Here is a 57,671-nt window from a genome sequence, read left to right as displayed (position 1 = left end):
CAGACGCTTCTCGATGTCCGGCAGGATCACCAGATGATTGACGATCGGGTTCGGCGATTCGGCAGCGATAATGCCCGGCTCAGTGAGGCCGATGTAGCGGTTGTCGTGCTTGCGTTGCTTCGCATGGGCGATGGTGGCGCCCTTCATCGGCCCCTTCATCGCACCCGGGCCGCAACCAGTGCAGATATCCAGCCCGCGCAGGCCCAGCTCGTAGCCAACTTGCTTGGTGTACAGATATTCCTCGCGCGAAATCGAATGCCCGCCCCAGCACACCACCAGTTTCGGGTCGTCAGGCTGCAGAATGCGCGCGTTACGCAACTGCCCGAACACCGCGTTGGTGATACCTGCACTGGATTGCAGGTCGAACGCCGATTCCGGACCGAGTTCGATAGACATGTAAGCCAAATCACGAACCACGGCGAACAACAGTTCGGCCACGCCGTTGATGATCTCGCCATCCACGAAGGCCATTGCCGGGGCGTTGAACAGGTCGATACGCACGCCACGGTCGCGTTGCAGCACCTGGATATCGAAATCCGGATACAGATCGCCAGCGGCACCGGGATCGTCGGAAGCGCTACCGCTGGTCAGCACCGCCAACGCGCAACGCCGCAACAGTTCGTGCAGGCCGCCGCTGGAAGCATCGCGCAAGCGCGCCACTTCCACACGCGAGAGAATGTCCAGGCCGCCGCGCGGGTAGATCCGCGCATCCACTACCGGCAGCGTATGCGCCGCCGTATTGCTGGTCGTCATATCGGATGTCGTGTCGTTTGTGGTGAACGGGCGACTTTAACGTCAGCCCACACAAAAAGAAAACGGCCAAGTCACCCCGGCCGTTTCCCGCGCTTCAGCTTGCGCCGCGATCAGAACTGATAGCGGAAACCCAACTGCAGCGACCATTGCGACACACCGGTGTTGAACCCATCGGCGTCGGCATTGGCGGCCGTCGGCTGATCGGTGTACAGGGTGTTGTACACGTACTTACCTTTGTAGATCCCCTGCAGGTTGGCACCTCGGGCATCGGCATAGAAGCCATAATCGTAGATCCGGCCCCACTTCTTGTTCAGCAAATTGCCCACGTTCTGGATGTCCAGCCACAGCTCGGACTTGTGGCCCTTGAACAGGCCAGGCAACTGCTGACTGATACGCACGTCGAACGTGTTGATCCAGGCGGAACGGAAACCATTGGCCGGGGCGTAACTACCAGCGTACTTAGCCAACTGCGGGTTCTGCGCCAGCCAGTCGAAGAACTGTTTTTGCATCGCCGGATTGGCGGTGAACGTGCCGTTATTGCTGAGCGTACCAAACAGCACGTCGCCCGGCCCCTTCGGCACGTAGAACAGGTCGTTGGTCGAACGACCGTCGCCGTTGGCATCGCCGTTGAACACATAGCTGTAAGGACGGCCACTACGGCCTTCGTACACCAGACCGACACGCGTTTCGTAATCGCGGAAGAACATATGCTTCCAGTCCAACGAGCCGGAAATGCGGTCCTTGATCGCGTAACGCGAATTGTTTTCGGTTTCGGAGTTGGCGTTGAACGCGTACTGGTTGCCCCAACCCGAGCTGGCGGTGGAGCTGGTCAGCGAGCCGACTTCAGTCGCGTGGGTGTAGGTATATGCCAAGCTCCAGGACCAATCGCCGCCTTCGCCGAACGGCTTGGACAGCGACAAGGTCAACTGCTGCGTCTTGCCCTTGTCGGTGTTGTCGATCAGATACACATCGCTGTAGCCAGCGTTGCGGCCGAAGCGATTATTGCCAGCGGCCCACGGACGGCCGGTCTGCGACGGATTCCAATACAGCGCGCGGCCATCCGGACCGTAGTAGGCCGGACTCGGGTCCTGACCCGGGGCGGCGATGGGTCCGATATTCAAGCTCTTGTAGTACAGGCCCTGCTTGACCTTGGTCACCAGCACTTCGGCCGACGCCACGATGCCCTCCCACGGCAATTCGTGGTCCAGCGCCAGGTTGGCCTTGTACAGCGATGGCAATTTGAAGTCCTTGCCGACGAAGCTCACGCCCTGGGTGGCCGAACCCGGCGTGGTGGGAACCGGCTGGGTGTTCTTATTGGCGCTGAACGGCAGGCGCGGATCGTAGGTGGTGAAGCTGTAGGCGTTGTAATTGAAACCGGTGTTGGAATAACTGTTGGCGATCCATACCTCCGGCGCATCGCCCTGGAACAGGCCTGCGCCGCCACGTAGCTGGGTCGGGCGCTCGGTGTCGAAGGTGTAGTTGAAGCCCACACGCGGCTGGATCAGGAAGCTGCTGCTGAATATCTTGCTGTTGTCATAGCCAAATGCCGCCTGTGCACCCGCGTTGTAGGCCGGATCCGGGCTGACGCTTGGACGGTCGCCACGCAGGCCCAGGGTCAGGGTCAGGTTGCTGTTGACGTACCAAGTGTCCTGCACGAACAGGCCGAGGTTGGTGTTGGTGTAGCGGGCCGCGATCGAACCCGGTGTCCGCTCCTGGTTGAGCTTGTAGGAACTCCATCGGCCACTGGCGAAATTGTCCAGACCGAAGAAGCTGTACACGCCCCAGGTATTGCGACCGTACAGGTCGTAGATGTCGTTGGTGCTGTCATCGACGCCGAACTTCAGGGTGTGGTTATCCAGGGTCAGCGTACCCGCACCGTAGTAGTTCCAGGTCTTGGTAGTGAGGATATTGCCCTGCGAATTGGTCTCTGTCCCCAGATACAGCACGTCGCCGGTCGGGTTGGCGACCGAACCAGCGAAGTACACGGCGATGCTCGGCGCGTCGGTCGGGACCACACGGATCGCGGAATAATCGCGGTAAGACACCTTGAACTCGGTGGAGAAATTCTCCGACCAATCGCTGAACAACTGACCGACGTAACTCTCGACATTCTTGTTGTGCTGGTACCAGTAAGAACTCAGCGATGCCTCACCGAGATTACCAGCGCCGTTGATGCGCAGCTTGCTCTGGTCCAGCTTGCTGTAACGGAAACTGGCGCGATGGTTGTCGCTGATGTTCCAGTCCAGCTTGAGTGCGTATTCCTTCAGGTCTGTGTTGCCGTTGCTGTTCAAACTACCGGCGTCGAAGCCATAATTTCTAGCGATCTGCTGCGCGCGGGTCACATCGGCCATGCCGTAATTGGCGTTGGCATTGCCCAATGCGGTGCTACCCAGATCGATGCCCGGCGCGTCCTGTTTGAACTTCTCGTAGTTGGCAAAGAAAAACAATTTGTCCTTGACGATCGGACCACCGAAGGTCGCACCGTAGGTGGCCTCTTTATTGAAACCATTGAACTTGCTGCCATCGGGATTTCTACCGAACCAGTCGCCATCGCGCATGGAGCCGTAGAGCGAACCATGGAACTCGTTGGTGCCGGACTTGGTCACCGCATTGACGGTGGCGCCGGCCGCACTGGCAATACTGACGTCATAGTTGGACACGTTGACGTCGATGGCTTCGATGGCCTCCATCGACACCGGCTGACGCCGGGTGGTCATATTGTTGCCTTCCAGGCCGAACGTGTCGCTCGCCGAGACGCCATCGATATTGATCGAGTTGTAGCGCGGGTTCAGGCCACCGGCACTGATCGTACCGGAGGCGCGATCGACGAAGGCCACTCGCGGGTCCAGACGCATGTAGTCCTGGATGTTGCCATTGATCGACGGCAGCGCCTCGATCTGCTCGCGACCGACGTTGGTCCCGGCACCCATCTTGGTGGCGCTGAACATTTCCGAGCCACTCGCCACGGCGACGGCGTTGACCGTCTCCAGCGTGGTCGGCGCCGCCATATCGCCGGTCAACTCGGCATTGATGCTGGCGGTCTGGTTGACGCCCAGGTACAGGCCATCTTCCGTCTTGGTGCCCTCGCCCGGCTTGGTGATGGTGATGGTGTACGGGCCGCCAACGCGCAGGCCACGCGCATTGTAGCGACCGCTGGCATCGGTGGCCGCCCGACTGACCGTGCCCGACTCGACATGAGTGATCGTCACCTCGGCACCGGCGACCGGCTGGCCACCATGGGTCACCAAGCCACCGACACTGGCGGAGGTGCTCTGGGCGAATACGGGCGCAGCAGAGAGAACTGCGACCAAGCCCACAGTGAGCTTGGACATCCGCAGACGGGGTTGAATCATTGCAATAGCCTCAATGGAATTTGACGAAATGCGCATAGCACGCCGTGCTGGTGCGGGCGCACGGCAAGCGGAGTAGTGAAGAGGCGTTATCCCTTGCTGCCCCCGCAAGGTTTAACTTTAAATTAACATTATACGAGAAGCGTGTTGCAGAACCACGACAATTCCATACGAACGGACATGAAAAGGGCGTATCCGCCATTTATTTGGCTATTCGCTGACGTCGGTAGGCAATGCGCCGGTGGCCGCACAGGGCCGCGCATGGGCCAAACACCAATACGGCTCTACGCGTGGCCCGCCGCAGCCGTCGTGGCGGGTGCCTGACGCACGCTCTTGCCGCCTATCACTCGGGCAAGCGCACGGCGCTAAGACGGGATGCGGGATACGGAGAGAGAGATCAACCCACAAGCGGCGATTTCAGATAGGTACTGATGCCATCCAGGAACATCTGCACCGAGATCGCCACCAGCAACATCCCCATCAACCGTTCGACCGCGGTCAACACGCGCATCCCCAGCAACTTGTACAACAGGGTGGCGGAAAACAGCAGCGCTGAAGTCGCCAGCCAGGCCAACACCAACGCCAGGCTCCATTCGTCCAGGCGCGTCGGTTCCTTGCTGCCCATCAGCATCACCGCCGCCATGCCCGACGGGCCGGCGATCAACGGAATCGCCAACGGCACGATGAAAGGTTCCCCATCGGGAAGCTCGCCCAGCAACCCTTCCGGACGCGGGAAGACCATGCGAATGCCGATCAAAAACAAGACGATGCCACCGGCGATCGCCACCGACTCTCGGCGCAGATGCATCACTTCCAGGGCGTACTTGCCACCCCACAGAAACCCCATCAGCACCATCAAGGCGATCAGCAACTCGCGCGCCAGCACCACACGCTGGCGCTTGCTCGACAACGGCTTGAGCACGCTGAGGAACACTGGGATGTTGCCCAGCGGATCAAGGATCAGAAATAACAGCAGTGCCGCCGAGAGAATGGTCATACCGCAGGAGTCCAGATGGTGCCGCAGTGCACTGCACCGGCAGGGGACAGCAAATCCACGCAAGCGGCAGCGTAACGCGCCGGATCGACCGCATCGAGGTCTTCGTGATGGGTATAAGCGCGCGCGCGCAACGCTGTGCGCATCGGGCCAGGCTGCAACCCAGCCACACGCACGCGCGAGGCAGCCAGCTCACCATGCAGGCTCGCCAGCAGACCGCGACGTCCGTACTGGGCCGCGCCATAGCCGCCCCAGTAGGCTTGGCCGACACGCGCCGGGTCGTCCAATGCGAACACGATGGCCGCATCCGGTGCCTGTCGCAGCAGTGGCAGGCAGGCCTGGGTCAACCAGGCAGGAGCCGTCAGCCCAACGTGAATGGCACGCGCAAAGTGCGCCGGATCGGCATGCTCGAACGGCGTGAGGCCGATGAAATCGGCCGCGCAATGCAGCAGTCCATCCAGACGCCCCAACTCCGCCTGCAGGCGTTCGGCCAGGGTCGCATAGTCCTGCGGCGTGGCCCCGAGCAGGTCCAAGGGATACAGCAACGGTGCCGCGGCGACTGCGGCAACCGCATCGTAAACCCGGTTCAGCCGTGCGGGCTTGTGGCCAAGCAGGACCACGACGGCCCCGGCCTGGGCGCAGGCCAGGGCCGCAGCGCTCCCCAGACCACCGGCCGCGCCGGTAATCAATACCACCCGCTGGGCCAGCGCGCCGGCCTGCGGCACCACCGCCTGCATCACGACAGGTATGCCTCGGTCACAATGCGCTGCAACTCACCGGACTCGAACAACTCCAGAGTGATGTCGCAACCGCCAATCAATTCGCCATGGATGAACAACTGCGGGAAAGTCGGCCAATTCGAATACCGAGGCAGATTGGCGCGGATTTCCGGTTCATCGAGCACGTTGATCGTATGCAACCGGTCGGCGCCGGCGACCAGCAACGCCTGCAACGCACGACTGGAGAAACCGCACATCGGATACTGCGGCGTCCCCTTCATGAACAACACAATGGGATGCCGTTCAACATCGGCCTGGATGCGCTCCATCACCTGCATTGCGGGTTCTCCTCCTGCTGCTGGGGCGAAAGAACGACCTCGACGGTCGACTAGACTTTCGCATCGCCGCATAGTGTAAGCCCTGCGCGTGATCGTACCGAAACACGCGCACCCTGCCACCGAGGATCCATGGCCATCGAACTCGCCCCGCTGCCCTACGACTACAGCGCACTGACGCCGCATCTTTCGGTGGCGACACTGGAGCATCATCACGGCCAACACCAGCGCAACCTGGTGGAACGGCTCAATGCACGCATTGCCGGCAGCGAATTGGCGGATTTGCCGCTAGAGGATCTGCTGCGGCGCGCCCAGGGTCGCCTGTTCGAAGAGGCCGCCGAGGTCTGGAATCATGCGTTCTACTGGCGCGGCCTGCGCCCGCGCGGCGGCGGCGAGCCCAGTGGGGCGCTTGGCGAACTGCTGACCAAGCGCTTCGGCGACATCGCCAGCTTCAAGGCCGAGTTCACCCGCATGGCGCTGAGCGTGTTCGGCTCGGGCTGGGTCTGGCTGGTGCAACGCCCGGACGACAACTTGGCCGTGGTCGTCACCGCTAATGGGGTATCACCGTTGACGGGCCAGGATGTCCCGCTGCTGGCCTGCGACATGTGGGAACACGCCTACGTCATCGATTACCCCGGCGACCGCGCACGCTACCTGGAGGCATTTTGGAAGCTGGTCAACTGGGAATTTGTCTCCAACAACCTGCGCTGAGATCGCACCGGCGATGTCGGCAGTACTGGCACGCCGATATCGCACAAGCATCACTGCACCGGGACACGCATCGACAGCGATGCCGCTGCATCAGCGCTGCCCACGCAGTGCAGCGATCACCGGGGCGACCTGCGCCTGACGTTGCAATTGCACACCGACCGTCTGCAGCGCCTGCGCGAGCGCCTCGGCCGTCTCCTCACGTAGCGTGGCATGGCCGACCTTGCGGCCCTCGCGCGACTCCTTGCCGTAGTCGTGCCAATGCCCACCGGGCTGGGCCAGCACCGGCGCGGCATCGGGCATCGCACCAATCCAGTTGAGCATGCAGGCATGGCCGCACATGCGCGTGGACCCAAGCGGCAAGCCCAGCACCGCGCGCAGATGGTTCTCAAATTGCGAGGTCTCGGCGCCTTCGATGGTCCAGTGGCCGGAGTTGTGCACGCGCGGTGCCATCTCGTTGGCGAGCAACACCCCATCGCGGCAGAACAACTCCAGCGCGAACACGCCGACGTACTGCAAGCGCTCGGCCAAAGCCCGCGCATGCGCAACAGCGGACTGCTCCAACGCGGCATCGGCCTGCGCCGGGGCCAGACTGGCCGACAGCACACCTTGGACATGCCAATTCTCGGTCAGCGGCCAGGTGCGGAATTCGCCATCGCGACCACGTACCGCCACCACGCTGATCTCGCGCTGGAACGGCACGAACGCCTCGGCGATCAAACCGACGCTCGACGCCTGCGCGCCCAACGCCGCCCAGGCCGTATCGGCATCGGCCACGGAGGCGATGCGGAACTGACCTTTGCCGTCGTAGCCAAGACGGCGGGTCTTGAGAATGCACGGCGTGCCGACCAGAGCCAGTGCCGCATCCAGCTCCTCGCGGGTATCGACCGGAGCAAACGCGGGCACCGGGATGCCCAGTTCGCGGAACAAGGTCTTCTCGGCCAAGCGGTCCTGCGCCACGGCCAACGCGTCCGGACTGGGGAAGACCGGCACCTGCCCCGCCAGCCACTCGGCGCTGCTGGCCGGCACGTTTTCGAAATCGAAGGTCGCCAGATCCACCTTGGCGGCGAAAGCGGCCAGCGCCGTCGCATCGCGGTAATCGCCAACCTGCAGCGGCGCAACCTGGCCGGCGCAAGCGTCGGCCACCGTATCCAGCATGGCAAAGCGCAGGCCCAGTGGCGCGCCAGCAATCGCCAGCATCCGAGCCAACTGCCCTGCTCCCAGAATACCGACCGTCGTCATTGGCGCGGATCGTCCTTGGCCATCACGTCTTCTGTCTGGCGCTGGCGAAACGCGCTCAGCGCCGTAGCGACATCGCCGTGCTCGGCCGCCAGCATCGCCGCGGCGAACAGCGCGGCATTGGCCGCGCCGGCATTGCCGATGGCGAAGGTAGCCACCGGAATACCCGCCGGCATCTGCACGATCGACAACAAAGAGTCCATGCCATTGAGCGCCTTGGACTGCACCGGCACGCCCAGCACCGGCACCGCCGTCTTCGCCGCGAGCATGCCCGGTAGGTGCGCCGCGCCGCCGGCACCGGCAATGATCGCCCGCAACCCACGCGCCGCCGCCGCCTCGGCATAGGCGAACAGCACATCCGGCGTGCGGTGCGCCGACACGACCTTCACCTCATGCGGTACACCCAACGCATCGAGCTTTTCCGCCGCGTGCTGCATAGTCTCCCAATCGGAGCGGGAACCCATCACGATGCCGACGAGCGGCGTGGTTTGTCTGGAGGCCATGGCCGTCCCCTGCCTTAAAGACGTATTCTAGCCGCCTTCCACGCAAGACGAAGACCGGATGGACCGCAAACTCCTCGACCTGCTGTGCTCGCCCGACACCCGCCAACCGCTGGCACTGCTGGAAACGCGCGGCCTGGAAGCACTGAATCGCGCCATCGCCGCTGGCGAGGTCAAGCGCGCCGACGGCAGCCCACAGAGCCAATCGCTGCGCGAAGCCCTGGTCACGCGTGATCGCAAACAGGTGTTCCGCGTCGAGGACGGCATCCCGGTGCTGCTGTCTGAAGAGGCGATTGCCACGGCCCAGCTCGCCGACTTCCCGGCCAAATGAGCCAGGATACGGCGTCGCCACAGGCGCCAGCACAGGAACTGATCGACGCGGATGTAGCACGCGCACTGGCCGAGGACCTCGGCAGCGGTGACGTCACCGCCGCCTTGCTACCCGACCGCGCCGACAGCGCCTATCTGCTGTGCAAGCAGGAGGCGGTGATCGCTGGCCGGCCCTGGTTCGACGCCTGTCACCGCGCGCTCGATCCGCAAGTCAATATCCAGTGGCACGTGGCCGAGGGCGAACGCGTGGCTGCAGGAACCGTCCTGGCGTTGTTGCACGGGCGCAGCCGCGCCCTGGTCAGCGCCGAGCGTGCCTCGCTGAATTTTCTCCAGACCCTGTCCGCCACCGCAACCGTTACCGCCGCCTACGTGGCGGCGGTCGCCGGCACCGGCGCACGCATCCTGGATACGCGCAAGACCCTGCCCGGCCTGCGTCTGGCGCAGAAGTACGCGGTGCGGTGCGGTGGCGGCGACAACCACCGCATCGGTCTGTACGACACGGTGATGCTGAAAGAAAACCACATCCATGCCGCCGGCTCGCTGAGCGCGGCGGTCGCCGCAGCGCGCGCGCAGTGGCCGCAACTGCCACTCGTGGTCGAGGTAGAAACCCTGGAAGAATTGCGCGAAGCCCTCAGCGCCGGTTGCGAGCGCATCTTGCTCGACGACTTCACAGCGGAACAACGCCGCGCCGCCGTGGCGATTGCCAGCACCGAGTTTCATCAGCGCGGCATCCCGCTGGAAGTCTCCGGCGGCGTGGATCTGGACACGGCACGGGCGATCGCCGAAGACGGCGTGGACTGCATTTCCATCGGCGCGCTGACCAAGCACGTGCAAGCGGTGGACCTTTCGCTCAAGTTGGGTCCACCACCCCCGCAGTAAGGCGCTAGCTCGTGTGCATGCAGGGCGACGGGTTGACACAAGCAGCAGCCGCAACAGACAAATCACAACGCCACATCCCGATCTCTGGCGATCAAGATTGCCCTCTTGTCCGTGGTCTGGTTACAGTGGCCGCATGCCTAGTCTGATCCTACTGATGATCGTCGGTGCGGCCGTGTTCGCGTTCTGGAACGCCTCGCGCGCCGCCGCCGAACGCGCCGAAGTCCTCGGCCGCAACGCCTGCAAAGCCGCCGACGTGCAATGGCTCGACCAAAGCGTGCACGGCACGGGCCTACGCCTACGACGACTGCCCAACGGCTGGCTCGGCTTCGAGCGTAGCTTCCGCTTCGACTATTCCTGCGACGGCGTGGACCGACACAGCGGCCGTCTGGTGCTGCTCGGGGATCGACTGATTACTTTCGCCGGGCCATCTGTCGCCACCGTGACCGCGCTGCATGAGGCGCGAGCACCACACCAATGACGATCCAACGCAGCCGGTCATGCGCGCAACGGGTGACGCAGGCCCGCTACGAGTCGCAGCAACCGTATCGAACGCAGCCATAGCGCACGCAGCCGACAACGCGGCCGGCATGCACAGCAATCGTCGTGCGCTCCTGGCGATACCATGCGCAGGACCGACTGCACACAGCCCGCCCAAGAAAACGGCACGATGGCGAGCGGCAAGCGCTCGCCCGGAGGCCAGTCCTACTTCACCACGCGCAAACGCGGGCGTTTACCGGCTTCGTCGGAACTGCCAGGACGCGGTGGCGGTGGCGTATCGCCGTCGGGCGGCTCGCCCGGACCATGGATATCGTCCGGCAGCGCCATGCCCTGCCCGGTTTCGCGCGCATAGACTGCCAACACCGCAGCCATCGGCACCTGGACTGGATAGCTGACACCGCCAAATCGAGCGGTGAAGCTGACCCCATCGTTGTCGATCTGCAGACGCACCACCGCGCGCTCGGCGATGTTCAACACCACCCTGCCATCCTTGACCGCGCTCGGCGGCACCTGCACACCAGGCAAGCCGGCATCCACCAATACGTGCGGGGTCATGCCATTGTCGTTGATCCACTCCACCAGCGCCCGCAACAGGTACGGGCGATGGCTGGTCATGCGGTAAGTCTCTTCGCTCATACGACAATTCTACGCGCCGACACGTCACACCGACGCATCTGGAAAGACAGCGAGCCCACCAAGCAGACAGGCATCACGCTGGCAGATCGCGCAGTTTCTTTTCCTGATCCGTCAGGCTGCGGATGAAACCGGGATTGCGGAAGATGCGATTGCCGTAGTCTTCGATCGCCTTGCCATCCTTCGGCAACGGGATATCCAGCGCCTGCAGGCGCCAGATGATCGGTGCCATCGCGCAATCGGCCAGACTCATTTCCGGATTGAGGAAGAATTTGCTGGCCTTGAACAGTGGCACCGAGGCGGTCAACAGCTCCTTCAGGCGCTTGCGGCCGGCTTCGGCCTGGGCTTTGTTGCCAAGCTGGATCGCCTGCACTTGCGGCACCCAATCGTGTTCGATGCGCAACATCGCCAGGCGCAAGCGCGCACGCGAGAGCGGATCGACCGGCATCAACGGCGGATGCGGATAGCGCTCGTCGAGATACTCGCTGACCACCGAGGCGGCGTACAGCACCAACTCGCGCTCGACCAGCGTCGGCACGGAGTGGTAGGGATTGAGATCGATCAGGTCTTCCGGCGGATTTTGCGGATCAACCGCCACGAAATCGTAGGTGACGCCTTTGGCCGCGAGCACCAGACGAACACGGTGGCACAGCACATCATCGGTGGAGGAAAACAAGGTCAAGGTATTTCGCATGCGCAAACTCACCGCCATTCAAGGCTCTCCGACGACCGGTATCCGCCGGCCGCATCGACGCCGTCCGCACCTTGCGAACGGTCGCCACGGCCCCTGAGTGTGCAACCCTCGCCCAGAAAAGCCAATAGCCTGAACAGGGAAATCACTCAGCAACGGTGCAGCAGGCGTGTAGACGGCATCGAAAGCGCTCAATGCACGTCCTTCCAGTATTCCTTCTTCAGCAAATAGGCCAGGAAGGTGAGCAAGGCCAGGAACAGGACCACCCACACGCCCAGACGCTGCCGTTTCAGCGCTGCAGGCTCGCCAGCGTATTCGAGGAAGTTGCTGATGTCACGCACGGTCTGGTCGAACTCGGCGGGGGTCTGTTTGCCCGGGGACGCCAGTTGCAGGCGCTCCACCGGTTTGTCTACACCCGGCTGCGAGGCCTTGCCGTAAACCGGCTGCTGCAAGCCTTGTAGCTCCCACAGCGGATTGGGCATGGAGGCGTTGGCGAACAGGCTGTTGTTCCAGCCCAGTGGGCGGGACTGGTCCAGGTAGAACGACTTGAGATAGGTATAGACCCAGTCGGTGCCACGCACACGGGCAATGAGACTCAGATCCGGAGGTGCCTTGCCGAACCACTTGGCCGCCCCCTCGTGCGGCATCGCAGCCTCGATGTGTTCGCCAACCTTGGCCCCGGTGAAGTTGAGATTGTGCATCACCTCATCTTCGCTCAGGCCCAGGTCCTCGGCCATGCGCGAGTAACGCAGGTACTTCAGCGAGTGGCACCCGGAACAATAGTTCATGAACATCTTGGCGCCACGCTGCAGCGAAGCGCGGTCGCCAAGATCGTTACCCGCCTGCAAGGTGGCGCCCCCCTCGCCGGCCAAGGCAGAGGCGGACAGCACGCACATGCAAGCGAGGCAGGTGAAGAAAGCGATCAGGCGCTTAGTCATGGCTGCTCACCCGCTCCGGCACCGGCTTGGTGCGATCCAGCGTGGTCCAGATCGGCATGGTCAGGAAGAAAAGGAAATACAGCAGCGTCAGCACACGGCCGATGTAGGTCTCGATGATCTCGGTGCCGGGACCGGAGCCGATCACCCCCAACCACACGAAACACACCGCCAGCACCGCCAGCATCACCCGCGAGATCCAGCCACGGTAGCGAATCGACTTGACCTTGGCCCGATCCAGCCACGGCACCAGGAACAGGATCGCAATCGCCGAGAACATCACCAACACGCCGCCCAGCTTGTTCGGCACCACCCGCAACATCGCGTAGTACGGGGTGTAGTACCAGACCGGCTTGATGTGCTCCGGCGTGACCAGGCGGTTGGCCTCGGTGAAGTTGTCGTGCTCCAGGAACAACCCGCCAAAAGCCGGAGCGAAGAAAATGATGAAGGCGCCGATCATGAGCAGGAAACCGACCCCGACCATGTCCTTGACCGTGTAGTACGGGTGGAACGGGATACCGTCGGCCGGCTTGTTCGGATCCCAACGGTTGCCCTTGGGCCCTTTCTTGATCTCCACCCCATCGGGGTTGTTGGAGCCGACTTCGTGCAGCGCCCCCAGGTGCAGCACCACCATCAGCAATAGCACCAGCGGCAGCGCGATCACGTGCAGGGCGAAGAACCGGTTGAGGGTGGCGTCCGACGGCAGATAGTCACCCATGATCCACTCGGTCAAGCCGTTGCCGATCACCGGGATCGCGCCGAACAGCGAGATGATGACCTTGGCACCCCAGAACGACATCTGCCCCCAGGGCAGCACGTAGCCCATAAAAGCTTCGGCCATCAGCACCAGGTAGATCAGCATGCCCAGTATCCAGACCAGTTCGCGCGGCTTCTTGTAGCTGCCGTACATCAGCCCGCGGAACATGTGCAGATAGACCACGATGAAGAACAGCGAAGCACCGGTGGAGTGCATGTAGCGGATCAGCCAGCCCCAATCCACGTCACGCATGATGTACTCGACCGAGTTGAACGCCTCGGCCGCGCTGGTCTTGTAGTGCATCGTCAGGAAAATGCCGGTGACGATCTGATTCACCAGCACCACCAACGCCAGCGAACCGAAGTAATACCAGAGGTTGAAATTTTTCGGCGCGTAGTACTCGGCGATGTGCTTGCGGTAGAACGGCATCAGCCCAGGGGCGCGCTCGTTGACCCAATCGAAGACGCTGCCCGCAGTGCGAGTGAGGAGATTGTCGCTCATGACTTACGCCCCTCCTTTCGCGGACGCACTCGGGTCCACACCGATGACCAGCGTGTTGTCGTCCTGGTAATGGTGCGGCGGCACCAATAGGTTGATCGGCGCCGGCACACCCTGGAACACGCGCCCGGACATGTCGAAACGCGACTTGTGGCAAGGGCAGAAATAGCCACCCTTCCAGTCTGGATCGTAAGGCTCGGGGCGAATCTCGGCGACCATCTCCGGCGAGCAGCCCAGGTGGGTACACAGGCCGACCAATACCGAGATATCCGGTTTGATCGAGCGGTAGTCGGGGTTTTTCAGCACGTAATCGGGCTGCTGATCCTTGTTCTGGCACTTTGGATCTTTGAGCCGGCCATCCAGGGATGGCAGCGCGTCGAGCATCGCCTTGGAGCGCTTGACGATCCAGATCGGCTGACCGCGCCATTCCAGGATCAGCCGCTGGCCCTCCTGCAACGCGCTGATGTCGGCCGTGATCGGTGCCCCGGCCAGCTTGGCCTTGGCACTCGGCTCCCAGGATTTGATGAAAGGAACCGCGACGCATCCCGCACCAAACGCGCCCACGACGGCGGTGGTGGCGGTGAGGAAGCGACGACGCCCTGTATTAACCGAATCGTTAACCCCATCGTTGGCCATTCGGCACTCCGATCTGTGATTGGGTAGCGTGAGGCTGCCAGCAACTCGGTGGGGATCGAGTTGCATCGAATTCACCGCAGTGTAGCGGAACCCTTAATCCGCCGACAATGCAGCCGGCCTCCCCGCCCGCCATGGGTGTCTACAGGGTCAATGCGCGGGCGAACCCGCGCCACGGTAGCGTTCGGCGAGCACGCCGACCCGCTGTACATAGAGCTGCGTCTCACTATACGGCGGCACACCGCCGTGTTTGTCTACCGCGCCCTCGCCGGCGTTATAGCCGGCCGCGGCCAAGCTCAGGTTGCCGTTGAAACGCTTCAACAACCACGCCAGATATTGCACACCGCCACGGATGTTTTGCGCCGCATCGAACGCATCGCCCACCCCGAAACGACGTGCCGTCATCGGCATCAACTGCATCAGACCCTGCGCGCCGGCGCGACTGAGCGCCATGGGGTTGTAGGCCGATTCGGCATGAATGATGGCACGCACCACCGCCTCCTCGACGCCATATTCGCGCGCGGCAGCGGCGATCTCGCTCTGGTAGGCGGTCGTGTTCAGGCGCACCGCGCCGAAGTTCACCCCGGCATTGGCGCAGGCGTAGCAGGTCTCCATGAAGCTGTAGTGGATCGTGCGCACCGTCCCGAGACTGGCGAGCTGGGTTGGCCGCGCGCTGGTGTAATGGCGCACGCCATCTTGCATGTAAGAGTAAAGCTGACCGCTGACCAGCCGACGCGGTAGAGCACCAGCGACCGAAGCCGCACGCGTCGGAACCATCGTGGACGTGGCTGACGCTGGCGCGGCAACCGAGGCGTTAGCTTGGGGGGCTTGGACGCCGACCGACGGAGCCGCCAAGGCGACGACACGATGGGCGGGCGGGCGCTCGGCGACCACCTTGGCTGGGACCGACGCGACATGCGCAGCACGGCGTTCGGGCATATAGTGATCGATCACACTGCAATCGCCACCGGACACGCGCTTATTACCGTAGCTGGTGACACCGTCGCCACCGATGCACTTGTATACGGTACCCGCACTGGCCGGCGCAGCCGACAGCGTGGCGATGACAAGCACCAGAAGCCACAGCATCCCCTTCATAACGGCAGTGTCCCAACTTCCCCGCCGATTGCCAAGTCCGCACGACTGGGCCGAGATGAGATCCCTCCCATCCCCCGCCGACTGAGCCACGCCCACCAGCGCCTGAGACCGCAGCCGTGGTTTTATCCTGGGAGCGCCGGAGCTTGGTGCCGCCCCCCGCTCGACCCCACTTCCGCGCCCGAATATGCAACGTTTAAGCATCCGGCAGACTGCAACCAGTACACGGACACGTGGGGCGCACGGAGCAACCCACCGAGCGCCTGCGCAGATGCGCTGAGGCAGGTAAACTAGTCGGCTACCTTTCCACCCGCCTGGATTCAGCGCCATGCCCGGGACTGTCCTGCATCCCCTGCCCTCCACCGGCACCCCCGCCTCGCCGTCGCCAGCGCGCGGCAAGCTGTACATCAAGACCCACGGTTGCCAGATGAACGAGTACGACTCGGCCAAGATGGCCGACGTACTCGCCGCCGCCGAAGGGCTAGAGCTGACCGATAACCCCGAAGAAGCCGACGTGGTCCTGGTCAACACCTGCTCGATCCGCGAGAAGGCGCAGGAAAAGGTGTTCAGCCAGCTCGGCCGCTGGAAGGCACTGAAGGCCGGCGGCAAACAGGTAATCATCGGTGTGGGTGGGTGCGTGGCGTCGCAGGAGGGCGAAGCGATCGTCAAGCGCGCGCCCTACGTGGACCTGGTGTTCGGCCCGCAGACCCTGCATCGGCTGCCCGAACTGATCCGCGCTCGACGCGCCTCCGGGCAATCGCAGGTGGACATCAGCTTTCCCGAGGTCGAGAAGTTCGACCGGCTACCCGAGCCGCGCGCCGAAGGGCCGTCGGCATTTGTGTCGATCATGGAAGGCTGCTCCAAATATTGCTCGTTCTGCGTGGTGCCCTACACCCGCGGCGAGGAGATCAGCCGGCCGTTCGAAGACGTGCTGGTGGAAGTGGCGCAACTGGCCGCGCAAGGCGTGCGCGAAATCAACCTGCTCGGCCAAAACGTCAACGCCTACCGCGGCCCATATGCCGACGCCGACGCCGGCGAAGAGCCGCAACACGCCGATCTTGGCCTGCTGATCCGCAGCATCGCGCAGATCGAAGGCATCGGTCGCATCCGCTTCACCACCTCGCACCCGTTGGAGTTCAGCGACTCGCTGGTGGACGCCTACCGCGACGTGCCGCAACTGGCCAACTATCTGCACTTGCCGGTGCAAGCCGGCAGCGACCGTATCCTCAGTGCGATGAAGCGCGGCTACACCGCACTGGAATTCAAGCAGAAGATCCGCAAATTGCGCCAGGTGCGTCCGGACATCGCCATCAGCTCGGACTTCATCGTCGGCTTCCCCGGCGAGACCGACGCCGATTTCGACAAGACCATGAAACTGATCGAAGACGTCGGCTTCGACCAGAGCTTTTCCTTTATCTATTCGCGACGTCCGGGCACACCCGCCGCCGACCTGCAAGACGACACTCCCGAAGCAGTCAAGCATGCGCGGCTGGCGCGGCTGCAGGCGCACATCACCGCCCACGCGCAGCAGATTTCGCGCAGCATGATCGGCAGCGTGCAGACGGTGCTGGTCGAAGGCCCATCGAAAAAGAACCCGGCCGAACTGACCGGCAAGACCGAAAACATGCGCTCGGTGAATTTTCCAGGACATCCGCGTCTGATTGGGCAATTCGTCGAGGTGACGATCACCGAAGCGCTGAGCAACTCGCTGCGCGGACGCGTGGTCGCAGACATCGATTGAACGCTCGCAAAGCCGCCACATGCGCTGGTCCTTGATGACCGTGCGCGTTAGGCTTGACTCCCAGGCAACGAACAACGCGCACAGCGCATGCGCTGCCGCCTCAATATCGCAATGACCACACCATCCGCATACCGCGACTTCACCCTGGACCCCGCCGACAGCGAGCGGCTGGCCAACCTGGCCGGGCCTTTCGATGCACATCTGCGGCAGATCGAACTGCGCCTGGGCGTGGAGATTTCCAACCGTGGCAACGTCTACCGGGTGAGCGGTCCGGAAACGGCGGTGGCTTCCGCCGAACAATTGCTGCAGGCACTCTACGCCGAGGCCGACAGCGTGATGTTCGACGACCAGCAGATTCATCTGCGCCTGAACCAGGCCAACGTCGATCAGATCGCCCAGCGCGCCTATCAACCGCAGGACGTGGCGATCAAGGTCAAGCGCGGCATGGTGCGCGGTCGTGGCGCCAACCAGGCCAAATACCTGCACCAGATCGCCACCCACGACATCAATTTCGGCATCGGCCCGGCCGGCACCGGCAAGACCTTCCTGGCCGTCGCCAGCGCGGTGGAAGCATTGAACGAGTCGCGCGTGCAGCGCTTGATCTTGGTGCGTCCGGCAGTGGAGGCCGGCGAGAAGCTCGGCTTCCTACCCGGCGACCTGAGCCAGAAAGTGGATCCGTATCTGCGCCCGCTTTACGACGCGCTATACGAAATGCTCGGCGTGGACAAGGTCGTGAAGTTGCTGGAAAAGAACGTCATCGAGATCGCACCGCTGGCCTACATGCGCGGACGCACGCTCAACGACGCCTACGTCATTTTGGACGAGGCGCAAAACACCACCATCGAACAGATGAAGATGTTCCTGACCCGTCTTGGCTTCGGCAGCACCGCCGTGATTACCGGCGATCTGACCCAGATCGACCTGCCCAAGCACGTCAAGTCCGGCCTGCGCGATGCGATCGAAGTGCTGGACCAAGTGGACGGAGTCGGGTTCACCTTTTTCGAGGCGCGCGACGTGGTCAGGCATCCGCTGGTCGCGCGCATCGTCAACGCCTACGAAAAGCGCGACGTCGGCGATCACGCCAACGGCACGGCTTCCCCATAAGCCGGCATTTGCAAGCGGCTGGCAGGGACTAAAAAGCGACGACCTACCTCAGCGGTGCCGCGCCTCCAGCACCGCGACCGCGTCGGCAAGCGCCAGACCGCGTGCGCGCAGCAACACGGTCAGGTGATACAGCAGATCGGCCGATTCACCGAGTAACTCGGCATCGCCCTGCGCCACGCCGGCCAGTGCAGTCTCCACGCCTTCCTCGCCGACCTTCTGCGCGATGCGCCGGGTGCCCTGCTCGAACAGCGTGGTGGTGTAACTGCCAGGCGGCCGCTCGCTCTCGCGCTGCGCGACCAGCCGATCCAGCGCGCCCAGGAATTGCCCTGGTGCCTGCGGGAAGCAACTGGTGCGGCCAAGATGACAGGTCGGCCCACGCGGATGCGCCAGCACCAGCAGCGTGTCGTAATCGCAGTCGGTATCGACCGCGACCAGCTCCAGCGTGTGGCCGGAACCTTCGCCCTTGGTCCACAACCGCTGCTTGCTGCGACTGTAAAAGGTGACCAAGCCGCTGCGGCGGGTCACCGCCAGCGCCTCCTGGTTCATGTAGCCCAGCATCAGCACGCGCAGGGTGGCCGCGTCCTGTACCACCACCGGCAGCAGGCCGTCGCTCTTGTTCCAATCCAGCGCCGCGTCGTCGACGACGGCTGTTTGTTGCGTATGTTCATGCGCCATCGCGCACCTCGATTTGACGTTCGCGCAGGAAGCGCTTGAGTTCGGGAATGGGAATGGCGCCGCTGTGGAACACGCTGGCGGCCAGCGCGGCATCCACGTCGGCGCGCTCGAACACCTCGGCGAAGTGCTGCATCTGCCCAGCACCACCGGAAGCGACCAACGGCACCTTGCACAGTGCGCGCACCTCGTACAACTGCGCGATGTCGTAGCCGCGACGCACGCCATCGTTGTCCATGCAATTGAGCACAATCTCGCCAGCGCCCAGCCGCTGCGCTTCGACCACCCAGTCCAGCGTGCGCATGCGCAGCGCCTGGGTCTTGTCGGGATCGCCAGTGAAACGGCGCACCCGCCACTGGCCATCGTCCTCGCGAATCGAATCGATGCCGACCACCACGCACTGCACGCCAAACGCATCGGCCAATTCGGCGATCAGCGCGGGGCGTTCCAGCGCTGGCGAATTGATCGAAATCTTGTCGGCGCCGGCATGCAGCACCGCCCGCGCCGTGGCGACATCGCGGATGCCACCGGCGACGCAGAACGGAATGTCCAACAGCCGCGCCACACGCTCGACCCAGGCGTAATCCACCGAGCGTCCTTCCGGGCTGGCGCCGATGTCATAGAAGACCAATTCGTCGGCACCCTGGTCGCGATAGCGCAATGCGAGTTCTGCGATATCGCCCATGTCTACGTGATCGCGAAATTTGACCCCCTTGACGACACGACCCTCGCGCACGTCCAGGCACGGAATGATGCGCCGGCTCAGCATGCCAACGCCTCATCCAAGCGCAAGCGCCCCTCCAGCAACGATTTGCCCAGCACCACACCGGCACAGCCGATCTCGCGGGTTGCGCGCACATCGGCGGCATTGCGGACGCCGCCGGAGGCCTGCACGGCCACGTCCGGCGCGATCTGACGCAAGTGCGCATACAGCTCCAAATTCGGCCCGGACAGCATGCCGTCGCGGGCGATGTCGGTGCAAAGCAGATGAGCCAAGCCAGCAGCCGCGTACTCGCTCGCCAACGCATCTAAGGTGAGCGAGGAGGTCTCGGTCCAGCCGAGCACCGGCAATCGCCATACTTTTTTTGCATCCTGCCGCGTGTCCAGCGCCACGGTGATGCGCGAGGGCCCGAACTCGGCCAGCCATTCCAGCACCGACTCGCGGTCGCGCACCGCCAGCGAGCCGATCACCACGCGGGTGGCGCCGGCATCGAGCATGTGCTGCACGTCGGCACGCGAGCGCACGCCACCGCCGGTCTGCACCTGTAACCCGGTCTGGGCGCGGATGCGCTCCAATAACGGCGCGAGGGTGTAACCACCGGCGCGCGCCGCATCCAGATCGACCAGATGCAGCCACTGCGCGCCAGCGTCGGCATACGCCTTGGCGCGGCGCAGTGGATCATCGCCATAGTGGGTCTCGCGGGCATAGTCGCCCTGCGCAAGCCGCACCACGCGGCCATCGCGGATATCCAGCGCGGGATAGACGAGGAAGCTCATGGGAAATCAGTCTCAAGAAAATTGCGCAGGATACGTGCGCCGGTGTCAGCAGAACGCTCGGGATGAAACTGCGCGCCACAACGACGCCCGTGTTGCACTACCGCGCTGAACAGGCCGCCATGGTCGCAGGCGGCCACCGTGTCGGCAGTGACCGGCGCCGCATAACCATGCACGAAATAAGCGCTGGCCCGAGCCGGAAGGCCCTCCAGCAGCGGCGATGGCCCCAGCGGCAGTAAGCAGTTCCAGCCCATGTGCGGCACCCGGATACCCGGCGCCGGCGGCATGCGCCGGACCACGCCAGCGAGTACGCCCAGACAATCGACTTCGCCCTCTTCCGAATGTTCGAACAGCAACTGCATGCCCAGACAGATACCGAGCAACGGCACCTGCAGCATGCGCAGCGGTTCGATCAAGCCCTGCGCGCGTAGCCGTTCCATCGCCTGCGGCGCGGCGCCGACTCCGGGCAGGATCACCCGCTCCGCGCCCTGCAGACCCGCCGCATCGCGCACCAGTTGCGGCTCCACACCCAGCCGCTCCAACGCATAACGCACCGAGCCGAGGTTGGCGCCGCCCGCGTCGATCAAGGCCACCGCGCTCATCGCTTTGTCCTCGCCCGCGTGCCGCGCGGGTTGCGCCGCACTGACGTCACACGCGCGCTCACAGCACGCCCTTGGTCGAGGGCAGCGCCGCGCCATCGCGGCGCACGGCTTGGCGCAGCGCACGCGCCAGGGCCTTGAAGCACGCCTCTACCTTGTGATGATCGTTGTCGCCACGCACGCTCAGATGCAGATTCAAACCTGCCGCATCGCACAGCGAGCGGAAGAAATGCGGCACCAGCTCGGTGGGCATGTCGCCGACCCGCTCGCGCTTGAATTCACCTTCGAACACGAAATAAGGACGCCCGCTGAAGTCCAGTGCGGCGCTGGCCAAGGTTTCGTCCATCGGCAAAGTGAAGCCATAGCGACCGATGCCACGCTTGTCACCCAATGCCTGGCGCAAGGCTTGCCCCAGCGCCAGACCGGTGTCCTCGATGGTGTGGTGTTCGTCGATGTGCAGGTCGCCCTTGGCAATCACGTCCAGAGCGAAGCCGCCGTGCTTGCCGATCTGTTCGAGCATATGGTCGAAAAACGGCAGGCCGGTGGCACAGTGCGGATCGCGCACCAAGTCCAGATCCAGCGCCACCGCGATCTGGGTTTCTTTGGTGTCGCGCTGCACTGTGGCACGGCGCGGCGCGTCGGCCAATGCGTGGGCGATGCCGGCCCAATCCCAATCGCCGCCAAATTGCGCTGTGCGCAACTGAAAGCCACGAATCCGCAGATTTTCCGCGAACTGGATATCGGTCACGCGGTCGCCGACCATCGCCGAGCGTGCCCAATCGATGCTGCGATCCTGCAAATACGGCAGCATCAAGCCGATGCCGGGCTTGCGCGTGGGCGCGTTGTCAGCCGGCCAACTGCGGTCGATCAACACCTCTCGAAATGCAATACCCTGGCTGGCGAAGATCTGCAGCATCAAGTCGTTCGGGCCATCGAACGCGGCCTGCGGATATGTCGCGCTGCCCAAGCCATCCTGATTGGTGACGATGACGAACTGATAGCCAGCGTCGCGCAGCTTCAGTAGCGCCGGGATCACGCCCTGCACGAAGCGCAGCTTCTCGTAGGCGTCGATCTGGAAATCGGCCGGCTCCTCGATCAGCGTACCGTCGCGGTCCACGAACAGGATCGGGGTCATGCCGCTGCCCTCCACGCCCGCAAGGCATCGAGGACGCGCAGATTCTGTTCCGGCGTGCCGAGGGTAATACGCAAGGCATCGCCCAACCCGACCGCGCCGCGCTGATCGCGCACCACCACGCCGGCCTCCAACAATGCCTGAAACGCACCTTCTGCATCGTCCAAACGCAACAGCAGGAAATTCCCCTGCGACGGATAGACCCGACGTACCCCCGGCAGCGCGGCTAGCGCGGTCTGCATGCGTGCGCGCTCCTGCCGCACCTCGGCCACGCGCAGCGCGGTCTGCCGCAGCGGCTCGGGCTGCAACGCGGCCAGCGCCAGGTGCAGGCACGGCGCCGGGATCGGATACGGCGCCTGACAACGCCGCAGCACCGCGATCAGCGCTGGATCGGCGATCACGCAGCCGATCCGCGCCGCCGCCAGCGCGTGCGCCTTGGACAAGGTCCGCAACACCGCCACATTCGGCTGATGCGCCAACAACGTGGTCGCCGATGGCTGATCGGAAAACTCACCGTAGGCTTCGTCAACCACCAGTAAGGCACGATCCTGCAAGCGTTGCGCGGCACGGGCGATGTCGGCCAGCGCGATGGCCGCGCCACCCGGATTGCCTGGCGAACACAAGAACACCAACTTGACTCTCTGACTCAGTGCCGCATCCACCACCGCATCGAGATCAACACACAATCCATCCGCTGTATCGCACAGCGGCACCTCGACCACCCGCGCATTCTGCATGCGGGCGCATACCGCATACATGCCGAACACGGGCGGCGTGATGACAATCGCGTCGCGACCCGGCTCGCATAGCGCACGCAGCAGCAAGTCGATCGCCTCGTCGCTACCGCGACCGAGCAGCAATTGCTCCGGCGCACAGCCGTACAGCGCGGCCAGCGCGGCGCGCAACTGCGGCGGCTGCGGGTCAGGATAACGGCGGTTGTCGGCATCGCGGTCGGCCAGGTTGGCCCAGGCCGACTCATTGGCGTTGAGCCACACATCGCCATGCACTGCGCTGCTGCGTGCCGAGGAATAGCCCGCGAAGTCACGCAGATCTGCGCGCACCAGTGTCAGCAGCGCGGCGGAATCGGTGGAAGCGCTCATCCCGCCTTCTCCATGCGTAACGCCACCGCATTGGCATGCGCGTCCAGGCCTTCGGCACGCGCCATCAGCACCGCGCAGTCACCAATGGCGGCGATACCGGCCTGACTGGCGCTCTGCACACTGACGAAATTCTGAAAACTAGCGACGCTGACTCCGCTATAAGCACGCGCCGCGCCGCTGGTCGGCAGCACATGATTGGTACCGCTGCAGTAGTCGCCCAGCGCCTCGGGGGTGTAGTCGCCAAGGAACACCGAGCCGGCCACTTCGACCCGCTCCAACCAATCGCGCGGTGTGCGCAGCGCCAGAATCAGGTGCTCGGGCGCATAGCGATTGCTGATCGCGAAGGCATCTTCGAGCGTATCGACCTGGATCAGCCGCGACGCGGCCAGCGCTTGGCGGGCAATCGCCGCGCGCGGCAGCGTCGCCAATTGCCGCTCCAGTTCGTTCTCCACCGCATCGATCAGCGCGGCACTGTCGGACAACAGCACGACCTGCGAATCGGCACCGTGTTCGGCCTGCGACAACAGATCGGCGGCGACGAACGCCGGATCGGCACCGGCATCGGCGATCACCAGCACCTCGGACGGGCCGGCCGGCATGTCGATCGCCGCCGCGCCGGCCTGCGCCACCTGCCGCTTGGCCTCGGTGACGTAGCTGTTGCCGGGGCCGAACAGCTTGTCGCACGACGGCACCGACGCCGTGCCGAAGCCCATCGCGGCAATGGCCTGCGCGCCGCCGAGCTTGAACACGCGGTCCACTCCGCTCAGGCGCGCGGCGACCAACACCGCCGGATCCGCCGAGCCATCGGCGCGCGGCGGCGTGCACAGCACCACCTCGCGGCAACCGGCCAACGCCGCCGGCACGCACAACATCAACGCCGTGGACGGCAATGGCGCGCTGCCGGCCGGCACATACAGGCCGACCCGACCAATCGGCCGCACCACCCGCTCGCAGACGACCCCTGGCGCGGTCTCCACGGCATAGGGCTGGGCTACGCCAGCGCGGTGAAAGGCGGTGATGCGCGTCGCCGCCTGCAGCATCGCCTCGCGTAACGCAGCGGGTACCGCCGCCTCGGCCGCGACGAATTCGTCGGCGCCGACCTCGAACTGATGCAACACCACCCCATCCAAACGCGCGGTGATTTCCCGCAACGCCGCATCGCCATGCGCGCGTACCTGTTCGAGCAATTGCGCCACCGTCGCGCGTGTCTGCGCGGCGACGGCCTGCACCGGCCGGGTCAACGCCTGCGTGCGGCCATGCGCGTCGAGTGCATTCCACTCCAATCGGTTCATGCCAGCGAGCGCTCCACCTTCAACACCATCAACCCCTGCGCACCGGCACGCTCCAATTCCTCCATACGCTGCCAGGTAATCGCGCCGTGACACATCGTCTGCAACTGCAATGGCCCATCCACATCGCCGGGCAACTGCACCAACGGGTCGGCATCCGGCAGCAGCCGGGTCAGGTCGGCCACCCGGTCGCGCGCGGCACGGAACATCAGCAATTTGCTATCGCGCAACTTGAGGACGCCGTCGAGCCGACGCAGCAACATCGCCGCCAGCCCGGCACGGGCGTCGGCCGGCTCGCGCACCGGCCCGGCCAGCACCGCCTCGCTGTCCAGCAAGGTTTCCACCGGCTTGAGCTGATTGGCGGCCAGGGTTGCGCCGCTAGACACCAAATCGCAGATCAGATCGGCCGTACCCAGGCGCGGCGCGATCTCCACCGAGCCGGATAGTTCCACCACGTGCGCCTCGATGCCGCGCGCCTCCAGCCAATCGGCCAGCACCGCCGGATAGCTAGTGGCGATCCGCTTGCCCTGCACCTGCTGCGGGCCGCTCCATTCCCACTGCTCCGGCACCGCCAGCATCAGCCGGCATTGGCCGAAGTGCAGCCCGCGCAACGCACGGTAGGCCTCGGGCAGACCATTGCGGCGGCGTTCGCCGGCCTGCTCGTCCAATTCGTTGCGACCGACAATGCCGAAGTCGCACACGCCATCGGCGATCAGTCCGGGAATATCGTCGTCGCGCACCAGCAGCAGATCCACCGGCAACGACTCGCCGTAGCAGAACAACTTGTCGCGACTCTCGCGCCAGCTCAGTCCGCAAGCGGCCAGTACCGCGCGTGCCGGCTCGGCCAGGCGGCCGCTTTTCTGGATCGCAATACGCAGCCGGTCGCGTGCCGGCGCTGCCAGGGAAGCACTCATCAGGGCATCTCAGTGGGAAGCGGAAGGGCGCGGCGTCTGCCGGCGTAGCGCGACGGCATAGCCGCCAGCGCCGTATTCGAGGGTCCGCGCAACGCGACCGATGGTAGTCACGCTGACTTGGGTCAGCTCATGGATTTCGCGGTAGGGCAGCCCCTTGAGCAGCAACGGCACCACGCGCCAACGGTCTGCCATCGCCTCCAGTTCGGCCGGCGTGCACAGATCCTGCAGGAACGCGGCGACGTCCTGCGGCTTGTCAAGCTGGGCAAGCGTGCGCGCCAGCGTCTTGAACGCGGCGTCGGTGTCACGGCCTGGTACGGGGATGGGACGCTGTTTCATTGCGCTAATGTAATAGCGTGCTAACACAAACGTCAAGCATCGGCCGATCACGCAGACCTGCGCTCCCGGCAGGCAACTGCCCCGCCATCAGTGGCGCCGGCATCTTGAAATCACTAGCATCGTCAAGATAGCCACCACGGCAATATCCATGCACCGTCTTTTGCTTGCACACCTGGCACTGCTGCTATCGACGAACGCACTCGCGGATGCGACGCCGTCGGCCACACCGCCAGCGACCATGGCCGTCGCCACCGCCAATGGCATGGCGACGAACCAGCTCCCGATCCGCTCCCAGGCGCAACTGGATGCCTACCTGCGCACGCATGCGGGCGAACCCACACCCCTGGACGCACTCACCCCTGGCGCACGCGAGCGCTTCATCGACGGGCTGGTGTTCGGCCGCAACGGCCTGGTCGGGTTCGACCCCCAGGATCTACCGCAACTCACCCGCGAACAAGGGCACGCACTGCTCGCCCTGTTCGGCGCCGAGCAGTATGCAGACACCCTGACCAACTGGGCGAAACACGCACGCGCCGCAGACACCACCGCCACAATCAGCGCCCTGGAACGCCGCTACAACGGATACAACCACCTCCTGCGCCAGCGCCAAGCCGAAGGCCAGGATCACTGGCCATCGCTACGCGCCGCCCTGCCCGAAGCGTTCGACCGTCGCGCTGCGGCACAACTGGACAACGCCTCGCTCACCCTGCTGTACCGCGCCATCGTCGCGACCTACGTCGCGCGCCCCACACCGGCGGGGCTGCAAGCGCAACTGCACACACTTGAACTATTACGCGATCGCGGCCAGGCCGACGCAGCACAACTGGATGCCGCCGGCAACGCACTACTGCTCGCCCATCGCACCGAAGACGCGCGCCGCCTGCTGGCGAACGGTGGCAGCGCCGACTGGCCGCACTGGCTGCACTTCGACGACCGACTGGGCCCCGGCGCACATGGCCCGACACTCTGGTCGCTGGATACCGACGGCACGACCCTGCGGCGGCAACGCATCGACCTACGCACACCCCAGATTCTGATTACCGCCGGCTGCCACATTTCAGACGATGCCGCACGCGCCATCGCCGACGACCCCGAACTCGGCCCGGCCTTCCACCGCCATGCGCTATGGCTGAGCAACCCACCGGGTACGGAGGATATGAGCTTGGTACGCAACTGGAACCAGCGCCATCCACAGATGCCACTGCATCCGATTTACGCAGCGGCAGAATGGCCGCTGCTGCCACACCCCTGGGCCATGCCGACTTTTTTCCTGGTGCGCGATGGACGCGTGCAAGCACAATTAAAGGGCTCGCCCGCCGACGACCAAGCGCAACGGCGCGCCCTCAAACGTATGCTGCAAGACGCCGGACTACTCCCCTAGTCCGCATACACGACACCGCGCCCCGCGCCTGCGGCGACAGCGCACGGCACAGCCCGCGTGTGGCTCACGCCATGACTTTGGCCTGCTCCAACTCCACCAACAGTGCGCTGGCCAGATCCTCGCGAGCGATCTCGAACTGCTGCTCGCGCAGCAAGTCCTTGACCGCGACCACTCCTCGCGCCAATTCGTCCTCGCCCGCCAGCACCACGAAGCGGATTCCAGCGCGGGCAGCGTACTGAAACTGCTTGCCGACCTTCTTCGGCTCCATCTGCACTTCGGTGTTGATCCCACCCACGCGCAAACGTCGGGCGATATCCAACGCATCGGCCAACATCGCCTCATCCATCAGCGCGACCATGGCCTGCACGCTGCTGGAAGCGATGCCTTCGATCAACCCGGCTTCGCGCAGTTGCCAGAACAAGCGAGTCAGGCCGATGGAGATGCCCACGCCAGGTAGCTTGGACTTGCTGTAGTGACTGGCAAGATCCTCGTAACGCCCGCCCGAGCAAATCGAGCCGATCTGCGGGTAGTCGGTCAACAAGGTCTCGTAGACGGTGCCGGTGTAATAGTCCAGGCCACGGGCGATGGAGAAGTTCAGGCAATACGCGCGCTCCGGCACGCCAAGCGCCTTGACCAACGTCAGCACATCGCGCAACTCGGCCGCCCCCTCGCGCAGGGTCGAGCTGGCGTCGGCCAGTGCCTCCAACGCTTCCAGCCGCGCCAACGCATCGTCATGACCATTGGAACGCACCGCGACGAATTGCAGAATCTGCTCGACCTGCGCAGCCGGAATACCGAACCCCTCGCCAGTCAGGGTCTGCCGCACGTAGTCGGCACCGCGCTTGTCCAGCTTGTCGACCTCGCGCAACACCGCCAATTGACGCTCGCCCTCGGCCACCCCCAGGCTCTCGAAAAAACCACGCATCAGCTTGCGATTGTTCAACTGCACCGCGAAGGTGCCGATGCCCAACTCGGCGAACACCGCGTGGATCACCGCCAATACCTCGGCGTCGTAGCGGATGCTCAGCGCGTCCTTGCCGATCACGTCGATGTCGCACTGGTAGAACTCGCGGAAACGTCCGCGCTGGGCGCGCTCGCCACGGTAGACGCGCTGCATCTGATAGCGGCGGAAGGGGAAGCTCAGTTCGTGTTCGTGTTCGGCCACATAGCGCGCCAGCGGCACGGTCAAATCAAAGCGCAACGCCAGCTCCGGCATGCCGCCCTCCGCGCCTTCGGCGGCGGCATTGGCCAGCGCACCGGTGGACTGCACGAAGTACACCTGGCGCTCGGTCTCGCCACCGGACTTGGTCAGCAACACATCGGACAACTCGAACACCGGCGTCTCCACCGGTAGGAACCCGAACCGCTCATAGTTGCGGCGGATGACGTCCAGCATGCGCTGGAACGCGATCTGCTCGCGCGGCAGCAATTCCATGATGCCGGGCGGCGTGCGGGGCTTGATCACGAGCGGAACTCCTGCAATTGGGTCGACGAGCGGGACGCCAATTCTAGCCGCACCGAGCGCGGACGACCGCAGTGGCGCCTCAACTGCACACGATCGCCCTTACCGCCGCCCGCATGAGCAATGGCTTGACAATCGGACATGTTCAGCCAATTGCCTCCTGTACAGACACACGACCATGGTCGCTGCGCATCCTTACGATGCCGCCAACGGCAATCTCCCGACAGCCACACTCATCCAGCACGACGAGCAATTTCACCGGGCAAGCCGGCGCAGGCAGATGATCGAGCAGACGGGTGAGCGCAAGGCTATGAAAATCAATCCAACGCACGAAGCGGATGTGCTGCATATCCGCTCCATTACCGGAGAGATGCCACATTTCAATCAATTCCATGGCGCAATCATTGCAACTGAAACCAAAAGCAACCATAATGAAATTGATAATTAATTGAAAAATAAATTTAATTATCAAAAAATCCTCGCGCCGCGCAAAAAAATTCATCATATTCAAAGTGTGACTCGCGCACGAAGAGAGTTGTCCAACACTTTTTTATTTCGCACACCCAGCCATTACCGAGAGAAGATCAACCAAACATCAGATTGCCTTATCCATATTTGCGTGCGCTCATTGCGAAAAATGCAATCACGCATTGCACACCGTCCTATAAAGTTAAGTAAACGAAACCGAGCCGCCCGCGAATGCCGCGCATTTGCGGATTTTTCTGCACGTCGCTAATACCGACTTCACATCCAAACCAAAGAAAATGACAATGAAAATTGACTCTAAATACATGAAATTACGAGCATTTATTTTGTGCACCATGCTCGCCTTAGCTGCTGGCACTTCGATCTCCGCCAATGCGCAACAAATTCCGGCTGGCCCGTATATTGTCACGCACCTACTAAATTACAATCCAAGCGCAAAAGCAATGCTGATCTACACAGCAACTGGGATTTTTTGCGTCCCCTTGAGAACTGGAACCAGTGTGCGCGGCCCGTTCTTGACGGTCGGCATCTCGGATCACAGCGAATTTTATGCTATGTCTTCGCCCTACTGCGCTGCCGGTAGCGCGATAAATGGACTTTCTACTGAAACAGTATTCGACCGTTTCATTCCATCCGTGTACCTTGTTGTGGGCAGCAGTGACATCAGAACGGCTGTTAGATAATCACTGAGTCAGCGCTGATTCGCGCCCCGTGGATACATGTTCCCTCGGGTACGCCAAACAGACGGCGAGGCGACCATCCGGCTCGCCTCGCCGCTCCGCTTGACTCAACACAGACGATGGTCACTCACGTGGACCGCGCTTTGTCGCGGTACACGTCGCGACCTGCCAGCAGGCCACTGCACCGGGCGCTTCGAAACATCGAATTATCTGCGGCCAGCGACTTGATGCTCCGCGCCTATGCGAGCGGACTCCATGGTAGCGTCGACACGCGCGATGGACGGCAGCGCACATCTGCGCATGCCGCGTATCGCCCACCACCTCACCCGCACGCGGCCGACCGGCGAGCGCTTACTGACTCACATGCCCGCCAGCAGGCGAGCACGTAGCGCGGCATAGTCCGGCGCGATCGGCTCGGCATAGGCCGGGCGCTGCAACAACTCGGCCAATGCCGCTGGCACCGGCACCGGCTGTCCAATCAATGGCTCCACCACCGCCTCGAATTTGGCTGGATGCGCGGTCGCCACCACGGCCCAATCGCCGGCATCGGCCTGCGCTGCCTCGGCACGCAACTGCTGTAGCACGTGCAGGGCCGTCGCGGTATGCGGACAATGCACCTCGCCATAGCGGCGGAAGCGCTCACCGATCACCTGACGGATCTGCGCATCGTCTACCGAATATGCCCGGAACTGTGCGCGCAACGCCGCATCGTCGTCGCGATACAACCACCGTAACCGTTCGAAATTGCTTGGTGCGCCGACATCCATCGCATTGGCGAGGGTGGCGATGCTGGATTGCGCCGCATATACCGCACCCGCGAAATACTCCGGTAGTACCCGATTGGCGTTGGTCGCCAGCACGATCTTGCCCAGCGGCACACCCAACCCACGCGCCAGAATCGCCGCCAACGCATTGCCCAGATTGCCGGTCGGCACCACCAGATTCAGAGACTGCCCATGCGCGGCGTGATGGGTCAGCGCCGCATGTGCGTAATAGCTCATCTGCGGCAACAACCGCCCCATGCTGATGCTGTTGGCCGAACTCAGAGGCACCTGCGCCTGCAACGTGGCATCGTTGAGGGCCTGCTTGACCAGAGCCTGGCAATCGTCGAACGAACCGGCCACGCGCAGCGCCTGGATGTTGTCGCCGAAGCAACCCAACTGGTGCGCCTGCCGTGGCGACACGCGGCCATCCGGATACAACACCACCACGCGCAAGCCAGGCTGACGATGAAATGCAGCCGCGACGGCGGCGCCGGTATCGCCGGAGGTCGCGACCAGAATGGTCAACGGCGTCGTGGCCTCGCGCCGCAAGCGCGTCAGGCAGGCGGCAAGAAAGCGCGCGCCGAAGTCCTTGAACGCGGCGGTCGGCCCATGGAACAACTCCAAGGCGTGATCGCCCGGGGTGGCCAGCGCTTGCAGCGGCGCAGCGAAATCGAATGCCTCGGCGCAAAGCGTCGGCAATTCTGGCGCCAACGCATCGCATTCAAAGAACGGTGCCAGCAACACTGCCGCAGTCTCGGCCAAGCGAGCGCCTGGCGTTAACCCCCTCGCTGGCGGCAGGCGCTCAGGGACGTAAAGGCCGCCATCGGGCGCCAGACCGGCAGCGATGGCTTGGCTGAGCGAAACGGGTGGCGCGGTATGACGGGTGGAAATGAAGTTCATTGTGATCCATGAAAAAAAGACGCGACCAAGACGATCTATACCGCTTTTGCCCTGCACTGCCTCTGCGCAGCAGGCACGGCGAACGGAAAGACCCGATGGCGCTTGAAGCAATTTTTGCGCAGCACGGTGAATAAGATGCGCCGCCATTGGGAACCAGCATCGGGCCCAAAGACCTCGCGCATGTATCACTGACACTCGCCAATTGCGAACGTTACCAGATGACGCGGACACGGTCTTTGCCAGGACCACTCTGAACTGGCCAGACGCGCCACAAACGCGCGCTTAGCCCAGCGCGAAACGGCTTTATCGCGGCATGTCAAACAACGGACATCAGTAGACAGCGCCGATCTCGCGCAGGGAGGTGCCGCCGCCGCGGACGGCTACTGCGGCGGCATGGCGACCGCATCGTGCGCCCGACTTTTTTGCGTATCCACTGCGCTTGAGGGAGGCCAGCGCCTACTTGTCGGCAGGTGTGTGCCGCCCTACCTGCAACCAATGCCACAAGGCAAGCCGCCACCAGTATTGGCCGTGCGGCGCACACTGCGACAGCACGCACGCAGGCGCGGCCGTGCATTCAAGGTACGAACGCGCCACGCGGCCCGTCCACACAGACGAAGTTCTGTGCATCGTTGGGGCTACCCACACCGATCCAGAGCGCGGATTGCGGATAGCGACACAGCGGCCGAGTACGGACCACACCTTTGCCAGGATCGTCATCGACATACTTGGCTGCCACGATGCGCTCCGGCGCGACGCCTTGTTCAACCCATGCTTCCAGCGCGGACAGCACATCGTGCTGTGGATCAATGGCTAATCCAGGCGGCCCATAGAGCGCACCGAAGGCAGAAGTGCCAGGCCCACCAGTGAAGTGCCCCATGCCTGGAACCAGAAACAGACGGAAGAACTGCTGGGTCTGTGCAAGCGCGTCCCCGGAGCTTTTGGTCTGGCTATTGCCCAGGCTTTGTCTGGCAACGACAGATTCATAATAGGTGATCGCCCCGCGCGGCGGAATCACCGAATCCTCCCAACCAATGTAAAGGATCAATTTACCGTTGCGCGCGCGAAAGCCGCTCAAATCGGGGGAAGTAGCGTCAATCACACTGGCAAGCGACTGACCGTTGATCGGCGTGCTTTCGGCGCGGGCGACATCGGTTCCGAAATTCACTTGCGTATGGTCGAAGGCAGTACCGTTGCCAAACACCATGTTCGCGAAGAACTGGTTGGCAAGGATCGAATGGCCACCGCCGGGGACAGCCGCGTTGCCTGTGACATACGTGTCCCACAACCCCGGAGTGGCGACGGCGAACGGCTCAAATCCATAGTAAATCCGTTGACCGGTCCGCGGATCGACCGGGCCGTCCAGGATCGCCGAGAGGGTCTGGATCTGCGGCGCGGTGAGACAACTGCTGGTCTCGGCACCTGAGCACAACAACACACTAGGATCGAAATGGCATCGGCGTGGATCATTGACCACACCGTCGGCAGTGTGGTCTTTCGCATCGCATTGGGCGAGCGCCGCCGCCTGGATAGCCGGCAGCTTGGCAGCAGAGAGGGTTGCAGCCGAACTGGCGAATTCGGCATCTTCCGACCATAGCCAAGAGAACGCGTTGTGGATCCAAGCATTGGACGGCGCATCGGCGATGACACCATCAAAGGCCTGCGGAAAGCGCTGCGCCGCAATCAGCGCATCACGGCCGCCATTGGAAGCACCGAAAAAGTACGAGTAGCGCGGCGGGCTATGCGTATAAGCTGAAACCACCGACTTTCCACTCGAGATTGTGACGGCCAGCGCCTGGTAGCCCCAATCGATGATTTTCTGCGGGTGACCGAGCGCAAACGACGCATCGCCAACCGATCCCGTGTGACCGCCATCGGTGGTTGCGGTCGCATAACCACGCCGCAAAGCGAAACCGAGCGACTTATATTGAATGGTCCCGGCAAAGACGACTGTGCCGACCTGTAAGTATTTTTGGTTCCAGCCAGACGACGGCATCCAGACCTCGAACCCAATCTGCGAATCCTCCACAGGCCGCGCCACTCCAACAACGCGACAGAACGCCGGCAGCTTATCGATCACGCTGCCATCCGGAGCGGTAAAAGTACCCGCGGGCACATCCTCGGCGGTGGTGATCGTCGTGGACGGCAGTGTCAGCCTGAGCAAATCCGAGCATGCGGCCGACGCAGAAGCTGCCACCGACAACGCAACAACGCCTGCCACAACACTCAGCAGCAATCGTGAATATCTTAAACGCACCATGACAATCTCCTTTCCGCGATAAACCTGAGCAGACACGTTGATCAGGACGTCTTGCACCTGCACAGCAGCGGCCATGCAATTGATGCAATAAAGTTAAAAACAGAATCAGAGTGACTAAGAAAACGCCCAGATTCGCTATCGTGTGGGCGGGGACCGCGCGCAGGAACTGCGGCGCACAGGGGAGACTGAGGCTTCTGACAACTATCTGCGTTCATCCAGCGACGACGCAGGCGTTTTACTCATTACTCTTATACGCTGCGCAATGTAAAAACAGCGTATGCAGCGATGTGCTTTTCGCAGATCTCCACGGGCTTCGCGAAATAATGACCAGCCACGCCATCAAAATACGATGCGATGAATTGAAGTACGTCCACACTGCATAATCAACCTGATCGAGCCGGCGCAATCCGTCGCACGGCCCATCGGCGCATGCTCAATGCGCAAACCAAGCAACGACACGGCACCTGCCAAGCAGCGCTGGTCTGCCAACGCAACGCCGTCGGGCACATGGTGACGCTGCAGCCGCCTTCACGTCAGGCGGCCTGTTTTTACTCGGCAGCCAATGCCGCCACAGAACAGGCGTAAAGGCACCGTCGGCACGCACGGGCTACAACAGTCTGGCACCCTGGCAATTCAACGGCGATACCCAATGCTGACTCTCGAAACCGGCCACAGCAAATGCCGCCTGCACTGCCGGTGCCGCCGCCTCTGCCTCGGCACGAGTGGCAAACCAGGCGAATACGCTCGGACCAGCGCCGGAAATGCCCGCACCCATCGCACCGGCGGCCAACGCGGCAGCCTTGGCTGCATCGAAACCGACGATCAACGGCGCGCGACGCGGTTCGATCAGCGTATCGCGCAAGCCAGCGCGTACCAGCGCCGCGTCGCCGGCATGACAGCCTGCCAGTACCAGCGCCAGATTGGCACTTTGCGCGACGAATTCGCCGAGTTGGTAGTCGCCAGCCAACGCGGCGCGGGCGCGGCGGGTCTCCAACACGGCATCCGGATGCACCAACAAGCTGTACCATCCCGTCGCCACCGGTACCGGCACCATCCGTTGCAAGGTGGACAGCACCAAACCACCGAGGAACATCGGCCCGAGATTGTCGCCATGCCGACTACCGCTGGCCACGGCCTCGCCATCGAGCGCGTACTGATAGAGCTGGTCCCGCGACAAGGGCGTATCCAACAACGCATTGGCCGCCACCAACGCCGCAACGCACGACGCCGCCGAGCCGCCCATGCCGGAGCTGAGCGGAATGCCCTTGTCGATCTCCAGCTCGAACCCGAATGGCAAACCCAGCGCCTCGCGCAGCGCGATCAGCGCCACACCGGCGGTATTGCGCGTGGCCTCCAGCGGCAACACCGCGTTGGTGCCACGGATCGCAGCAATGCGCACCTCGGGAGCAGCGATACGACGCACGCTGACCGTGTCGCCGACGCCTTCCAACGCATAGCCCAGCAGGTCGAAGCCCACCGCCACATTGGCCACCGAGGCCGGGGCGAAAGCGCGTGCCTGTTGCCGCATATTGTCCAGCTTCGCAGCGCCCGCCTGATCGGTTTTCACGTTGCTCACAGACGCGCGCCCTCGCCCGCCGCCACCCGCAGCAGGTCGGCAAACACGCCCGCAGCGGTAACTTCCGGACCGGCGCCAGGGCCCTGCACCACCAATGGATTGGCGCAATAGCGGCGGGTCGTGAACTGGACCACGTTGTCGGTCAAGCGCAGATTGGCGAAGGCATGATCGGCCGGCAGTTCCACCAGGCCAACGCTGGGCGTGCGTCCCGGCGCTAGTTGCGCCACGTAGCGCAGCACGCAGCCGCGCGTCCGAGCTGCCTGCAAGCGCTGCGCGAATGCGGCATCCACTTCGTGCAAACGGGCCATGAAATCCTCCACACTGGCCTGACGCAGTGCTTCGGGCACCAGGCTCTCCACCGCCACCTCCTCCAGGCTCAACGCATGCCCGGCCTCGCGCGCCAGGATCACCAACTTGCGCGCCACGTCGGTGCCGGATAGGTCATCGCGCGGATCCGGCTCGGTGTAGCCCATGCCGCGCGCTTGGCTGACCAACTGCGAGAACGGCACGCTGCCATCGTATTTGTTGAACAACCAGGCCAGCGTGCCGGAAAAGATGCCCTCGATCGCGGTGACTTCGTCGCCGGTATCGACCAGATCGCGCAACGTGGTGATGACCGGCAAGCCGGCGCCAACCGTGGCCTCATAGCGGAAGCGCGCGCCACTGCTCTGGGCGGCAGCGCGGATCGCGTGAAAGCGCGCCAGTGGGCCGGCGCCCGCCTGCTTGTTCGGTGTCACGACATGGATACCGGCAGCCAGCCAGTCGGCGTAGCGATCGGCCACATCGGCACTGCCACTGCAATCGATGATGACCACATGCGGCAGATGTGCCGATAGCAGATGCGCGGTGAACACATCCAGATCGGTGGGTTGCTTGCCGGCCGCCAACGCTTGCCGCCAATCGCCGGCGAAGGCGCGCGTTTCCAGCCGCATCGCGCTGCGCGCGGCAATCGCGCGCAGGCGCAAGTCGAGATTGGCCTTGGCCAACAGTTGCGACTGCGCCGCGTGCAATTGATCGAGCAGCGCGGCGCCGACATTGCCCGGGCCGATCACACCGACCGAAAACGTCTGCGGCGACAACCAGAAGCCGGCATGCGCGGCGCGCAGCGCCTTGGTCGCGTGTGCGCTATCGATGGCCACGGAAATATTGCGCTCCGACGAGCCCTGCGCGATGGCGCGGATATTGACCTGGGCGCGGCCCAGCGATTCGAACAGACGTGCGGCCACACCCGGTTGCCCGGTCATGCCGTCGCCGACCGCCGCCAGCACACTGATCCCGGTCGTGAGCTGCACACGTTGCACCTGCCCCACCGCCAGTTCATGGGCAAAGGCCGACAGTACGGCACTGCGCGCGCGTTCGGCCTCGTGCTGCCGCACCACGCAGCAGATCGAATGCTCGGAGGATCCTTGCGAGATCATCACCACCGACACCCGCGCATTGCGCAGCGCGGCGAACACGCGCTCGGCGGTCCCGGGCACACCGATCAAGCCGGTGCCTTCGAGATTGAGCACGGCCAGGTCCGGACTCAGCGTAAGGCCCTTGATCGGTCCGCTGGTGGCGCTGCTGGCGGTAATCCGCGTGCCGGGGTGTTCTGGCTGAAAGGTATTGCGAATGATGATCGGCAGGCCGCGCTCGATCGCCGGCGACATGGTCTGCGGATGCACCACCTTGGCACCGAAGTAAGCCAGTTCACAGGCCTCGTCGTAACTGAGGGTTTCCAGTTGCACTGCTTCGGGTACCACGCGCGGGTCCGCCGAGAGCACACCGTCGACATCGGTCCAGATGTGCAGCTCGTCGGCATCGAACAGGGCAGCGAAGATCGCTCCGGAATAATCGCTCCCGTTACGGCCAAGCGTGGCGATGCGTCCGGCACGGTCGCGAGCGACGAAGCCGGTGACCACGATGCGCTGCTGTGGATGCTGCGCGCGCCACTGCGCCAGACGCTGCGCGCTTGCGTCCCAGTCCACGTCCACGCCGAGTTCGCCGCGATCGACCACCAACACCTCGCGCGCATCCAGGATCGCGCAGTCCTCGCCTAGCGCACGCAGATGCTCGCCGAGCAATTGCGCCGAATACACCTCACCCAAGCCCTGGACACGCTCCAACACTTCGCGCGGCAGTTCGCCGATCACCGCCAACGCGGCGAGGATCTGCGCCAGATGTTCGAAACGCGCATCCAACCATTCCACCGTGGTGCCAGCGAGTTCGCCGAGCAGCGCCACGGCGGCGGCGCGATGCCGGGCACGGGTCTGGTGCCAGCGCTCGCGCCAGTCGGCGTTTTCGCGCACGGCCAGTTCCGCCAGCTCGATCAGGGCATCGGTGACACCCTTCATCGCCGACACCACCGTGATCTGTAGGCCCTCCCCGCGCGCCAGCAACAGTTGCGCGACATGGCGATAGCACTCGGCATCGGCCACCGAGGAGCCACCGAATTTATGGACGACGGTATGCGCGGCGAGCGCAGGTGCTGGGACAGACGGGACGGCGGCGGACGACATGGGAGACCTCGGAGTGGAGGCCCCGCTCGCCTCAGGCTGCGGAATTTCCCCGCATCCTGATCCGGGTGCGGGGCCGTGGTGTTCGACAGTTAGGCGAAGACGACGGACCGCACCGAATCAATGGTGTGGGTGGTAATCCCCGTGGTAATACCCGCACCGTGCCCTGCCGCGTGCCGAAACAAACGCGGGATAAAAGCGACGATGCGAGCGCAGACCATAGGCATTGCCGATAAGAGGACATCATGCGCAGGGGCGCTGTCAAGCCATGCGTCATTACCCTGCTGCACGTCACATCCAGCCGAGCGAAACGGTTGCAAAAGCGACTATCGTTCGCAGACTACGCGAATGCCCGGCCGACACCGCACGGCCACCGCAAGCATGGCGTGCGCACTGTCGGTCATGCCCGTCTACACGCGCACACCCCATGCCGAGCTGTCCCGACATGGGATGCGCGCATGGTGAGGGTGATACAGCCGGGATGACGCGAGAGGCGTCAATGCTTCTGGTGATCCGTCGGCGGCGCTTGCTGCGGATCAGCGGGCTGCATACCGCTCTGGGGCGCATTGTGCTGCTGCATCGCTGCCTGACCCGCGTCGGTTGCGCTGGATTTGCCCGAGGGTTCTCCACTGCTGCCGCTGGCCTGACTGCCATCGGCGGTGGCAGACGGCGGCGCGGTGCCCTGGTCTGGAGCGGGCGTGCCGTCATCGCGGTGACAGGCGACCGAGGCCGCCAGAATCGAACCGATCATTAGCGTTTTCAATATTCTGCTCATGAGTGACTCCTGCTTCGCATTCGTACACGTGATTGGAGGCTCGCACGGGAATGGCCGATATGGCCAGACGCATTCCTCGCCGAAGCGACGACCACCGAGGCATCGGCGGTGTTTGCCATGTCCTGTCCATGTCGTGCAGGCAAGGCGTCTGCGGCACACGTGGCGGCAGTCGACCCGCGCATCATGTTGTCCACCATGATCGAAGCGACGCGCGATCGCATGCCAATGCGTTGCGGCGCTGCACTTGGCGGACACGCGCAGGATAGGTAAAACGATGCTCAGAGCGCGTCTGCACAAAGTGTAATTGGCGTTATCGCGCTAGCTGCGGCATGCCCAGCCAACGACACGCACGCATCTGCGCATGCGATGCCATGCGCGCACAGCGACAACTCTCGCCGCATTGGCGTGGTCCCACCACACAGAGCAGGAAAACCACACGGAAAAAGATGGTGACCCCGGCGCGATTTGAACGCACGACCTGTCCCTTAGGAGGGGACCGCTCTATCCAGCTGAGCTACGGGGCCATAAGGCTTTCCGGGCATCTATCGGTAGCAATGTGCTATTTCTGTGCTACCGCCAATCCCGGCTGTCGCCCATTGTAACGGATGGGATTTTTTTACGTGCCACAGGCCAGGCAAGCTAAAACAGGGCGGGCAAGCCCAGTCTGCTAAAATGACGGATTGGTCACACCCTGTGCCCGCACGCTTGCGGTCGCCGTCCCTGTCGCCTCGATTTCCAGGAGATTCCATGTCCGCTGATTTGCTGAAGGCGCTGGGTCTGGCCGCATCCAATGCTGGCACCTATCTGGGCAACGGCGAGTGGTCCAGCGCAACCGGCGCGAGCGTACTGCAACCGCTGAATCCATCCAGCAATGCGCTCATCGCCGAGGTTCAGGCCACCACGGACGCGGACTACGAGACCGTGATCGCCCGCGCGCAAGCCGCATTCAAGCTGTGGCGCAGCACACCGGCACCGCGTCGTGGCGAGGCGGTGCGACTGTGCGGCGAGGCGCTGCGCGCGCACAAGGATGCGCTGGGATCGCTGGTCGCGCTGGAGATGGGCAAGAGCAAGCCCGAAGGCGACGGCGAAGTGCAGGAGATGATCGACATCGCCGACTTCGCGGTCGGGCAGAGCCGCATGCTCTACGGCTACACGCTGCATTCGGAGCGTCCTGGCCACCGTATGTACGAGCAGTACCAACCGCTGGGCTTGGTCGGCATCATCAGCGCGTTCAACTTCCCGGTTGCGGTGTGGAGCTGGAATGCGTTCCTGGCGGCAATCTGCGGCGACATCTGCATCTGGAAACCCTCCAATAAAACCCCGCTGACCGCCATCGCCGCGATGAAGATCTGCAACGCGGCGCTGCGCGATGCCGGCTTCCCGGACATCTTCTTCCTGATCAACGACGCCGGCACGGCGCTGGCCGAGCGCCTGGTCGAGGACACCCGCATCCCCCTCATCAGCTTCACCGGCTCCACCCAGGTCGGGCGCCGCGTCGCCGAGACGTGTGCGCGACGGTTAGGCCGCTGCCTGCTGGAGCTGGGCGGCAACAACGCGATCATTCTCGAGGAAAGCGCCGACTTGAAGCTGGCGATCCCCGCCATCGTCTTCGGCGCGGTCGGCACCGCGGGCCAGCGCTGTACCAGCACACGCCGATTGATCGTGCATGCTTCCATTTACGACGCTGTCCTGGCGACGCTGGTCAAGGCGTACAAACAGGTCGAAGGCAAGATCGGCGACCCCACCGACCCGGCGAATCTGATGGGGCCGTTGAACAGCCGCGGCGCGGTCGAACAATTCCTGACGTCAATCGCCAAGGCCAAGGCCGCCGGTGGCACCATCGAGACCGGCGGCATCGCGCTGGAGCGCCCGGGCAACTTCGTGCTGCCGACAATCGTCAGCGGGCTGAAGAACACCGACGCCATTGTGCAGCAGGAAACCTTCGCGCCGATCCTGTACGTGATGAAATACACCACACTCGAAGAAGCCATCGAGATGCAGAACGGCGTACCGCAGGGGCTGTCCTCCTCGATCTTCACCCAGAACCTGAAAGCGGCGGAGACCTTTCTATCGGCGGCCGGCAGCGACTGCGGCATCGCCAACGTCAACATCGGCACTTCCGGCGCCGAGATCGGCGGTGCTTTCGGTGGCGAAAAGGACACCGGCGGCGGCCGCGAGTCCGGCTCGGACGCCTGGAAGGTGTACATGCGCCGGCAGACCAACACCATCAATTATTCCGATTCACTGCCACTGGCACAGGGCATCAAATTCGACCTGTGACCGCGCGAACCTCGCTCTCGTAGTTCACGAACACCCTCCCATCCCATCCACACATGCAAGGAGCAACACCGATGAGTCAGATACGCGAAACCAATTCACTCGCTGTCGTCAGTCTGGTCGCCGGCATCCTCGGCTTGACCTTCTTACCGCTGCTCGGCAGCCTGGGCGCGATCATCACCGGACACATGGCGCGCGCGGAAATCCGCCGCGATCCGCAGCGTTTTGAGGGTGACGGCCTGGCAGTGGGTGGACTGGTGCTGGGATGGACGGTGGTGGCACTGGGGGTCATCGCGCTGCTGGCCATGCTGGCATTCGTGCTGTTCTTCGGCGGGTTAGCCTGGTTCGCGAGCACACATGTATGAGCATCGACGCCGCCGACCCACAACACCGCTTCAGCAACCGCGTCGATGACTACGTGCGCTATCGTCCGGATTACCCACCGGCGTTGATGGCCTGGGTGCACGGCGCGCTAGGCGTGGCACCGACGGCGCTGGTGGCCGATATCGGCGCAGGCACTGGCATCTCCACCCGCATGTTTCTACGCGCTGGGCACCCCACCCTCGCCGTGGAGCCGAACGTGGCGATGCGTCGCGCCGCCGAGACGATGCTGCACGACACCCCAGGGTTTCGCGCCATCGACGGCAGCGCCGAAGCCACCACCCTGGCCGACGCCAGCGTCGATCTGATCAGCGCCGCGCAGGCGTTCCACTGGTTCGACCCAGTGGCCGTGCGCCGCGAATGGGCACGGGTGCTGCGTCCAGGCGGGCTGACACTGGTGTATTGGAACACCCGCCTGCTCGACGCCACGCCGTTTCTACAAGGCTACGAACAACTGTTGCTCGACTACGGCACCGACTACAGCGCGGTCTCAGAACGCCACCCGGACGATGCGACAATGCACCGTTGGTTCGGTGCCGGCTTGCGCGACAGTGCGCAGTTCCCCAACCTGCAACGTCTGGATTTCGACTTCCTACGCGGGCGGCTGCTGTCGTCCTCGTATGCGCCACTTCCCGGACACCCGCGCCATGCGCCGATGCTGGAAGCGCTGCGCGCGCTGTTCGACCAGCATCAGGCAGACGGCACGGTCGACATTCATTACCACACCCGCGCTTTTGCCGGAACGCTGAACTGACCACATCACCATGTATTCCCTTGCTCGACCGTTTCTATTCGCCCTCGATGCCGAGCGCGCCCATTCCCTCGGCTTACGCGCGCTCGAACTGGCCTATCGCACCGGCATCAACCCCCTGTTGGCGCCAGCGATCACGCCGATGCCCACGCAGGCCTTCGGCCTGACGTTTCCCAATCCGGTTGGGTTGGCCGCGGGCCTGGACAAAAACGGCGAGCACATCGATGCGCTGCTGGCGCTGGGCTTTGGTTTCGTCGAGGTCGGCACCATCACCCCACGGCCGCAGGCTGGCAATCCCAAACCGCGCATGTTCCGCCTACCGCAGCAGCAGGCGGTCATCAATCGCCTGGGCTTCAACAACCTCGGCGTGGACGCTTTGGTGCGCAACGTCGCGCGCGCGCGCCGCCAGCGCGGCCTGCTCGGGATCAACATCGGCAAGAACAAGGACACACCCAACGAGGAGGCCGTGAACGACTACCTGCATTGCCTGGAAAAGGTCTATGCGTTAGCCGACTACGTCACGATCAACATCTCCTCGCCCAACACTGCCGGCTTACGCGAATTGCAGGAAGAGCAAGCGCTGCGACACCTGGTTGCACGGCTGCGCGAGGCACAGGAAACACTGGGCGCGCGCCATGGCAGACGCGTGCCGATGCTAGTGAAGGTCGCCCCGGATTTGAGCGACCGAGATATCGATGCGGCAGCGCGCGTCTTGTCGGATCTGCAGGTGGACGGAGTGATCGCCACCAACACCACTATCACCCGGCCTGGCCTGGAACACGCCCCGCTCGGCGGCGAAAGCGGCGGCCTGTCCGGAGCGCCGCTGATGGAACAATCGACACTGGTGCAGCGCCGGCTGCGCGCTCGCCTGCCCGAGGCGATCCCGCTGATCGGGGTCGGCGGGATCCTCTGCGGAGCCGACGCCGCGGCCAAGATGGCTGCCGGCGCGGCACTGGTGCAGTGCTATAGCGGGCTCGTATTCCGCGGACCGGAATTGATAGGCGAATGCGTCGAGGCGATACGCCGACGCCGCGAAGCACCCAGCCCTGGATCGGTGACCACGCCATGAGCAAAACCTGGTCGCTCACCGCCAACGCGCCGTTGCAGGCGCTCAACACCTTCCACGTGACCGCGCAGGCTCCATGGCTGCTGCAGATCTTCGCTCCCGAGGCGTTGCCGGAAGCGCTGCTGGCACCGCAACTGTCCGGCGCGACGCTGTTGCCGCTAGGCAGCGGCAGCAACGTGCTGTTCGCTGGCGATGCACCCGGCGTGGTGTTGTCGTTCTGCAACCGCAACATCGACACACTGGAACATCGCGTGGATTACGCCATCGTCCGCGTCGGCGCTGGCATGGGCTGGCACGAGTTGGTGGTGTGGTCGCTGGCACAAGGTCTGTCCGGCCTGGAAAATCTCGCCTTGATCCCCGGCACGGTCGGTGCCGCCCCCATCCAGAATATCGGTGCTTACGGCGCACAGGTCGAAGAGTTCATCCACGTCGTGGAAGCCTACGACCGTGCCGATGCACAGTTCGTGCGACTGGACGCGGCGGCATGCGAATTCGGCTACCGCGACAGTCTGTTCAAGCGCCAGCCCGACCGTTATTTGATCGTCGCGGTGGAATTCAGACTACCGCGCCTGCATGCGCTGCGCATGGACTACGCCGGCATCGCCGAGGAACTGGAGGCGCTGGGCATTACCACGCCGAGCGCGCCCGACGTGGCCCAAGCGGTCATCAACCTGCGTCGGCGCAAGCTGCCCGACCCAGACGTCCTCGGCAACGCCGGTAGCTTCTTCAAGAATCCGCTGCTGCCGCTGGAGCAGGTACAGGCGCTGCAGCACGCGCATCCGGAGCTTCCGGTATTCCCCAGCGACGACCCGATGCAGCGCAAGCTCTCGGCCGCCTGGTTGATCGAAGCCTGCGGCTGGAAAGGCCATCGCGACGGCGATGCCGCGGTGTCCGCCGCGCATGCGCTGGTGCTGGTCAACCATGGACACGCCAGCGGGACGGAATTGCTGGCGCTGGCGCGGCGTATCTCCGCTTCAGTACGCGAACGTTTCGGGGTCATCCTGGAACCGGAACCGCGCATCGTCGGCGCACAGTGGTAAGCGTGCCCACACCGCTGCGCGCGGCCGTCTTGATGCTGCTCAGCACGATGAACTTCGGGCTGATGGTGGTTGCCATCCGGTTAGCATCGGCGCAGCTAGCAACAGTGGAAATCGCCTTCTTCCGCAACCTGTTCGGCCTGCTGTTTCTGCTGCCGATGCTAGTGCGTCCAGGCCAGCCGCTGCCGCGCACGACGCAGTTGCCACGCTACCTGTTGCGCACGGCGATCGGGCTGGTATCGATGCTGGCCGGTTTCTGGGCGATTGGTCACCTCCCGTTATCGCAGGCGATCGCCCTCTCCTATTCCAGCCCGTTGTTCGTCACCCTGGCCGCGGCGCTGTGGCTGGGCGAGATCGTGCGCCTGCGTCGCTGGCTGGCGGTGCTGTGCGGCTTCATCGGGGTGCTGATGATCGTTCGCCCCGGCGCCACCAGTTTCAGCGCAGGCACCCTGGTCGCGGTGTTGGCCGCGCTGATGAGTGCGTTGGTCGCTATCCAGATCAAGCAACTGACGCGGGTCGATAGCGCCAACACTGTCGTGTTCTACACCTACGCGTTCTGGCTGCCAATGTCGCTGCTGCCTGCGCTGTTCGCCTGGCAGTGGCCGCATGGCATCGCCTGGTTGTGGCTACTGGCAACCGGCCTGTTCGGCACCTTAGGGCAACTGCTATGGACACGCGCGCTACGCTTGGGTGAGGTTTCGGCCCTGATCCCGATCAGCTTCATCCAGTTGCCGCTGGTAACGCTGTTCGGCTGGTGGCTGTTCGGCGAGTCGCCGGATCGCTGGACGGTGCTCGGCGCGGCGATCATCCTCGCGGCCAACGCGTATATCGCCCATCGCGAAGCGCTGCTGGCGCGGCGCGCGGCAAATCAGCAAAAGAGCGCAACGGACACGCTCGACGCCTAGCCCACTTCGCGGCACAGATCGCAACAGACATCGCCGACATTTTGTTGGCGACTCCAACCGCGCACAGGCCAAGGCGACTTGCAGCGCGGATAGTCAACCGATCACCGCCTATCAACGCGATGAAAAGCGCCCGCTTAGACAGACGACATCGAGCAAAAAAGTGCGCTAACAAATGCGATGTGCCGCGTGCACGCCGAGCAACTTGCGCCGCCAATGACACCCACTGGCGGCGTTCCCAGCAAAGGATTCACACAGCCCGACGCAGATAAGTGCGCTCGACATAATCGTCGATCAACGCAACGAACTCTTGGGCGATGTTCTCGCCACGCAAGGTGACGGTTTTTTCTCCGTCGATGAAAACCGGTGCCGCTGGCGCCTCACCGGTACCGGGCAAGGAGATACCGATGTTGGCATGGCGCGATTCGCCCGGCCCGTTGACCACGCAGCCCATCACCGCCAGGGTCATGTTCTCAGCGCCAGGATGCTGGATCTTCCATTCCGGCATTTTCGCGCGCACATGGTTCTGCACCACTTTGGCCAGTTCCTGGAAGAACTCGGAGGTGGTGCGACCACAGCCCGGGCAGGCGGTGACCAGCGGCGTGAAAGCGCGCTGACCGGTGGTTTGCAGCAGTTCCTGGGCGACGATCACCTCCTGCGTGCGCGACTGCCCCGGCTCCGGAGTCAACGAGATACGAATGGTGTCGCCGATACCTTCCTGCAGCAGGACCGCCAATGCCGCGCTGGAGGCCACGATGCCCTTGCTGCCGATGCCGGCCTCGGTCAGGCCCAGGTGCAGAGCGAAATCCGAACGCTGCGCCAGATCGCGGTATACCGCGATCAATTCCTGCACCCCGCTGACCTTGCAACTGAGCACGATGCGGTCGCGGCCCATCCCTAGCTCAACCGCGCGCTCGGCCGAATCCAGCGCCGAACGGATCAACGCCTCGCGCAGCACCCGCGCGGCATCCCAAGGCACCGCGCGGTGCGAGTTCTCGTCCATCAATTGCGCCGCCAGCGCCTGATCGAGCGAGCCCCAATTGGCGCCGATCCGCACCGGCTTATCGTATTTCAGTGCAAATTCGATCAATTGGGCGAATTGAGTGTCCTTCTTCTTGCCGAAGCCGACATTGCCGGGGTTGATCCGGTACTTGGCCAGAGCCTGCGCGCAGGCCGGCTCTGCGGCCAGCAACTGGTGACCGTTGTAGTGGAAGTCGCCGATCAACGGCACCTCGACACCCATCATCCGCAGCTTATCGACAATACGCGGAATCGCTGCAGCCGACTCGGGATTGTTGACCGTCAACCGCACCAGCTCCGAGCCGGCACGCCACAACTCCGCCACCTGTTTGACCGAAGCGGCCACATCGGCAGTGTCGGTATTGGTCATCGACTGCACCACGACCGGCGCGCCAGCGCCCATGGTGACGCCGCCGATACGCACCGGCTGGGTGAGACGACGCGGGCCGGGCGCGGCGTCGGCGAGAGGGGCGGAACGGCTGGCAGTGTCGGACATTGCCACATTTTAGCCTGCAAGGCCGCGTGGCGCCCCATTGCCAAGATGTCGGCGATTCAGCCAAACGGCACGCACCGGAACCGGTAATCACAAGCCGCCCCGCTCCGGACGCATACGATACGGGGCATGGACTCCACCGACGCTTCCTTCCTGCGCACCCTGTGCAGCCTACGCTGGCTTGCCACTGCCGGGCAGGCCGCGACGATCCTCCTGGCAACCTGGCCAATGCGCTTGCTGTTGCCGCAGGCGCCGCTGTGGGCCGGCGTCGCCGTGCTGGCGCTGTTCAACCTGTATGCACAGTTACGCCTGCGCCATACCGCCGCGGCCACCCCAGCCACCGCGTTCGGTCATATTCTGGTGGACGTCACCGTACTGACCTGGATGGTCGGCTGGAGCGGAGGGATCGGCAACGCCTTCGGCTCCCTGTTCCTGGTGTTGATCGCACTGGCGGCCCTGGCCCTGCCACTGCGCTGGGCCTTGGCGGTGGCAGTGGCCTGCATGAGCGGCTACGCGGTCAGCGCGCTGTTCGGGCTGCCACTGCCGCGCGGTCCGTATCAGGCGTTGGACCTGCAACGCTGGGGAATGGCCGCCAACTTCCTGTTGTCTACCGTCGTGGTGCTGGTGTTTTCCACCCGTCTGGCGATGGCCATGCGCGCGCGCGAACGCGAACTGGCCCTGTTGCGAGAGCGCTTTACCCGCAACGAGGGCATCGTCGCCTTGGCCACCCATGCCGCGTCGGTCGCGCACGAATTGAACACGCCGCTGGCGACCATGACCCTGCTCACCGACGATATCGCCGAGCAGAGCACGCAGCCAGAGTTGCGCGAGGATTTGGACACGCTGCGGCAACTGCTGGTGCAGTGCCGAGAACGGGTGCTGGCACTGGCGGCGCCGGCACAGCGCGCGGGCGCAGGTATGATCTCCCTGGCGCACGTCCTGCATCAATGGCAACTGGTGCGACCGACCGTGCAACTGCACCGCAACGACGATGCGCCTTTACAACTGCGCATGGAAAGCGCAATCGGCCACTTGTTGCAGGTACTACTGAACAACGCCGCCGACGCCGGCGAACGCGCCGGTCAGCCACGCGTGGACCTGAACGTACACGTCACCGGCAGCGAATTGATCGGCGAGGTACGCGACTATGGTGGCGGCTTCGACGCCAACCAGGTCGGACTGCCGGCCACTCTATTTCGTAGCGGCAAACCCGACAGCATGGGCGTAGGCTTGGCACTGTCTCATGCGACCATCGAGCGTCTGGGCGGCGAACTGTGGACACAGCCCGCTTCCGGTCACGGCACACGGGTCGGATTTCGCCTGCCACTGCTGACTCTGGAGACCTCCGCATGACCACCGACACCCCACTGGGCCTGCTGGTCGACGACGATCCGTTGTATCTGCGCACTCTGCAACGCACCCTGGCCCGCCGAGGCCTGGAAACCCACACCGCCGACAGCACGGTCACGGCATTGACGCTGGCCACGGCCAACCAGCCGGATTACGCGCTGATCGACCTCAAGCTCGGCGACGAATCCGGCCTGGAGCTCATTCAGCCGTTACGCGCGATACGCGCCGATATGCTGATCCTGCTGGTCACCGGTTACGCCAGCATCGCCACTGCGGTGGAAGCGATCAAACTCGGCGCCGACGACTATCTACCCAAACCGGCAACCGTGCCGATGATCCTGCGCGCGCTCGGCCTGGAAGCCGATGACAGCGAGGACAGCGACGATGTGCCTGATGCCATGACCCCGCTGAGCCGCCTGCAGTGGGAACACATACAGCAGGCCATGCACGAAACCGGCGGTAACGTCTCCGCCGCCGCACGCCTGCTTGGCATGCACCGCCGCTCCTTGCAACGCAAACTCGCCAAGCGCCCCAGCCCCAAACGTGATCCGCCACACTAAAAGCATGCGCTCCACCGCGTCGGCGCTCCAGCGCCTGACATGAATGCTGCTCCCCATCCCCCTCCATCACTGCTCAAGCACCCTCCCCCAAGGCCGCTAACTCAGCATGTCAACACTGACTCCCCCCACACTGCTGGACGAACCTACAAGACTGAATGTCCTGCAGCAACTCTGCCTGCTGGACACCCCGGCGGACCTCGTCTTCGATCTGATCACGCAATTGGCCGCACGTCACCTGAATGTGCCAATCGCGATGGTGTCGCTGGTCGACGAGCAGCGCCAATGGTTCAAGTCCAAGATCGGTGTGGACACCACAGAAACCCCGCGCAGCCAGGCGTTTTGCGCATATACGATCCAGAGTACGGAACTGCTGGTGGTGCTCGATGCGCGGGAAGATCCGCGCTTTCGCGACAGCGCACTGGTGACCGGCCCACCATTCGTGCGTTTTTATGCCGGCGCGCCGCTGCTGATGAAAGACGGCGCCAACCTGGGCGCGTTGTGCGTGGTCGACACCGAACCGCGCCAGGACTTCGACGAGACATCGCGCAAGACCATGGAAAACCTGCGCGACATCCTGATGATCCGCATCGACGCCCTGCGCAACGCCGGATTCATCGACCCGCTCACCGAACTGCCCAACCGTCTGCGCTTCAACGAAGACCTGACCATGTGGCTTTCGCTACAGGGCACGCAGCAGCACAACACCGCAGTGGCCGTGGACGTGTGCGGAACCAAGTATTTCCGCGAGATGGTCAAGGCGCTGGGATGGGAATACGCCGAGGGCTACCTGCTGTCCTCACGCGACCGGCTGGTGCAGGCACTGAATGGGATACCGCTCTATCGTATCGACACCACCACGTTCGTGTTCGTGATCGAAGGCAGCGACGAGGACAAACTGGCGCAATGGTGCGATCACGTCTGCGACGCCTTCACCTTGGCGATCGACCACCAGGGCATCCCGCACGTGGCGACTCCTTCGCTCGGCGCGGTATACCTGGACGGCGGATTGAGCGCCAACCATACCCTGCGCTCGCTGACGACCGCCGTGGATATGGCACGCCAGCGCGGCTTGCGCTGGAGCCTGTACGAACTCAGCCATGACGCCAGCCAGCGCAGCGCATTCCGAATTCTGGCCGCGCTCCCGGAAGCACTGAGCGCACAAGGCCAACTGAGCCTGCACTACCAACCGCGAGTGAGCATGCACACCGGTGCCTGCATCGGAGTGGAAGCGCTACTGCGTTGGGAGCATCCACTGTTGGGAGCGGTCGCACCCAACAACTTCATTCCACTGGCAGAAAAGACCGCGTTGATGCCGCAAATCACCGCCTGGGTGCTGCAAACCGGTATCGCCCAGGCTGCGCTGTGGCAACAGCGTGGATATCGCTTCGCCGTGTCGTTGAACATCTCGGCGGTGGATCTGGAGCAAGCGGATTTCATCGCCAACCTGCGCAGCCTGCTGGCACAACATGCAATTGCACCGGGCGCCATCGAAATCGAGTTCACCGAAAGCGCGATGATCCGCGATCCGCAACGGGTCGCCGAACAACTGCAACAGATCAGCGCACTCGGGGTGAAAATCGCCATCGACGACTTCGGCACTGGCTACAGCAACCTCGGTTACCTCAAAAGCATCCCCGCCGACGCCCTGAAGATCGACCAATCGTTCATCCGCACACTGCCCGCGAGCCGCAGCGACAGCGTCCTGGTGCCCGCGATGATCCGTCTCGGCCACGACTTCGGCCAGCAGGTCGTGGCCGAGGGCATCGAAAGCGAAACCGTGTACCAGATGCTACGCGACTGGGGCTGCGACGAAGGCCAGGGTTACTGGATCGCAAAACCAATGCCGGCCGCCGCGCTGGACGTGTGGCTGGAAACACCCTGGCACGGCGCGTGAACGCGCCGCGCCACCGCCCCTCGCCCGGCAGCAATCACCAGAACACCGCGTAGAGCGCAATCAGAATCGCGATGACCACCGTGGCGCCGAGCTTGAAGCCGAGCGCGGTGGCGTAGCGCACGTCGTCGGTACGGATCAGGTCGCGCGCCGGCGCCTGGGGAGTCAGCAGCGACACCAGCACCGCCGACAGCAGCGACAGCACGAACACCAGCCCGATGCGGTCCATGAACGGCAGTTCCGGCCACAGCTTTTTCAACACGACCGACAACAGGACCGAACCGACCGCCGCGCTCAGCGCACCGGCTTCGTTGGCGCGCTTCCAGAACAAGCCGAGCATGAAGATCACCACCACGCCCGGGGTGAAAAAGCCAGTAAATTCCTGGATAAACTGGAAACCCTGGTCGAAATTACCCAATAGCGGGCGCGCGGCGAGAATGCCGATCAACACTGACGACACGGCGGCAACGCGACCAACGCGCACCAAACGTTTCTGCTGGGCCTGCGGGCGGAACTTGGCGTAGAAATCCAGGGTGAAGATGGTCGCCACCGAATTGATCTTCGATGCCAACGAGGCCACGATCGCTGCCACCAACGCGGCGAACACCAAGCCGAGCATGCCACTGGGCAATAGTTGCATCATGGTCGGATAAGCCTGGTCGGGTTTGCCCAGCGTCGGCGCGAGCATCACCGCCGCAATGCCCGGCACCACCACCACCAGCGGCATCAGCAACTTCAGAAAAGCGGCGAACACGATGCCTTTTTGCGCTTCGCCGATGTTCTGCGCCGCCAATGCGCGCTGGATGATGTACTGATTGAAACCCCAGTAGCTGATGTTCATCACCCACATTCCGCCGAACAGCACGCTCAAGCCTGGCAGATCCTTGTAGAAGGGATTGTCCCTGGACAGGATCATGTGGAAGTGCTCCGGATGCGCGCTCCATAGATGCTTGAAGCCGGCCAGCACGCCGGCACCATCGCCGATACGCGACAAGGTCAGCCCAGCGACCAGCAAACCACCCAGTACCAGCAAGGTGACCTGCACAATGTCGGTCAACGCCACCGCCTTGAGGCCACCGTACAACTGATAGACCAGAGCGAACATACCGATCATGACCAGCGCCAGAGTCTGATCCATGCCCGTGATCTGGCTCACCGCAATCGACCCCAACCACAAAATCGAGGTCAGGTTGACGAACACGTACAGCAACAACCAGAACACCGCCATCAGCGTGCGGACCCACTTGCCGTAGCGTTGTTCCAAAAACTGCGGCATGGTGTAGATGCCATTGCGTAGAAACACCGGCAGGAAGAACTTGCCGACGATCAACAAGGTCAGCGCCGCCATCCATTCGTAGGAAGCGATTGCCAGACCAATCGCATAACCTGAGCCGGCCATGCCGATGATCTGCTCGGCGGAAATGTTGGCGGCAATCAACGAGGCGCCAATCGCCCACCATGGCAAGGTCTTACCGGCCAGAAAATAATCCTCAGCGCTCTTTTTATGACCGCCTTTCTCCCGCGACACCCACTGTGCCAGGGCGAAGATACTCACCAGGTACACCACCACGATCGCTACATCCAACTTCGCCAAACCCATGGCGTTCTCCTACGAGCCTCGGCCCTGTCGCATCGTTGAATACGACGCCACCCGCTCGGGCAGCGCACCTTTATCTCACCTTGCCCGGCCGCATCGCACGCAGCGAACATCGTCGGAAATGCGACGATGTTCGTGTCCGGCCTGGCTGCGCGCGCATGCCAGCACCACAGATACGCCACTCAATGCAGCGGACAATCAAGCACGCGTTGTGCGTCGTTGCTGGAACCCAGCGCGATCCGCGAGACCGAAAGATCCAACGCAGCATCGCTCTCGATCACAGGCAAGCGTTCGAGTTTGGTCAGGTCCGCACCGGCGACCGCGAAGCACTTCAGCGGCACTCCCAGCGTGTGCCATTCGCCTTTGGGCCACGCGGCCAACGCCTTGTTCCATGGCACCTGCGCCGCGCAGCCATGCCCGCAATTGACCCCGATGCCCGATGCACCCGCCGGCAGCGCATCCACCTTCATGGTCAAAATCAATTGCAGATCGCCATTGCTCTCGCGCGAGACATCCAACGTCTTGGGCAGCACCAGCGCCAACGCCGCCTTGCCCTTACCCGACCACACGAAACGACGTGCGTCTTCCTGCGCTTTGTAGTCGATCGCGGTGACCTTCAGCGTGCCATCGGCCAGCGCCGCCGGCATTGTCGCCGCCGGCAGATTGGCCTGCGTGGCGCCCTGCAGAATCAGGTTAATGCCCGCCGCCGGCTTGCCGCGTTCCAAGTACACCCCGCCAACCGCCTGCGCGCCGGACACGCCGGAGACCTCGGACAGACGATTCAGATCGCCCTTGTCGGCATAGGTCAAACCAGCGCCGAATGCGAACTGGGGATTATAGTTTTTCTGCCCGACATTATTGGCGTACTGCACCGCCGAACGCGGCCAGGAATAGCTGAGCTTGCCGTGGAAATCGTTCTGCACCTGCCCATCGGGTTTGCGCAGCAACACATCGGCAATACCGCCGCCTTCCGATCCTGGCAACCAGGCAGCGACGAACGCATCGGCGGCGTTGATCTCGCGATTCACCCACAACGGACGTCCACTCAGGAACACCGCCACGACCGGGATCCCATCGGCCTTGAGCTTCTTGATCAATTGCAGATCGCTGTCGTCACCGGGCTTGTACAACAGCGTGGCGATGTCGCCCTGGAACTCGGCGTAGGGATTTTCGCCAAATACCACCACCGCGACGTCGGGCTTATCTTTGTACTTGCCGTCGACTGCCAATTCGGCGCTGCCACCGGCAGCCTGGACCTGCTCCCGCAATCCCTCCCAGATGGTCGCAGCATGCGGATAATCGGCACGTTTGGTGCCGGTGCCCTGCCAATTCAGGGTCCAACCGCCGCATTGCTTGCCCATGTCGTCGGCACCGTCGCCAGCGACCAACAGCCGCGTCTGCGGCTTGAGCGGCAACAGATGGTTATGGTTCTTCAACAACACCAGCGACTCGCGCACCGCCTGACGCGCCACCGCACGGTGCTCAGGCGCCCCGAGCAGTTCGAACTTGCCACCGAGCGGACGCTGCGACGGCTTGCCGGCCTCGAATAGACCCAGCCGCAGCTTCACACGCAAGATCCGCCGCACCGCGTCGTCCAGCCGCGCCATCGGAATCTCGCCGGACTTCACCGCCTTCAGCGCACTGTCGTAGTAGCCCTTCCAACTATCAGGTGCCATCAACATGTCCACGCCGGCGTTGAACGCCGCCGGACAATCGTCCTTGCGGCAACCGGGAACCTGGGCATGGCCGTTCCAGTCACCGACCACGAAACCACCGAAATGCATCTGCCCCTTCAGCACGTCGGTCAACATGACCTTGTTGCCGTGCATCTTGACCCCGTTGAAACTATTGAACGAGGCCATCACCGATTGCGCACCGGCGGCAATCGCCGGCGGATAACCAGCACCGTGGATGTCGCGCAACTGCTGCTCGCTGACCCGGGTATCGCCCTGATCCTTGCCGTCGGTAGTGCCGCCATCGCCAAGGAAATGCTTCACCGACGAAACCACATGCCGGCCATCGAGGAAACCCGGCTGACCGGGCACGCCTTGCAGGCCCTCGACCATCTTGCCGGCAAAACTGGCTACCACTTCCGGCGATTCCGAATAGCCCTCGTAGGTGCGGCCCCAGCGGTCGTCCTGCGGCACCGCCACAGTCGGCGCGAAGGTCCACTCCATCCCGGTGGTGCGCGTCTCGGCAGCGGTGACTTCACCGATCTTGCGCATCAGCTCCGGGTCGCGGGTCGCACCAAGACCGATGTTGTGCGGGAACAGCGTGGCACCGACGATATTGCTCTGCCCGTGCACGGCATCGATGCCGAAGATAATCGGGATTGCCGGACCGGAACCGGTCTTTTCCATCGATGCGCTGTAATACGCATCGGCCAACGCCAGCCACTGCGCCGGACTGGCGTCGTATTTGCCACCGGGATCGGAGTTGCCGCCGGCCAACACCGAGCCGATGTGATATTTGCGCACATCCTCCGGGGTCATGCTGGCGATATCGCCCTGCACGATCTGCCCGACCTTTTGCTCCAGCGTCATCTGCGCCATCAACTTGGTCAGGCGCGCCTCCAGCGCCTGGTCTTCCGGCAACGGCCAGGCCGGCGACGGCCACAGTGCCGGATGGATCGTCGGCGTCGCGGTGGTCACAGCCGCTGCCGGAGCAGCAGCCGAAGAACGTCCAGCCGCCCCAGCCGCCAAGGCCAACAGACCCAGTCCAGCAACGACGGTCAACGTATTACGAAGCGGCGCGATCACGCCAGCAAACTGTGTATACAAGCAACTTTCTCCCAGGAACGACAAACGTATGCCAGACAGCGATCACTTCGCCCCCCGCGATGCGCGACTGGCGCCTACGCTTCCCGAATCGCCAAGAGGCTGTCAACCGCGACACGCGATATGCCATGGTTGTAGATGGATATCGACTAACGCTATATCGATGGGATATCCACATTGGCTGTTCTATGCCGCACTTGCATGCGTGGCAGTGGCGGCAGCACCACCGACGCAACCACGCTTTTGCTGCGCCGCAATATGGACGAATTTGTAGACTGCGCACATGCGCGATGCCGCTGGCGCGAAGCGTGGGCGGGAATGACGAGCCCAAAGCGGGCCGAGCGTCCACGTAGAACGACATCTGCATGCGGCATACGTCGTCACTGCACGACGCATCTGTACACGACATATCACGAATCAGGCAGGATCAGACGTGCCGCGCATGTCAGCGGGCCCATACGCCACCTCAACTCACGCGCACTGGCATGGGGACATGGCATGTCACCAAAGCGCCGACGCTGCTCCCTACAGCGCGACCTCCACTGGCGTTGACCATCCCTGGACGCGGAACAGCTCAAGCTCAGCGGCAAGTGCACTAACCCGGGTAATCACTTGAGAAGCTAATCGCCCCCCCACTACCATGGATTGGACCAGAATGAGTCTACGGTCCGATCAAGTGCACCATACTCAAAACCGTATGGTGCGAACCGCCACAATGGATTGAATAAAGGATCGTCAATATGGGAATGAAGGCCCGTTTCGGAACCGCCCTGGCATTACTCCTGCTCACCGCATACGCGGGCCTGTACCTGTCCGGCTACATCACCTTACTGCTGCTCAAGCTCAACATCCCGCTCGCGTGGAACACCTATCTCCAGTACGTCCGCGTCCTGGATCTGCCTCAAGTCCAACCGTATGCGACGAAAATCAAACTCGGTGGCATGCTGGGCTTCAGCCTGACCTTCATCGTGTGGCTGCCGTTGACCGCCATGCTGCTGCGATTGAACCGCCGGGATGAATCCCTGCATGGCGATGCCGGTTTCGCCAGCCTGCACGATATGAAGCGCGCCGGTCTGCTGGAGAAAAAACCCGAAAGCGTCATCGTCGGCAAGTACCGGGGACGCCATCTCTACATCAACGGCGCACTCCACGTGATCGTGGTGGCGCCTACCCGCAGCGGCAAAACCACCTGCATCGCCATGCCGGTGCTGTTGACCTACGAGCACTCGATGTGCGTGCTCGACATCAAGGGCGAATTGTTCAAGGAAACCAGCGGTTGGCGCGCCTCGCAGGGACAGCGCATCTACAAGTTCGCCCCCTATGCCACCGATGGCAAAACCCACCGGTTCAATCCGCTGTCCTTTGTCAGGCCGAGCCAGTACATCGCCGACCTGCAAACCATCGCTGCCATCCTCTACCCCGACGACGCCGGAAAGGACCCATTCTGGGCGACTCAAGCCCGCGCCATCTTCGTCGCGTTTGCCTCGTTCATGTTCGAAAAATGGGAAGACATGGAACGTATGGGTTACCCAGGAACCAACGCACAAGGCCAGCCCGACCCCCAAGCCCCTCTGGATCCCAACGTAGACCCTAGGTTTCCGAGCTTAGAACGCATCCTGCGGCTCTCTTCCGGTGCGGGGAGCCAGAGTGTCAAGGAGATCGTCGAAGACTGGCTGTCGGAGCCAGGTCAGCAGCAATTCTCCTTCATCAGCGAGCAGACCCGCACCACCCTGCGCAACCTGATCGGAATGGCCGAGCAGACCTTCTCCAGCGTCGTCGCCACCATGCAGGCACCGCTGCAGCAGTTCCTGAATCCGATCCTGGCGGCGGCCACCAATGCCACCGACTTCGACGTGACCGCCATCCGCAAGCGGAAAACCACCATCTACACCGTCATTCCCGCGCAGAAACTCGACGAGAGCGGCAAGTTGTTGAACATTTTCTTCAGCACCGTGATCGGCAACAATCTGGACAAACAACTAGGCGATGAGCCGTCACTCAAGTACCAGATGTTGATGCTGATGGACGAATTCACCGCGATGGGGCGCGTGGACGTGTGGGCCAAACGGATTTCGATTTCGGCCAGCTATGGGGTGCGCGACCTGTGCATCATCCAGAGCAACGCGCAACTGCGCTCGGTCTATGGCGAACACGATGCGCAGAACTTCACCACCAACCACGCCGGCAGCGTGGTCTACACCCCGCGCGAACAGGCGGACGCCAACGCCTACAGCGAGCAATTGGGATTCAAGACCATCCGTCGCAAGCACCGCTCTCACGGCAGCGGCGCGCAAGGCAGCAGCTACAACATCAATTACACCGAAGAAAAACGCGCGCTGATGCTACCCCAGGAACTCAAGGAACTGCCCAGCGACGACGCGCTGCTATTCCTCGAAGGATGCAAGCCGATCCGCTGCAAGAAGAACTGGTTCTTCAAGGATAGTTTCTTCAAGCAGCGCATCCGGCCGCCGGTGGAGATTGCAAAGATGGGCGCGGCACCTGATAAGCCACCTGAGGCGAGCTAGGGTGGGGAGTGAACGCATTTATCGAGGGCATCGCAATGCGCCAAAAATTCCGCTCAACTACAGACCTGTCCCTATATCGGAGTGATTTATGAAGAGGATCTGTAGATTAGTATTATCAAATCATTCCAATCGCGAGGACGGAAAATATGAAAAAATGCATTAATAATCAGTTGATCCGTAGAAAAATCGGCTTCGCAATCGTTGGATCGGCACTAGGCTTGTCACTTGTAAACGCCAGCGCAGTCCAACCAACGGCCAGGCATGTTGTGCCTAGAGCGTGTTATGAACTTTGAAGTAGAGACGTTGCATTTCCAAGCATGAGCATTGAGAAGACGACGAA

At 63.2% G+C, this 57,671-nt stretch carries 50 protein-coding genes and 1 tRNA gene (1 of these 51 only partly in view); 18 read left to right on the top strand and 33 right to left on the bottom strand.

The window, feature by feature from the left end:
* The 5 genes from ppnN to grxD form a co-directional block, all read right to left on the bottom strand.
* A protein-coding gene (gene ppnN / locus XALGPE39_RS05850; RefSeq protein WP_045727372.1) for a nucleotide 5'-monophosphate nucleosidase PpnN crosses the window boundary here: on the bottom strand, positions 1-753 show its 5' portion. The gene continues 636 nt to the left of window position 1, outside the view; only the first 753 of its 1,389 coding nucleotides appear in the window; its start codon is at positions 751-753; the stop codon falls past the left edge of the window.
* A 110-nt stretch (positions 754-863) separates the two neighbouring features.
* The gene (locus XALGPE39_RS05845) at positions 864-4,085 is read right to left on the bottom strand and encodes a TonB-dependent receptor (protein ID WP_045727371.1); all 3,222 of its coding nucleotides are present in this window, start codon (positions 4,083-4,085) and stop codon (positions 864-866) included.
* A gap of 415 nt (positions 4,086-4,500) precedes the next feature.
* Positions 4,501-5,100 (bottom strand): YhgN family NAAT transporter, encoded by a 600-nt coding sequence (locus XALGPE39_RS05840; RefSeq protein ID WP_045727370.1) that lies wholly within the window; start codon positions 5,098-5,100, stop codon positions 4,501-4,503.
* The gene (locus XALGPE39_RS05835; RefSeq protein ID WP_045727369.1) at positions 5,097-5,834 is read right to left on the bottom strand and encodes an SDR family NAD(P)-dependent oxidoreductase; all 738 of its coding nucleotides are present in this window, start codon (positions 5,832-5,834) and stop codon (positions 5,097-5,099) included. Before XALGPE39_RS05835 ends, XALGPE39_RS05840 begins: the two co-directional genes overlap by 4 nt.
* Positions 5,834-6,154, bottom strand: coding sequence for a Grx4 family monothiol glutaredoxin (gene grxD, locus XALGPE39_RS05830; RefSeq protein WP_012915788.1), 321 nt, complete (start codon positions 6,152-6,154; stop codon positions 5,834-5,836). Before grxD ends, XALGPE39_RS05835 begins: the two co-directional genes overlap by 1 nt.
* A gap of 129 nt (positions 6,155-6,283) precedes the next feature.
* Here grxD and XALGPE39_RS05825 point away from each other — a divergent pair, with 129 nt between their 5' ends.
* Positions 6,284-6,862, top strand: coding sequence for a Fe-Mn family superoxide dismutase (locus XALGPE39_RS05825; RefSeq protein ID WP_045727368.1), 579 nt, complete (start codon positions 6,284-6,286; stop codon positions 6,860-6,862).
* A gap of 90 nt (positions 6,863-6,952) precedes the next feature.
* Here the strand turns inward: XALGPE39_RS05825 and XALGPE39_RS05820 are convergent, their stop codons facing one another.
* The gene (locus XALGPE39_RS05820) at positions 6,953-8,101 is read right to left on the bottom strand and encodes a 5-(carboxyamino)imidazole ribonucleotide synthase (protein ID WP_045727367.1); all 1,149 of its coding nucleotides are present in this window, start codon (positions 8,099-8,101) and stop codon (positions 6,953-6,955) included.
* Positions 8,098-8,601 (bottom strand): 5-(carboxyamino)imidazole ribonucleotide mutase, encoded by a 504-nt coding sequence (gene purE, locus XALGPE39_RS05815; RefSeq protein WP_045727366.1) that lies wholly within the window; start codon positions 8,599-8,601, stop codon positions 8,098-8,100. Before purE ends, XALGPE39_RS05820 begins: the two co-directional genes overlap by 4 nt.
* 58 nt (positions 8,602-8,659) lie before the next feature.
* Here purE and XALGPE39_RS05810 point away from each other — a divergent pair, with 58 nt between their 5' ends.
* The 3 genes from XALGPE39_RS05810 (at position 8,660) to XALGPE39_RS05800 (ending at position 10,285) form a co-directional block, all read left to right on the top strand.
* A complete protein-coding gene (locus XALGPE39_RS05810) occupies positions 8,660-8,929 on the top strand; it encodes a Trm112 family protein (protein ID WP_045727365.1) in 270 nt (89 codons plus the stop codon).
* On the top strand, positions 8,926-9,807 hold the full coding sequence (nadC, locus tag XALGPE39_RS05805; protein ID WP_045727364.1) for a carboxylating nicotinate-nucleotide diphosphorylase: 882 nt from the start codon (positions 8,926-8,928) through the stop codon (positions 9,805-9,807). Before XALGPE39_RS05810 ends, nadC begins: the two co-directional genes overlap by 4 nt.
* 133 nt (positions 9,808-9,940) lie before the next feature.
* Entirely contained in the window at positions 9,941-10,285 is a 345-nt protein-coding gene (locus tag XALGPE39_RS05800; protein ID WP_012915782.1) for a DUF3301 domain-containing protein, read from the top strand.
* A 224-nt stretch (positions 10,286-10,509) separates the two neighbouring features.
* Here the strand turns inward: XALGPE39_RS05800 and XALGPE39_RS05795 are convergent, their stop codons facing one another.
* The 6 genes from XALGPE39_RS05795 to XALGPE39_RS05770 form a co-directional block, all read right to left on the bottom strand.
* The gene (locus XALGPE39_RS05795) at positions 10,510-10,941 is read right to left on the bottom strand and encodes a ClpXP protease specificity-enhancing factor (protein WP_045727363.1); all 432 of its coding nucleotides are present in this window, start codon (positions 10,939-10,941) and stop codon (positions 10,510-10,512) included.
* Between the two features lie 73 nt (positions 10,942-11,014).
* Entirely contained in the window at positions 11,015-11,650 is a 636-nt protein-coding gene (locus XALGPE39_RS05790) for a glutathione S-transferase N-terminal domain-containing protein (protein ID WP_045727362.1), read from the bottom strand.
* A gap of 170 nt (positions 11,651-11,820) precedes the next feature.
* Entirely contained in the window at positions 11,821-12,567 is a 747-nt protein-coding gene (locus XALGPE39_RS05785) for a cytochrome c1 (RefSeq protein WP_045727361.1), read from the bottom strand.
* Entirely contained in the window at positions 12,560-13,822 is a 1,263-nt protein-coding gene (locus XALGPE39_RS05780; RefSeq protein WP_045727360.1) for a cytochrome bc complex cytochrome b subunit, read from the bottom strand. Before XALGPE39_RS05780 ends, XALGPE39_RS05785 begins: the two co-directional genes overlap by 8 nt.
* A 3-nt stretch (positions 13,823-13,825) precedes the next feature.
* The gene (gene petA, locus XALGPE39_RS05775; RefSeq protein ID WP_045727359.1) at positions 13,826-14,455 is read right to left on the bottom strand and encodes a ubiquinol-cytochrome c reductase iron-sulfur subunit; all 630 of its coding nucleotides are present in this window, start codon (positions 14,453-14,455) and stop codon (positions 13,826-13,828) included.
* 147 nt (positions 14,456-14,602) lie between these two features.
* Positions 14,603-15,550 (bottom strand): transglycosylase SLT domain-containing protein, encoded by a 948-nt coding sequence (locus tag XALGPE39_RS05770; protein WP_045727358.1) that lies wholly within the window; start codon positions 15,548-15,550, stop codon positions 14,603-14,605.
* Between the two features lie 325 nt (positions 15,551-15,875).
* Here XALGPE39_RS05770 and miaB point away from each other — a divergent pair, with 325 nt between their 5' ends.
* Positions 15,876-17,288 carry a tRNA (N6-isopentenyl adenosine(37)-C2)-methylthiotransferase MiaB gene (gene miaB / locus XALGPE39_RS05765; protein ID WP_045727357.1) on the top strand — a complete coding sequence of 471 codons (1,413 nt, stop codon included), beginning with the start codon at positions 15,876-15,878 and terminating at the stop codon, positions 17,286-17,288.
* Between the two features lie 111 nt (positions 17,289-17,399).
* The gene (locus XALGPE39_RS05760) at positions 17,400-18,392 is read left to right on the top strand and encodes a PhoH family protein (RefSeq protein WP_045729004.1); all 993 of its coding nucleotides are present in this window, start codon (positions 17,400-17,402) and stop codon (positions 18,390-18,392) included.
* Between the two features lie 48 nt (positions 18,393-18,440).
* On the opposite strand, the gene hisIE is transcribed toward XALGPE39_RS05760, so the two are convergent.
* From hisIE to XALGPE39_RS05715, 9 genes are read right to left on the bottom strand one after another with little or no spacing between them, the layout of a single operon-like run.
* A complete protein-coding gene (gene hisIE, locus XALGPE39_RS05755; protein ID WP_045727356.1) occupies positions 18,441-19,067 on the bottom strand; it encodes a bifunctional phosphoribosyl-AMP cyclohydrolase/phosphoribosyl-ATP diphosphatase HisIE in 627 nt (208 codons plus the stop codon).
* The gene (hisF, locus tag XALGPE39_RS05750; RefSeq protein ID WP_045727355.1) at positions 19,057-19,833 is read right to left on the bottom strand and encodes an imidazole glycerol phosphate synthase subunit HisF; all 777 of its coding nucleotides are present in this window, start codon (positions 19,831-19,833) and stop codon (positions 19,057-19,059) included. Before hisF ends, hisIE begins: the two co-directional genes overlap by 11 nt.
* Positions 19,827-20,561, bottom strand: coding sequence for a 1-(5-phosphoribosyl)-5-[(5-phosphoribosylamino)methylideneamino]imidazole-4-carboxamide isomerase (gene hisA / locus XALGPE39_RS05745; RefSeq protein WP_045727354.1), 735 nt, complete (start codon positions 20,559-20,561; stop codon positions 19,827-19,829). Before hisA ends, hisF begins: the two co-directional genes overlap by 7 nt.
* Positions 20,558-21,160 carry an imidazole glycerol phosphate synthase subunit HisH gene (gene hisH, locus XALGPE39_RS05740; protein ID WP_045727353.1) on the bottom strand — a complete coding sequence of 201 codons (603 nt, stop codon included), beginning with the start codon at positions 21,158-21,160 and terminating at the stop codon, positions 20,558-20,560. Before hisH ends, hisA begins: the two co-directional genes overlap by 4 nt.
* 58 nt (positions 21,161-21,218) lie before the next feature.
* Positions 21,219-22,292, bottom strand: coding sequence for a bifunctional histidinol-phosphatase/imidazoleglycerol-phosphate dehydratase HisB (gene hisB / locus XALGPE39_RS05735; protein WP_045729003.1), 1,074 nt, complete (start codon positions 22,290-22,292; stop codon positions 21,219-21,221).
* Complete coding sequence (gene hisC, locus XALGPE39_RS05730) at positions 22,289-23,389, bottom strand: histidinol-phosphate transaminase (RefSeq protein WP_045727352.1); 1,101 nt, start codon at positions 23,387-23,389, stop codon at positions 22,289-22,291. The genes hisB and hisC overlap by 4 nt, the downstream gene beginning before the upstream one ends.
* The gene (gene hisD, locus XALGPE39_RS05725; protein WP_045727351.1) at positions 23,386-24,681 is read right to left on the bottom strand and encodes a histidinol dehydrogenase; all 1,296 of its coding nucleotides are present in this window, start codon (positions 24,679-24,681) and stop codon (positions 23,386-23,388) included. The genes hisC and hisD overlap by 4 nt, the downstream gene beginning before the upstream one ends.
* Complete coding sequence (gene hisG / locus XALGPE39_RS05720) at positions 24,678-25,592, bottom strand: ATP phosphoribosyltransferase (protein WP_045727350.1); 915 nt, start codon at positions 25,590-25,592, stop codon at positions 24,678-24,680. Before hisG ends, hisD begins: the two co-directional genes overlap by 4 nt.
* A 9-nt stretch (positions 25,593-25,601) precedes the next feature.
* A complete protein-coding gene (locus XALGPE39_RS05715) occupies positions 25,602-25,928 on the bottom strand; it encodes a YerC/YecD family TrpR-related protein (RefSeq protein ID WP_045727349.1) in 327 nt (108 codons plus the stop codon).
* A 148-nt stretch (positions 25,929-26,076) separates the two neighbouring features.
* Between XALGPE39_RS05715 and XALGPE39_RS05710 the strand changes: the two genes are divergently transcribed.
* The gene (locus XALGPE39_RS05710; RefSeq protein ID WP_235429755.1) at positions 26,077-27,309 is read left to right on the top strand and encodes a hypothetical protein; all 1,233 of its coding nucleotides are present in this window, start codon (positions 26,077-26,079) and stop codon (positions 27,307-27,309) included.
* 64 nt (positions 27,310-27,373) lie between these two features.
* On the opposite strand, the gene hisS is transcribed toward XALGPE39_RS05710, so the two are convergent.
* Both hisS and XALGPE39_RS15550 read right to left on the bottom strand, forming a co-directional pair.
* Positions 27,374-28,774 carry a histidine--tRNA ligase gene (gene hisS, locus XALGPE39_RS05705; protein ID WP_045727348.1) on the bottom strand — a complete coding sequence of 467 codons (1,401 nt, stop codon included), beginning with the start codon at positions 28,772-28,774 and terminating at the stop codon, positions 27,374-27,376.
* 142 nt (positions 28,775-28,916) lie between these two features.
* Positions 28,917-29,282, bottom strand: coding sequence for a hypothetical protein (locus XALGPE39_RS15550; protein WP_152624832.1), 366 nt, complete (start codon positions 29,280-29,282; stop codon positions 28,917-28,919).
* 259 nt (positions 29,283-29,541) lie between these two features.
* Here XALGPE39_RS15550 and XALGPE39_RS15545 point away from each other — a divergent pair, with 259 nt between their 5' ends.
* Positions 29,542-29,940 (top strand): hypothetical protein, encoded by a 399-nt coding sequence (locus XALGPE39_RS15545; RefSeq protein WP_152624831.1) that lies wholly within the window; start codon positions 29,542-29,544, stop codon positions 29,938-29,940.
* A gap of 356 nt (positions 29,941-30,296) precedes the next feature.
* Here the strand turns inward: XALGPE39_RS15545 and thrC are convergent, their stop codons facing one another.
* The 6 genes from thrC to XALGPE39_RS05670 all read right to left on the bottom strand — a co-directional run bounded on the left by thrC (position 30,297) and on the right by XALGPE39_RS05670 (position 39,228).
* Positions 30,297-31,601, bottom strand: a complete 1,305-nt coding sequence (gene thrC, locus XALGPE39_RS05695; protein WP_045727346.1) for a threonine synthase — start codon at positions 31,599-31,601, stop codon at positions 30,297-30,299.
* A gap of 574 nt (positions 31,602-32,175) precedes the next feature.
* The gene (locus tag XALGPE39_RS05690) at positions 32,176-33,834 is read right to left on the bottom strand and encodes a tannase/feruloyl esterase family alpha/beta hydrolase (protein WP_045729001.1); all 1,659 of its coding nucleotides are present in this window, start codon (positions 33,832-33,834) and stop codon (positions 32,176-32,178) included.
* Positions 33,835-34,465: 631 nt separating this feature from the next.
* Complete coding sequence (locus tag XALGPE39_RS05685) at positions 34,466-35,386, bottom strand: homoserine kinase (protein WP_045729000.1); 921 nt, start codon at positions 35,384-35,386, stop codon at positions 34,466-34,468.
* Between the two features lie 44 nt (positions 35,387-35,430).
* A complete protein-coding gene (gene thrA / locus XALGPE39_RS05680; RefSeq protein ID WP_045727345.1) occupies positions 35,431-37,932 on the bottom strand; it encodes a bifunctional aspartate kinase/homoserine dehydrogenase I in 2,502 nt (833 codons plus the stop codon).
* A 493-nt stretch (positions 37,933-38,425) separates the two neighbouring features.
* On the bottom strand, positions 38,426-38,704 hold the full coding sequence (locus XALGPE39_RS05675; RefSeq protein ID WP_045727344.1) for a hypothetical protein: 279 nt from the start codon (positions 38,702-38,704) through the stop codon (positions 38,426-38,428).
* Between the two features lie 447 nt (positions 38,705-39,151).
* Positions 39,152-39,228, bottom strand: a tRNA-Arg gene (locus tag XALGPE39_RS05670).
* Positions 39,229-39,451: 223 nt separating this feature from the next.
* On the opposite strand from XALGPE39_RS05670, the gene XALGPE39_RS05665 reads away from it, so the two are divergent.
* From XALGPE39_RS05665 to XALGPE39_RS05640, 6 genes are all read left to right on the top strand, one after another.
* Complete coding sequence (locus XALGPE39_RS05665; protein WP_045727343.1) at positions 39,452-40,984, top strand: aldehyde dehydrogenase family protein; 1,533 nt, start codon at positions 39,452-39,454, stop codon at positions 40,982-40,984.
* A gap of 71 nt (positions 40,985-41,055) precedes the next feature.
* Positions 41,056-41,346: a DUF4190 domain-containing protein gene (locus tag XALGPE39_RS05660; protein WP_045727342.1), complete on the top strand. Its 291-nt coding sequence runs from the start codon at positions 41,056-41,058 to the stop codon at positions 41,344-41,346.
* Entirely contained in the window at positions 41,343-42,116 is a 774-nt protein-coding gene (locus XALGPE39_RS05655) for a class I SAM-dependent methyltransferase (protein WP_045727341.1), read from the top strand. Before XALGPE39_RS05660 ends, XALGPE39_RS05655 begins: the two co-directional genes overlap by 4 nt.
* Before the next feature lie 10 nt (positions 42,117-42,126).
* A complete protein-coding gene (locus tag XALGPE39_RS05650) occupies positions 42,127-43,182 on the top strand; it encodes a quinone-dependent dihydroorotate dehydrogenase (RefSeq protein WP_045727340.1) in 1,056 nt (351 codons plus the stop codon).
* On the top strand, positions 43,179-44,219 hold the full coding sequence (gene murB / locus XALGPE39_RS05645; protein WP_045727339.1) for a UDP-N-acetylmuramate dehydrogenase: 1,041 nt from the start codon (positions 43,179-43,181) through the stop codon (positions 44,217-44,219). The genes XALGPE39_RS05650 and murB overlap by 4 nt, the downstream gene beginning before the upstream one ends.
* Before the next feature lie 32 nt (positions 44,220-44,251).
* Complete coding sequence (locus XALGPE39_RS05640; protein ID WP_045728999.1) at positions 44,252-45,121, top strand: DMT family transporter; 870 nt, start codon at positions 44,252-44,254, stop codon at positions 45,119-45,121.
* A gap of 247 nt (positions 45,122-45,368) precedes the next feature.
* On the opposite strand, the gene ispG is transcribed toward XALGPE39_RS05640, so the two are convergent.
* On the bottom strand, positions 45,369-46,634 hold the full coding sequence (gene ispG, locus XALGPE39_RS05635; protein WP_045727338.1) for a flavodoxin-dependent (E)-4-hydroxy-3-methylbut-2-enyl-diphosphate synthase: 1,266 nt from the start codon (positions 46,632-46,634) through the stop codon (positions 45,369-45,371).
* A gap of 126 nt (positions 46,635-46,760) precedes the next feature.
* Here ispG and XALGPE39_RS05630 point away from each other — a divergent pair, with 126 nt between their 5' ends.
* The 3 genes from XALGPE39_RS05630 to XALGPE39_RS05620 all read left to right on the top strand — a co-directional run bounded on the left by XALGPE39_RS05630 (position 46,761) and on the right by XALGPE39_RS05620 (position 50,435).
* A complete protein-coding gene (locus XALGPE39_RS05630; protein ID WP_045727337.1) occupies positions 46,761-47,984 on the top strand; it encodes an ATP-binding protein in 1,224 nt (407 codons plus the stop codon).
* On the top strand, positions 47,981-48,541 hold the full coding sequence (locus tag XALGPE39_RS05625) for a response regulator transcription factor (RefSeq protein WP_045727336.1): 561 nt from the start codon (positions 47,981-47,983) through the stop codon (positions 48,539-48,541). The genes XALGPE39_RS05630 and XALGPE39_RS05625 overlap by 4 nt, the downstream gene beginning before the upstream one ends.
* Before the next feature lie 106 nt (positions 48,542-48,647).
* A complete protein-coding gene (locus XALGPE39_RS05620) occupies positions 48,648-50,435 on the top strand; it encodes a sensor domain-containing phosphodiesterase (RefSeq protein WP_045727335.1) in 1,788 nt (595 codons plus the stop codon).
* A gap of 34 nt (positions 50,436-50,469) precedes the next feature.
* On the opposite strand, the gene XALGPE39_RS05615 is transcribed toward XALGPE39_RS05620, so the two are convergent.
* Positions 50,470-52,032, bottom strand: coding sequence for a sodium/sugar symporter (locus XALGPE39_RS05615; protein ID WP_045727334.1), 1,563 nt, complete (start codon positions 52,030-52,032; stop codon positions 50,470-50,472).
* A gap of 179 nt (positions 52,033-52,211) precedes the next feature.
* On the bottom strand, positions 52,212-54,764 hold the full coding sequence (locus XALGPE39_RS05610; RefSeq protein WP_343123027.1) for an exo 1,3/1,4-beta-D-glucan glucohydrolase: 2,553 nt from the start codon (positions 54,762-54,764) through the stop codon (positions 52,212-52,214).
* Between the two features lie 782 nt (positions 54,765-55,546).
* Between XALGPE39_RS05610 and XALGPE39_RS05605 the strand changes: the two genes are divergently transcribed.
* The gene (locus XALGPE39_RS05605) at positions 55,547-57,331 is read left to right on the top strand and encodes a type IV secretory system conjugative DNA transfer family protein (RefSeq protein ID WP_045727333.1); all 1,785 of its coding nucleotides are present in this window, start codon (positions 55,547-55,549) and stop codon (positions 57,329-57,331) included.
* Positions 57,332-57,671 lie beyond the last annotated feature (340 nt).

It is taken from the genome of Xanthomonas sp. GPE 39 (assembly GCF_000963005.1).
Lineage (GTDB): Bacteria > Pseudomonadota > Gammaproteobacteria > Xanthomonadales > Xanthomonadaceae > Xanthomonas_A.
Note: the sequence above shows the minus strand (reverse complement) of the source record. Positions and strands in the feature narration are given on the sequence as shown.

Excerpts from the sequence above, each read along its gene's own strand:
- XALGPE39_RS05605 (WP_045727333.1), top strand. The coding sequence starts at position 55,547 with ATGGGAATGAAGGCCCGTTTCGGAACCGCCCTGGCATTACTCCTGCTC.
- XALGPE39_RS05790 (WP_045727362.1), bottom strand. The coding sequence starts at position 11,650 with ATGGCGGTGAGTTTGCGCATGCGAAATACCTTGACCTTGTTTTCCTCC.
- XALGPE39_RS05630 (WP_045727337.1), top strand. The coding sequence starts at position 46,761 with ATGGACTCCACCGACGCTTCCTTCCTGCGCACCCTGTGCAGCCTACGC.
- miaB (WP_045727357.1), top strand. The coding sequence starts at position 15,876 with ATGCCCGGGACTGTCCTGCATCCCCTGCCCTCCACCGGCACCCCCGCC.
- XALGPE39_RS05825 (WP_045727368.1), top strand. The coding sequence starts at position 6,284 with ATGGCCATCGAACTCGCCCCGCTGCCCTACGACTACAGCGCACTGACG.
- hisA (WP_045727354.1), bottom strand. The coding sequence starts at position 20,561 with ATGAGCTTCCTCGTCTATCCCGCGCTGGATATCCGCGATGGCCGCGTG.
- hisD (WP_045727351.1), bottom strand. The coding sequence starts at position 24,681 with ATGAACCGATTGGAGTGGAATGCACTCGACGCGCATGGCCGCACGCAG.
- XALGPE39_RS05845 (WP_045727371.1), bottom strand. The coding sequence starts at position 4,085 with ATGTCCAAGCTCACTGTGGGCTTGGTCGCAGTTCTCTCTGCTGCGCCC.
- XALGPE39_RS05710 (WP_235429755.1), top strand. The coding sequence starts at position 26,077 with ATGCACCGTCTTTTGCTTGCACACCTGGCACTGCTGCTATCGACGAAC.
- XALGPE39_RS05770 (WP_045727358.1), bottom strand. The coding sequence starts at position 15,550 with ATGAAGGGGATGCTGTGGCTTCTGGTGCTTGTCATCGCCACGCTGTCG.
- XALGPE39_RS05665 (WP_045727343.1), top strand. The coding sequence starts at position 39,452 with ATGTCCGCTGATTTGCTGAAGGCGCTGGGTCTGGCCGCATCCAATGCT.
- XALGPE39_RS05715 (WP_045727349.1), bottom strand. The coding sequence starts at position 25,928 with ATGAAACAGCGTCCCATCCCCGTACCAGGCCGTGACACCGACGCCGCG.
- thrC (WP_045727346.1), bottom strand. The coding sequence starts at position 31,601 with ATGAACTTCATTTCCACCCGTCATACCGCGCCACCCGTTTCGCTCAGC.
- XALGPE39_RS05785 (WP_045727361.1), bottom strand. The coding sequence starts at position 12,567 with ATGACTAAGCGCCTGATCGCTTTCTTCACCTGCCTCGCTTGCATGTGC.
- XALGPE39_RS05835 (WP_045727369.1), bottom strand. The coding sequence starts at position 5,834 with ATGCAGGCGGTGGTGCCGCAGGCCGGCGCGCTGGCCCAGCGGGTGGTA.
- XALGPE39_RS05650 (WP_045727340.1), top strand. The coding sequence starts at position 42,127 with ATGTATTCCCTTGCTCGACCGTTTCTATTCGCCCTCGATGCCGAGCGC.
- hisIE (WP_045727356.1), bottom strand. The coding sequence starts at position 19,067 with ATGGCGCATGAACATACGCAACAAACAGCCGTCGTCGACGACGCGGCG.
- XALGPE39_RS05800 (WP_012915782.1), top strand. The coding sequence starts at position 9,941 with ATGCCTAGTCTGATCCTACTGATGATCGTCGGTGCGGCCGTGTTCGCG.
- XALGPE39_RS05675 (WP_045727344.1), bottom strand. The coding sequence starts at position 38,704 with ATGAGCAGAATATTGAAAACGCTAATGATCGGTTCGATTCTGGCGGCC.
- nadC (WP_045727364.1), top strand. The coding sequence starts at position 8,926 with ATGAGCCAGGATACGGCGTCGCCACAGGCGCCAGCACAGGAACTGATC.
- XALGPE39_RS05660 (WP_045727342.1), top strand. The coding sequence starts at position 41,056 with ATGAGTCAGATACGCGAAACCAATTCACTCGCTGTCGTCAGTCTGGTC.
- hisG (WP_045727350.1), bottom strand. The coding sequence starts at position 25,592 with ATGAGTGCTTCCCTGGCAGCGCCGGCACGCGACCGGCTGCGTATTGCG.
- petA (WP_045727359.1), bottom strand. The coding sequence starts at position 14,455 with ATGGCCAACGATGGGGTTAACGATTCGGTTAATACAGGGCGTCGTCGC.
- XALGPE39_RS05795 (WP_045727363.1), bottom strand. The coding sequence starts at position 10,941 with ATGAGCGAAGAGACTTACCGCATGACCAGCCATCGCCCGTACCTGTTG.
- hisC (WP_045727352.1), bottom strand. The coding sequence starts at position 23,389 with ATGAGCGCTTCCACCGATTCCGCCGCGCTGCTGACACTGGTGCGCGCA.
- XALGPE39_RS05810 (WP_045727365.1), top strand. The coding sequence starts at position 8,660 with ATGGACCGCAAACTCCTCGACCTGCTGTGCTCGCCCGACACCCGCCAA.
- XALGPE39_RS05820 (WP_045727367.1), bottom strand. The coding sequence starts at position 8,101 with ATGACGACGGTCGGTATTCTGGGAGCAGGGCAGTTGGCTCGGATGCTG.
- hisB (WP_045729003.1), bottom strand. The coding sequence starts at position 22,292 with ATGACCCCGATCCTGTTCGTGGACCGCGACGGTACGCTGATCGAGGAG.
- XALGPE39_RS05625 (WP_045727336.1), top strand. The coding sequence starts at position 47,981 with ATGACCACCGACACCCCACTGGGCCTGCTGGTCGACGACGATCCGTTG.
- purE (WP_045727366.1), bottom strand. The coding sequence starts at position 8,601 with ATGGCCTCCAGACAAACCACGCCGCTCGTCGGCATCGTGATGGGTTCC.
- hisH (WP_045727353.1), bottom strand. The coding sequence starts at position 21,160 with ATGAGCGCGGTGGCCTTGATCGACGCGGGCGGCGCCAACCTCGGCTCG.
- grxD (WP_012915788.1), bottom strand. The coding sequence starts at position 6,154 with ATGCAGGTGATGGAGCGCATCCAGGCCGATGTTGAACGGCATCCCATT.
- XALGPE39_RS05685 (WP_045729000.1), bottom strand. The coding sequence starts at position 35,386 with ATGCGGCAACAGGCACGCGCTTTCGCCCCGGCCTCGGTGGCCAATGTG.
- XALGPE39_RS05655 (WP_045727341.1), top strand. The coding sequence starts at position 41,343 with ATGAGCATCGACGCCGCCGACCCACAACACCGCTTCAGCAACCGCGTC.
- XALGPE39_RS05615 (WP_045727334.1), bottom strand. The coding sequence starts at position 52,032 with ATGGGTTTGGCGAAGTTGGATGTAGCGATCGTGGTGGTGTACCTGGTG.
- murB (WP_045727339.1), top strand. The coding sequence starts at position 43,179 with ATGAGCAAAACCTGGTCGCTCACCGCCAACGCGCCGTTGCAGGCGCTC.
- hisF (WP_045727355.1), bottom strand. The coding sequence starts at position 19,833 with ATGCTGAGCCGGCGCATCATTCCGTGCCTGGACGTGCGCGAGGGTCGT.
- XALGPE39_RS05620 (WP_045727335.1), top strand. The coding sequence starts at position 48,648 with ATGTCAACACTGACTCCCCCCACACTGCTGGACGAACCTACAAGACTG.
- XALGPE39_RS05640 (WP_045728999.1), top strand. The coding sequence starts at position 44,252 with ATGCTGCTCAGCACGATGAACTTCGGGCTGATGGTGGTTGCCATCCGG.
- XALGPE39_RS05840 (WP_045727370.1), bottom strand. The coding sequence starts at position 5,100 with ATGACCATTCTCTCGGCGGCACTGCTGTTATTTCTGATCCTTGATCCG.
- ispG (WP_045727338.1), bottom strand. The coding sequence starts at position 46,634 with ATGTCCGACACTGCCAGCCGTTCCGCCCCTCTCGCCGACGCCGCGCCC.
- XALGPE39_RS05760 (WP_045729004.1), top strand. The coding sequence starts at position 17,400 with ATGACCACACCATCCGCATACCGCGACTTCACCCTGGACCCCGCCGAC.
- XALGPE39_RS05780 (WP_045727360.1), bottom strand. The coding sequence starts at position 13,822 with ATGAGCGACAATCTCCTCACTCGCACTGCGGGCAGCGTCTTCGATTGG.
- XALGPE39_RS15545 (WP_152624831.1), top strand. The coding sequence starts at position 29,542 with ATGAAAATTGACTCTAAATACATGAAATTACGAGCATTTATTTTGTGC.
- thrA (WP_045727345.1), bottom strand. The coding sequence starts at position 37,932 with ATGTCGTCCGCCGCCGTCCCGTCTGTCCCAGCACCTGCGCTCGCCGCG.